Genomic DNA, 56951 nt, shown 5'->3' with positions numbered 1-56951 from the left:
CGCGATCAACGCCGCCTGGGACGAGGCCAACCAGCACATCATCACCAAGCACTACGTGAACCTGGGCATCGCCGTCGCCACCGACCGCGGGCTGCTGGTCCCCAACCTCAAGGACGCCGATTCGGCCAGCCTGCGGGACCTCGCCAAGGAACTCGGCTGGATCGCCGAAACGGCCCGTTCCGGCAACGCCACGCCTGTCGACCTTCGCGGCGGCACCTTCACCATCACCAATGTCGGTGTCTTCGGCGTGGACGTCGGGGTCCCGCTGGTCAACCCCGGCGAAGCCGCGATCCTCTGCCTCGGCTCGATCGCCAAGCGCCCGTGGGTCTTCCGCGACGAACTGGCTATCCGCTGGGTGACCACCCTCGGCCTGAGCTTCGACCACCGCATGGTCGACGGCGAACTCGGCGCACGCTTCCTGGCCACCGTCGCGAGCTTGCTGGAAGACCCGCTGACGCTCCTGAGCCGCAGCTAGACCTCGAGGTTTGGACTACTTGCACACCCAGTACAGCTGGGTGTGCAAGTAGTACTTCACAGTGTGCGCCTTCGGGCTGAGATATACCGGTGATGTCACCTACGGGAAACATGATGTGCCCTGCGCGTAATGCGTGGCGGATACCTCTTGTACATGGCAGTAGCAGCACATCCCGTGGATACCCGGTTGCCGTTCGGCCGGCAGTTGGCGTTCGGTATCCAGCACGTCCTGATCATGTACACCGGCTGCATCACGGTGCCGCTGGTATTCGGCGCGGCCGCGGGGCTGGACCGGGCGACAGTGGGTCTGCTGATCAGTGCGGACCTGCTGGTGGCCGGCATCATCACCGTCATCCAGAGTCTGGGGGTGGGCAGGCTCGCGGGCGCGCGACTGCCGATCATCTGCGGGGCGACCTTCGTCGGGTTGAATCCGATGATCCTGATCGCCAAGGAATACGGGCTGGCGGCGGTCTACGGCTCGATGCTGGTGGGCGGTGTCGTCGGCCTCGCGCTGGCGTATCCGTTCGCGAAGGTGGTGCGGTTCTTTCCGCCGCTGGTCACCGGGACCGTGCTCACCGTTGTCGGAGTCTCGCTGATCGGGGTGGCCGGCGGGCTGATCATCGGCACGAACCCGAAGGCGCCGACCTTCGCCTCGCCGTCGCATATCGGCCTGGCCGCCGTGGTAGTGCTGATCGCGGTCGGGTTCATCTGCGTCGGACGCGGCGTGTGGTCGCAGCTCGGGGTGCTGATCGCGCTGGTGGCCGGGATTCTCCTCGCCATTCCGATGGGTCTGGTCAGCGCCGACGGGATCGGCGAGACCGCGTGGCTGGGGCTGCCGCAGCCGTTCCATTTCGGGTCCCCGGAGTTCCCGGTGACCGCGGTCGTGGCGATGAGCATCGTGATGGCGGTGGTGTTCGCGGAGTCCACGGCCAGCATGCTCGCGCTGAGCGAGATCACCGGAAAGCCGATCAGCAACGGCGATTTGGCGCGCGGTCTGGTCGGGGACGGCCTGTCCGGTGTGCTCGGCGGCCTCTTCACCGCCTTCGTCGACACCATCTTCAACCAGAATGTCGGTTCGGTCGCCGCCACCCGCGTCTTCAGTCGCTACGTCACCGCGGTCAGCGGCGTGATCCTGATCGTGCTCGGCGTGGTGCCGCGCATCGGCGCGGTGGTGGCCGCCGTGCCGAAGCCGGTGGTCGGCGGCGTCGGCCTGGTGCTCTTCGCGACCGTCACCGTGGTCGGCGTCCAAACACTGCTCCGCGCGGACCTTTCCGACCGCATCAACGCCACCATTGTGGCCGCGGCCGTCGGCGTCGGCCTACTTCCGGAGATGGCGGGGGAGATGTTCACCAAATTCCCCTCCTCCGCCCAAATTCTGCTGACCAGCGGCGTAACCCTGGGCGCCGGCACTGCTTTCGCGCTCAACCTCGTGTTCAACCACACCAGACTCGGCGCGCTCGCCCGCGGCGAAACCCCGGCCGAACCGGTGTCTTCCGCAGCGCCCGCCCCGGCTCAGGGCTGACCACGGCGCGATCCGCGCGGCTTCAGCACCTGACGCACAACAAGTCCGGCGAGCAGAGCCCAGAAGGCGGCGCCGACGTTGAGGAAACCGACTCCCGAAGCCGCGATCAGAAAGGTGACGATCGCGGCTTCGCGGTGTTGCTCGGACCGCAGCGCTCCCGCGAGGGCGGCCGCCAGCGTGCCCAGCAGCGCGAGCCCCGCGACGGTTTCCAAGGTCCCCTCGGGCGCCGCCGCGACCACGGCGACCAGGGCCGCCGAGCCCAGGGCGAGGAACAGATAGGCCGAGCCCGCCGTCACACCGGCGACCCACCGCCGCCGGGGATCCGGATGCGCCGTAGGCGCGGCGGACAGCGCGGCGCTGATCGCCGCGAGATTGATCGCGTGCCCGCCCGCCGGCGCACCGAGCATGGTGCCGATCCCGGTCACCGTCATGGCCGACCGCCACGGCACCTGATAGTCGAACGACTTCATCACCGCCATGCCCGGAATGTTCTGCGACGCCATGGTGACGATGTACAGCGGAATCGCCACACCCACCAGCGCCTGCCAATTCCAGTGCGGCATCGTGAATTCCACCGTCGGCACCAGCGCGGACACCTCCAGCCGCCGATCCCCGACCAGAATGCTGACGCCCGCGCCGACCGCCGCGGTGACGAACGCCGCGAGCACCGCCCACCGCTTCGCATACCGCTGCAGCACCAACCAGACCAGAATCACCGGCACCACGACCGCCGGACTCACCCGAATAGATTGCACCGGCGCCAAACAGATCGGCAGCAGCACTCCGGCCAGCATCGCCTGCGCGATCTCCACCGGAATCGCGGCCACCAATTCCCCGAGCCGCTGCCACCACCCGGTAACCACGATCAACACCCCGGTCACCACGAACGCCCCCACCGCCGCCGCCCAACCACCCGCCACCGCCCCGGTACTCGCGAGCAGCGCCGCCCCCGGCGTCGACCAGGCCAGCGTGATCGGCATCCGATACCGCCAACTCAGCAGCACCATCCCGACCGCCTGCGTCACACACACCGCGAGCAACCCCGACGCCGCCTGCGCACTACTGGCCCCCACCGCCGTCAACCCGGCCAGCACCACCGCGAACGCACTGGTAAACCCCACCAGCGCGGTAACCACCCCGGCCCCCACCGGCTGCCCCCACCCACCCTCAACCGACTCGCCGGCATCGGATGTGGCGGCCGCAGCGGAAACCTTCGACATTGTCCGGATTCTCCCGGGCCCCGCCGCCCCTGTCCCCGGCCAATCCCTGGAAACTGGCCTGGATCCGGGCGGACGTGCCGGTTACGGCCGAGCGATAGGCGGATCCGGCGCGATCGCCCGGGACTATGCGGTGGGGCCGTAGCATCGGGTCGTAGCAGTTGCGGTATCGCGGACTTCGACACGAGGAGCTGGGTTGGTCGCCGTACTGATTTCGCCGGTGGAGCTTCGAGAAAACTTGGCGGACAAGCGGATTCGGATATTGGATGTGCGCTGGGCGCTGGGTGACCCGGATGGTCCGCAGCACTATCTGGACGGCCATATTCCGGGGGCGGTCTTCGTCGACCTGGAAACCGAACTGGCCGCGCCCGCTTCGCCGGCCCGTGGGCGGCATCCGTTGCCCGAGCTGGCGCAGTTGGAGAAGTGCGCGCGCAGCTGGGGCATTCGCAACGGTGACGCGGTGGTCGTCTACGACGCGACCGGCGGTATGGCGGCGGCCCGCGCTTGGTGGCTGCTGCGCTGGGCGGGTGTCGCCGACGTGCGCATTCTCGACGGCGGGTTGCCCGCGTGGGAGCAATCGGGCGGTGCGCTCGCCACCGGTACCGAACCCGACCCGGAACCCGGCGACGTCGGCTTGAGTCCCGGCCACATGCCGGTCGTCGACGCCGACTCGGTCGCGAGCTGGGACGGTCTGCTGCTCGACGCGCGTGCGGGCGAGCGCTACCGCGGCGAGGTGGAACCGGTCGACCCGCGCGCCGGGCACGTTCCCGGCGCGGTGAGCGCCCCGACCGCCGAAAACCTCGACGGCGAGGGACGTTTCCGCACCGGAGATCAGTTGCTCGCGCGTTTCACCAGTCTCGGAACGGGTCCGGTCGCGGTCTACTGCGGCTCCGGTGTCACCGCCGCGCACCAGATCGCGGCGCTCGCGGCCGCGGGCATCGACGCGGCGCTGTATCCGGGCTCCTGGTCCCAGTGGTCCAACGACCCCAAGCGCCCCGTCGCCGTCGGCGCCGAGTAGCCGGGAATCATGGGCAGCCGCGGGCGATCTCGGCCAGCGCCGCGTTGTCGGCGGCCGTGATCGGCAGGTCGTACTGCACCGCGACCGTCAAATACTTGCCCGCGTAGAAGCAATGATTGGCCCGGGCCGGCGGCAGCCATTCCGACGGAGTGCTGTCGCCCTTGGCCTGATTGGTACCCGCGTCGGTCGCCAGCAGGTTGACCTCGACGTCGTTGGCGAAACTCACCCGCCGCTCCGGCGGCCACATCGAGGCCCCCATATCCCAGGCGGCGGCCAGCGCGTAGACATGGTCGATCTGGATATCGCGCGCGGCTTCCTTGCGGAAGGCGATTCGCCGCCCCGTGTAGGGATCGTCAAGGGCGCCTGACACTACGACGCACTCCCGCGTGCCCGCCCGGAATTCCACCTCCGCGAGCTGCTTCGCCAGCACGTTGTTGCGCGTGTCGCAGCCGTCGTGCCCGCCGGGTCCGTCGTAGTCGTCGGTCCAGGATTCACCGAAAACGCAGGCCTGCCCCGATTTACAGCCTCGCTCATAGCCGCCGGGGTGCGGCCGTTCGGCGATCACCCGCACCGAGGCGAGCAACCGCTCGACCTGCACCCGGGTGGGACTGCCGGGCGCGGGCGCCACCGAGCCACCGTCGAGCCCGGCGCAGCCCGCCGAGGCGAGCAGCAGCGCCATCACCAGCCACCCTCGAATGCCCGCGCGCACCGGCCCAGTTGTACTCGTCCGCACCGACATTCCAGGAGGCCCAGCTGTCCGACCCGGTCGGACCGACTACAGCCAGGCTCGGGTCAGCAGCTCGTCTTCGGCTACCTCGACCGTCCGCGGCGGGAATCGGGTGGCTTCGATGGTGTGGTGCCGGGAGCCGTCGTGCCCGATCACCCACGAGCCGCCGTGTTCCTGGCATTCGGCGATCTTCGCGAATGTCGTGAGCAGGAACGTGATGGCGTCGCCGGGCGTCGGCGTACGGGCCAGACGCTGGGATTCACCGGGACGGGACAGATCCAGCCAGACGCCGGACTGCCCGTCCAGGCGCATGCCGACGATCTTCCCGGCATCGACAAAGGTGAATTTGCGCCGCTCCCACGGAGTCGTCGGCGTGAAGCTCTGCTCGAGAACTTGGAGCAGAATCGTCATGCTGCTGCCCTGCCTTTCTGAGGCTGGGATGATTACCGCGAGTTTGCGGTTCTGATGCTATGACCAGCGGATATTCAATTATGGGCTGCCGGGACCGAGAAATCCAGGGCCCCGGAAATTCGCCGACGCGGCCCGCGCGCTGTCGGTGCCACCTGATTGGATGGGCGGATGCTGCACGGGCTCTGGTCGCCGGGTTCCGGGTTGCTGCTGTGGACCGACGCGGCGGCGCCCGGGAAATTGCCGGATCCCCTGGGCCGCGTGCTGCGCTCGACGAAGTGGCGCCATCGCGCGGAGGTGCTCCTCGCCGGTGAGCGGACGAAGGTGCAGGCCCACGCGCTGGCCCCGGCCGCGGCGGTGTCCGCGCTTCGGCAGCGCCTGCCCGCCGCCGAGGTTTCCGGAGATCTGCGTTTCCTCGCCCACGTCGCCGCCGGGATCGAGCGCTGGGCTCGCGCGGGGCGCGTGGTGCCGGAACTGCGCCGCGAGGACGGCCAGTGGTGGGTGCGCTGGCGCCTGATCGGCGGGGCCCGGCAGCGCGCCTGGCTCGCCGAATTGGCGGTCGCCATGCCCGCCGCACTCCGGGTCGCGGGCCGTCCCGCGGCCGTGCTCGACGACCTCGTCGGCGAACTCACCGACCCGATCGTCAGCGAACTGATCGATGCGCCCGCCCCCACCCACCCGCTGCTGGCCGCCCTGGTCGGCGACACCGATCTGGAAACCGGCAGCCATCAACTCGCGGAGCTGCTGGAGCGGTGGCGCGCCAGCCTCACCGTCGACGAACCCGAACTGGTGCTGCGCCTGCTCGAACCCGACGGCGACGAGGACGAGGAACTGACGCTGTGGCGGCTCGAGGTCTGCCTGCGCACCGAAGGCGAAGCGCCGGTCCCGGTTCCGCTGCACGGCGCCGACCCGAGCCTGCTGCACACCGCCGCCGAGAAGCTGACCGAGGCGCGGCGCGCGTACCCGCGGCTGCGCGATCTGCCCACCGACAGCCACACCATGGACCTGCTGCTCCCCACCGCGGTCGTGGCCGACCTGGTGGAACACGGTGCGTACGCGCTGCGGGCGGCGGGCATCAAATTGCTGCTGCCGCGCGCCTGGAACATCACCGAACCGTCGCTGCGCCTGGAGGTCTCGAGCGCGGTCCCGGCCGCCGAGAGCACCGTCGGCATGCGTGGCTTGGTGTCCTACCGCTGGGAATTGGCGCTCGGCGACACCATTCTCACCAAGGCCGAGATGGAACGGCTCATTCGCTCGAAATCGGATCTGGTGCAACTGCGCGGCGAGTGGGTGCAGGCCGACCACAAGGTGCTCGCGGCCGCGGCCCGCTACGTCGCCCTGCACACCGACACCACCCCGATCACCCTGGCCGACATGCTCGGCGAACTGGCCGGCGGTCGCGTCGCCCAGGTCCCGGTCGCCGCGGTCACCGCCACCGGCTGGGCCGCGGAAATCCTGGACCGCCAACACGATCCGGAACCGATCGCCGCCCCGGCCGCGCTGAACGCGCGGCTGCGCCCGTATCAGGAACGCGGTCTGGCCTGGCTGGCCACCATGAACCGGATGGGCTGCGGCGCGGTGCTCGCCGACGACATGGGCCTCGGCAAGACCATTCAGGTGCTCGCCTTGCTGCTGCACGAACGCGAAGCGCACGCCGCCTCGAATCCCGATGCGGAACAGGCTGTTCCGGGCCCCACCTTGCTGGTGTGCCCGATGTCGGTCGTCGGCAACTGGCAGCGTGAGGCGGAGAAGTTCGCCCCGGACCTGCGGGTGCTGGTGCATCACGGCGTCGGCCGTCGCACGGCGGCCGAGCTGGATGCCGCTGTCGCCGAAGCGGATCTGGTGCTCACCACCTACGCGCTGCTGGCCCGGGACGTCGAGGAATTTCGCCGCCAGCCCTGGGAACGCGTCGTGCTGGACGAGGCCCAGCACATCAAGAACGCGAACACCCGCCAGGCCCGCGCGGCCCGGGCCCTGCCGGCCCGGCATCGCCTGGCGCTCACCGGAACTCCGGTCGAGAACCGCCTGGAAGAGCTGCGTTCCATCCTGGATTTCGCGCAGCCGAAACTGCTGGGCACCCCGCAGACGTTCCGGGCCCGCTTCGCGGTCCCGATCGAACGCGAACGCGACCAGAACGCCATCTCCCGCCTGCGTTTCCTGACGCAGCCGTTCGTGCTGCGCCGGGTCAAAACCGATCCGGCCGTAATCTCCGACCTGCCGGAGAAACTGGAGATCACGGTGCGCGCCAACCTCACCGTGGAGCAGGCGGCCCTGTATCAGGCCGTCGTGGACGACATGCTGGAGAAGATCAAGGGCGCGAAAGGAATGGCGCGCAAGGGCGCCGTGCTCGGCGCGCTGACCCGGCTCAAGCAGGTCTGCAACCATCCCGCGCACTTCCTGGGCGACGGTTCCGGCGTGCTGCTGCGCGGCAATCACCGGTCCGGCAAGCTCGCCCTGGTCGAAGACGTGCTGGAGTCGGTGCTCGCGGACGGCGAGAAGGCGTTGCTGTTCACCCAGTTCCGCGAGTTCGGTGAGATCATCGCGCCGTACCTGGTCGAGCGGTTCGGCGCCGAGATCCCGTTCCTGCACGGCGGCGTGCCCAAGAAGCGGCGTGACACCATGGTCGAGCGATTCCAGTCCGGGGACGGCCCGCCGCTGATGCTGCTCTCGCTCAAGGCCGGCGGCACCGGCCTGAACCTCACCGCCGCCAATCATGTTGTGCACCTTGATCGCTGGTGGAATCCAGCGGTGGAGAACCAGGCCACCGACCGGGCCTTCCGGATCGGGCAGCAGCGCAACGTGCAGGTGCGCAAGCTGGTCTGCGTCGACACCATCGAGGAGCGGATCGACGAAATGATCAACGGCAAAAAGCATCTCGCCGAGCTGGCGGTGGGCGCGGGGGAGAACTGGATCACCGAGATGAGCACCGACGAACTGCGTGAGCTGTTCACCCTGGGCGCGGAGGCGGTCGGCGAATGAGCTCGTTCGAGGATTACAGCAAGTACGGCAAGCGTCTCCCGGTGCGGGGCGGCGTCGAAGCCCGCAGTCGCCGTGGCGGTTTCGGCCGCACCTGGTGGGGCAAGGCGCTGATCGAGTCGGTGGAGGCGATGGCCGAACCCGGCCGGCTGGCCCGGGGCCGCACCTATGCCCGCTCCGGCCAGGTGGTGAGCTACCGCATCGCGCCGGGCGCGGTGACCGCGGAAGTCCAAGGCAGCCAACCGCGTCCGTTCACCGCGGTGTTCACCGTCCGCGCGCTGCGCGACGAGGAACTGGAGATGCTGATCGACACCATCCGCACCGCGCCGGGCATGCTCGCCGACATCGCGGGCGGCGCGCTACCCGCCGGCCTGGGCCCGATGCTGCTCCCGACCACCGCCGCCGACCTGGATTTCGAGTGCACCTGCCCGGATCCGGGCTGGCCGTGCAAGCACGTCGCCGCGGTCTGCTACCTGCTGGCCGAACGCCTGGATGAGCGCCCACGCGAGATCCTGACCCTGCGCGGCCTGGATCTGGACACCTTGATCGCCGGTATCGAACGCGATCCGCAACCGGTCGAGTCCGCCGACCCCTACGGTGACGACGCGGTGCCGCCGGAGCTGCCGAAACTCGAATTCCGTTCCGCTCTGGATGATCTCGATCCCACTCTGCTGCGCCGCGCACTGCGGGTGAGCAGCGAGGACGAACCGGCCGCCGCGGCGGGCCTGCGGGAACTGCGCGACCTCTACGCCCGGCTGGATCGCTGACCCGGCCATCCCCGGGACGCCAGGCCCGCGCATCCGGTGTCTGCGGATCCCGATGCGGGCAGTTGGACCTGGCGTCCGTGGGATGGCGGATGCGCTCACTGGGGCAAGTGATTGCTCGCCAGGCACCCGGCGGCGAGGCCGACTACGCTTCCCGGGCTTTGTCTGCTGGATCCCTGCCCGGTGCGATATGGGCCGGGACTTCCCGCCGCCGGGTGCCATGTCTCAGTGTGCTCCGTGGGCCCCGCCGGGGAACTGCCCGTTTACTGTCCATTCGCTGCCCTTGCGCCGTCCTTGCCGCTCGGCCCCGCGCTCAGCACGGCAGCGAAACATGCCATGGCCAGGCCGGATACCGCTATCGGCGCTTCCGGGAAGTACAGGCACGCGATCCAGAAGGTGCCCGCGGCGGTGGCGGTGCACACCACATTGAACAGTGACCAGCGCTCGAGCAACTCCGGGGCACGCCGGGCGGCGACCAGGGCGAGCACGCCGAAAAGCATGGCGCACAGGCCCATTCCGACGCTGTATCCGGTGTTGAGGTCGAACACGGTGACTTGCCGTCCGCCTTCGAACATCGGTGACGCGGTGTTTCTGGACAGCTCGTTGACGACCTCTTCGCCGGCCGGGTCCGGGCCGTTGACCGCGTGCACGACCAACAGGTGCGCCAACCCGATGAACACGAGCAGGCCCGCGCCCAGGGCGTGAACGGGTCCGGCCCAGGCGATAGCGCGGCGGGGAGTGGATGTCATCGCGGTCATCGCGACCTCCGGAGATCGGGTTCGCAGAACAGAACAAAATTTATGTTATAGGCTGGCGGGTGTGGCAGGCAAGACCTCATGGCTGAGCTCCGGGCTCGAGATCCTCGGCACCGCGGGTGCGCACGGCCTCACCATCGACAAGCTGGTGGCTTCGGCCGGGCTGAGTACCGGGTCCTTCTATCACCACTTCGCGAGCATGTCCGGCTACCGCAAGGCGCTGCTCGCGCACTTCGAAGAGCTGCAGACGCTGAGCTACATCCGCGAGGTGCAAGCCGCGACCGACCTCGACGCGCGCGCCCGGTTACAGCTGCTGCTGGAGCTGGTGGTCGCCGACCCGACACCCGCGCGCCTGGAAGTCGCGATCCGGGCCTGGGCGCTGGACGACCCGGTCGCGGCCGCCGCCAAGGAGCGGGTGGACGCCGTCCGGCTGGGTTTTCTCCGGGAGCTGTTGCGGGAGTGCGGTTATACCGGCTCCGACGCCGAGCAGACTGCGCAGATCCTGTACCTGCTGGTGCTCGGCGCGGGCCACCTCATGCCGGAACTGCCGCCCGAGCGACTGCGGGTGCTCTGCGAGCGGATTCTGGGATGAATTCCCGGCAGGCGCGCTGGGCGCCGGACGATCTGGGCGGCGCGGTCCCGCTGACCCGGCCGGTGCGGCGGGTGGTCTCGCTGGTGCCCTCGCTCACCGAGTCGGTGGCGCTGACCTGCCCGGAAATCCTGGTCGGTGCGACCGAATGGTGTACGCACCCAGCCGATCTCGAGGTCGAACGAGTCCGCGGCACCAAGAACCCGAACACCCGCCGGATCGTCGAACTCGCACCCGACGTGGTGCTGTGCAACCAGGAAGAGAACCGCCGCATCGATGTCGACCGCCTGCGTGCCGCGGGGATTCCGGTGTGGGTCACCAAGATCCGATCCGTCGACGAGTCGATCACCGCGCTCACTCGGATGTTCACCGTCGCGCTGGGGATCGATCGCCCGGGCTGGTTATGTGAAGCCGAAAAGGTCTGGGCCGCACCGCCGCCCGCGGTCGTCCGGAACGCCGTGATCCCGATCTGGCGCAACCCGTGGATGGTCGTGGGCCGGGACACCTTCACCGCCGATCTGGCCACCCGGCTCGGATTGCGTCTGGTGCACGCCACCGGCCCCGATCGGTATCCGCGCGTCAGCGCGGACGAGCTCACCCGCGGATTCGACCTCGCGGTGCTGCCCGACGAGCCCTACGTGTTCACCGAAACCGACGGCCCCGACGCCTTTCCCGGCCTCCCGGTCGCTCTCGTTCAAGGCCGCGACCTCACCTGGTACGGCCCGTCGCTGATCACGGCCCGCGCCACCCTCACCGCGCAACTCGCCGCCGCCGTGATCCGCTGACCTGCCATTCGTCCCCGTACGCGCCGATCCGCGCGCACACTGGAACCATGCTCCGGCACCGTCCCGGACGTCTCGCCACCCTCTGGCACCGGGTGTTCGAGTACGCCGCGCCCTGGCTCGCGATCCTGCTGTTCGGCACGTTCCTGGGGGTGTTGTTCGCCTTCCTGCTCGTGCCCGGACCGAGTATAGGCGCGCGTGTGCTGGCGCTGCTCTGCGCCGGCCATCAGATCCTGCTGTGGGGCGTCTATTTCAGTGTCGTGGAGCTGGCCGACGATCAGGCCGCGTGGGGCACCGAGACGGTGCCGCACAAACGGCTGTGGACCGAGATCGTGCTGGCCACCGTCTTCTGGTCCAACTTGGTCCTGATCAGCGGCGTGCTCTGGCTACTGGTGACCTCGCTGGTCGCCTAGACCGCAAGCCGGTACACCCGCTGCGCGGTGCTCCGGAAGACCTGCTCGAGTTCGGCTGGCCCGCCGCCGCGCCCGGTCACCGCCTCGGCGATGGTCCGCACGCTGTTGTCGATGCTGGCAATCGGCTTGTCCACCGGATAGTTCGAGCCCCACAGCATGCGCTCGGTGCCGAAGACCTCCAGCGCGTGCTCCACCAGCGGCCCGACCCGGTCGAGCAGTTCGGGAACCGGTGTGGAGGTGCCACGCGGCGGCACCGGATGACCCAGGATCGGCATCATCGCGCCGCTGCACTTGGCGACCACGTTGGCGTTGCCGGCCAGCTCAGCGAAATCGTCGCGCCAGCGCAGGAACAGCTCACGGCGCTTGCTCGGGTTGCTTCCGGTGTGTTTGCCGACCGGACCGAAAATCCCCGCGGGCGTGGCGAAATGGTCGAGGATGATCGTCACTTCGGGATAGCGCTTGGCCAGCGCCGTGACGTCGGGCAGCGCGTGCGAGTACAGCCAGGCGTCGAAGGAGAGCCCGCGCTCGGCCAGATGCGCGAAACCGTCCAGGAAAGCCGGTGCGGTGAGGGCGCTCTCGGCCTTGGTGAAGGACCGGACGCCGGGGTCGGGATGGTGCCCGACCATGGTGCGGATCCCCCGGAACAGCGGCGAGGCCGCCTGATGCGCGTCGAGCAGTTCGGAGAAATGCGGGCTCGCGGGGTCGGCGCTACCGATGATGCCGCACAGCGGGAGTCCCTCGGTCGGCAGATTCGCCACCCATTCGGTTTCCTCGGCCTTGCCCAGCGGTCCCTTCGCCGTCCACTCGACTTCCATGTGCATGAAATTGTCGATCGGCGTCTCCGCCACGTCGGCTCGATAATCCGGCGGCAGATACTTGTTCAGGTACGCGGTCAGATCGCCGGCGAAGTCCGTGTCCCGCTTCGGCGCGATCCGCTTCGCCGTGTCGACCGAAATCGGCAGGTACCGGAAGAGTTTCGCGGAGGCGCCGAAATCTCGCGGTGTCGCGAAGGGATCCCACTGATGTACGTGCGAGTCGATGATCCGGAGGTCTGCGAGATCCATGTCTGATTTTCACACAGCCCCGTCAGACATTGCGCCGGTATTGGCCGCCCACCCGGAAGAACGTGTCCGTGATCTGCTGCAGGGTGCAGACGCGCGCGGCGTCCATCAGCACCTCGAAGATGTTGTCGTCGGTGCGGGCCACGGATTCCAGCCGCGCCAGCGCCGCGTGCGCCGGGTCGCGGTGCCGGTTCTGGAAGTCGCGCACCCGCTCCAGCTGTGACTGCTTCTCCGCCTCGGTGCCGCGCGCCAATTCGATGACATGCTGCGGTTCGCCGTGCGGATTGCGGAAGGTGTTGACGCCCACGATCGGCAGCGACCCGTCGTGCTTGCGCTGCTCGTAGCGCATGGATTCGTCCTGGATCTTGCCGCGCTGGTAGCCGGTCTCCATGGCGCCGAGCACGCCGCCGCGTTCACTGATCCGCTCGAACTCGCCCAGCACCGCCTCCTCGACCAGATCGGTGAGCTCCTCGATGAGAAAGCTGCCCTGCAGCGGGTTCTCGTTCATGGCGAGGCCCCACTCACGGTTGATGATCAGCTGGATCGCGAGCGCGCGGCGCACCGATTCCTCGGTGGGTGTGGTGACCGCTTCGTCATAGGCGTTGGTGTGCAGGCTGTTGCAGTTGTCGTAGATGGCGATGAGCGCCTGCAACGTGGTGCGGATGTCGTTGAAGTTCATCTCCTGCGCGTGCAGCGACCGGCCGGAGGTCTGGATGTGGTACTTCAGTTTCTGCGAACGATCGTTGGCGCCGTAGCGATCTCGCATGGCGACGGCCCAGATCCGCCGGGCCACCCGGCCGATCACCGAGTACTCCGGGTCCATGCCGTTGGAGAAGAAGAACGACAGGTTCGGCGCGAAGTCGTCGATGTCCATGCCGCGCGCGAGATAGGCCTCGACATAGGTGAATCCGTTGGCGAGGGTGAAGGCCAGCTGGCTGATCGGGTTCGCGCCGGCTTCGGCGATGTGATAGCCGGAGATCGAGACCGAGTAGAAGTTGCGAACGCTGTTGCGGACGAACCACTCCTGGATGTCGGCCATCATCCGGAGGCTGAATTCGGTGGAGAAGATGCAGGTGTTCTGGCCCTGATCCTCCTTCAGGATGTCGGCCTGGACGGTGCCGCGCACGGTCGCCAGCGTGCGGGACCGGAGGTCGGCGGCCTCGGTCGCGGTCGGTTCGCGGCCTTCGGCGGCGGTGAACCGTTCCAGCGCTTGATCGATCGCGGTGTTGAGGAAGTAGGCCAGGATGGTCGGGGCCGGACCGTTGATCGTCATCGAGACCGACGTCGACGGCGCGGTCAGGTCGAAGCCGTCGTAGAGCGCCTTCATGTCCTCGAGCGAGGCGATCGAGACCCCCGAGGTGCCGACCTTGCCGTAGATATCGGGTCGTTCGGCCGGGTCGTGGCCGTAGAGCGTCACCGAATCGAACGCGGTGGACAGCCTTTTCGCCTCGGCGTGCTCGCTGAGGACCTTGAAACGGCGGTTGGTGCGGAACGGATCGCCCTCGCCCGCGAACATCCGCGCGGGATCCTCGCCGTCGCGCTTGAACGGGAAAACCCCGGCGGTGTACGGGAATCGGCCCGGCAGGTGCTCGGCGCGCAGGAACCGCAGCAGCTCACCGTGATCGGTGAACCGGGGCAGCGCCACGCGCGGAATGCTGTTGCCGGACAGCGTCTCCCGGCGCAACCGCGTGCGGAGCTCCTTGTCCCGCACCTGAATCACTTGTTCCTCGCCCCGATAGGACTCGGCCAGTGTGGACCACTGCGCGAGCAGCTCGGCGTCGGCAGCGCCGAGGTCGGCGCGAGCCTGCTCGACGAGGGCGGTCAGATCCGCGTTTCCGGGCAGTTCGGACGACACCAGCTCCAGCCGCTGAACTCGCTGTGCCGCAAGAACTTGCCGCGCCGTCTCGGCGTGATAGTCGCGGACCGCCTCGGCGATCTCCGCCAGATACCGCACCCGCGCGGGCGGAATGATCTGGGCGAACCGGGTGGACGCGCGGGTATTCACCCGGGGCAGCACACCCGGCTCCAGTACCAGGCCCCGCTCGGCCAGCAGTCCGGTCAGGTGCTGATAGAGCGCGGTCACCCCGTCGTCGTTGAAAGTGGCCGCGCTGGTTCCGAAGACCGGCATGTCCTCGGGCCTCGCGCTGAAGTTCTCCCGATTGCGCACCAGCTGCCGCGAGACATCGCGCAGCGCGTCGGCGGCGCCGCGGCGCTCGAACTTGTTGATCGCCACCACATCCGCGTAATCCAGCATGTCGATCTTCTCCAGCTGGGATGCCGCGCCGAACTCCGGGGTCATCACATACAGCGAGACGTCGACGTGCTCGGTGACCGCCGCGTCGCCCTGGCCCATGCCGGGCGTCTCCAGGATCACCAGGTCGTAACCCGCTGCCTTGCAGGCAGTCACGATCCCGTCGATGTTCTCCGGCAGCTCGCGGCCGCCGCGGGTGGCCAGCGAGCGGAAGAAGAGGTGATCGCCGTCTAGCGCGTTCATCCGGATCCGGTCGCCGAGCAGCGCGCCGCCGCCGCGCCGCCGGGTCGGATCCACCGCCAGGATCGCCACCCGCAGTTTGTCCTGCTGATCCGAGCGCAACCGGCGCACCAATTCGTCGGTGAGCGAGGACTTTCCGGACCCGCCGGTACCGGTGATGCCGAGCACCGGGACGGTGCGCGCGGCCGCCGCCTCGGCCAAGGCTCGCCGATCCGAGGCGGGCAGCGTGTCCTGCTGTAGACAGGTGATGGCCCGGGCCAGCGCCGAACGTTCCCCGGTGAGCACGGCATCCAGCACCGGGGGCTGCTCGGCCAGATCGCGGTCGCAATCCCGGATCAGCTGATTGATCATCCCCGGCAAGCCGAGCCGCTGCCCGTCCTCGGGGGAGAAGATGGTGACTCCGGCCTCGGCGAGCCGGGAGATCTCCTCGGCCACGATGACCCCGCCGCCGCCACCGTAGATGCGCACGTGCCCGGCGCCGGCCTGCCGCAGCGCCGCCGCGAGGTACTCGAAGTACTCGACATGACCGCCCTGATACGAGCTGACCGCGACGCCCTGCACGTCCTCGGTGAGCACCGCGTCGACCACTTCGCTGACCGCCCGGTTGTGCCCTAGGTGCACCACCTCGGCGCCCTGCGCTTGCAGGATGCGCCGCATGATGTTGATCGCCGCGTCGTGGCCGTCGAACAGGGCCGCCGACGTGACGAAGCGAACGGGGTGCTCGGGCTGGTGCAGGTCGGGCACGGCTGCCTCCGAAAGAGTGCTTTGCGTCCAATACTAGGACGTCCAACTAATCTTACGGTGATGTGGGTCACTCTGCCAGCCGCCGTGCGCCGACCGCGCGGGGGTGTGATGGGTCACACTCCGGCCATTTACTTGGATGTCCAACTATAGGATGGCCGCAGATCAGTCGTACCGGGCTGAGCAGCGTCGACTTACGAGACAGGACTGGCATGGTTCGCGAACTCACGCACTTCATCGGTGGGCAGCACGTCCCCGGCACCTCCGGCAACTTCGGCGACGTCTTCGATCCGAACATCGGCCAGGTGCAGGCCCGGGTGCCGCTGGCGAGCAAGGCCGAGGTCGAGGCCGCCATCGCGAACGCCGAGGCGGCGCAGCAGGTCTGGGCCGCGTTCAACCCGCAGAAGCGGGCTCGCGTGCTGATGAAGTTCCTGACCCTGGTGCAGGACGAGATGGATTCGCTGGCCGCGCTGCTCTCCTCGGAGCACGGCAAGACCATCGCCGACGCCAAGGGCGATATCCAGCGCGGCCTCGAGGTGATCGAGTTCGCCTGCGGCATACCGCATCTGCTCAAGGGCGAGTACACCGAATCGGCCGGCACCGGCATCGACGTGTACTCCATGCGGCAGCCGCTGGGCGTGGTCGCGGGCATCACCCCGTTCAACTTCCCGGCCATGATTCCGCTGTGGAAGGCCGGTCCGGCGCTGGCCACCGGCAACGCCTTCATTCTCAAGCCCTCCGAGCGCGACCCGTCGGTGCCGCTGCGCCTGGCCGAGCTGTTCCTCGAGGCCGGCCTGCCCGCCGGTGTGTTCAACGTGATCAACGGCGACAAGGAAGCCGTCGACACGCTGCTGCACGACCCGCGCATCAAGGCGGTCGGCTTCGTCGGCTCCACCCCGATCGCGCAGTACATCTACGAGACCGCCTCCGCCAACGGCAAGCGCGCGCAGTGCTTCGGCGGCGCCAAGAACCATGCCATCGTGCTGCCGGACGCCGACCTCGACGATGTCGCCGACCAGCTGATCGGCGCGGGCTACGGCTCCGCCGGTGAGCGCTGCATGGCGATCTCGGTGGCCGTGCCGGTCGGCCAGGAGACCGCGGATCGCCTGCGCGCCAAGCTGATCGAGCGCGTGAACAAGCTCAATGTCGGCCGCTCCGACGACCCGGGCGCCGACTTCGGCCCGCTGGTCGGGCGCGATGGCGTGGACCGCGTCAACTCCTATGTCCAGATCGGCGTCGATGAGGGGGCCGAGCTGGTGATCGACGGGCGCGGTCTGACGGTGGCAGGCGGCGAGGACGGATACTTCGCCGGCGCCACGCTTTTCGACAACGTCACCCCGGAGATGCGGATCTACAAGGAGGAAATCTTCGGTCCGGTGCTCGCTATCGTGCGTGCCAAGGATTACGAGGAAGGCCTGCGCCTGGCCAACGAGCACGAATACGGCAACGGCGTGGCCATTTTCACCCGCGACGGCGACGCCGCCCGCGACTTCGCGGCCCGCGTGCAGGTCGGGATGGTCGGCATCAACGTGCCGATCCCGGTGCCGATCGCCTACCACACCTTCGGCGGCTGGAAGCGTTCCGGCTTCGGCGATCTGAACCAGCACGGCCCGGACTCGATCCGGTTCTACACCAAGACCAAGACCGTCACTCAGCGCTGGCCTTCCGGCATGAAGGAGTCCAACGCGTTCGTCATCCCGACGATGGACTGATCCATGTTCGAACTGGACGACGACGAAAAGGCGATCCGCGACACCGCGCGCGGCTTCGCCGACGAGTTCCTGGCGCCGAACGCGCTGGAATGGGATGAGCGCAAACACTTTCCAGTGGACGTTCTGCGCAAGGCCGGGCCGCTCGGGCTCGGCGGCATCTACGTCGGCGAAGATGTCGGCGGCTCGGGACTGCGCCGGCTGGACGCCGTGCGGATCTTCGAGCAGCTGGCCACCGGCTGCCCGGCCATCGCCGCCTACATCTCCATCCACAACATGGCGGCGTGGATGATCGACAGTTACGGCGATGAGCGGCAGCGCCATCAGTGGCTGCCGCAGATCACCTCGATGGATCTGCTGGCCAGCTACGCGCTGACCGAACCGGGCGTCGGCTCGGACGCGGCGGCGCTGAGCACCAAGGCGGTGCGCGACGGGGACGATTACCTGCTCAACGGCGCCAAGCAGTTCATCTCCGGTGCGGGCGCCAACGACGTCTACGTGATGATGGTGCGCACGGGTGACCCAGGGGCGCGCGGTATTTCGGCGTTCATCGTGCCCGCCGATACGCCCGGTCTGTCGGTCGGCCCGAACGAGAAGAAGATGGGCTGGAACGCGCAGCCCACCCGCCAGGTGATCCTGGAGGATGCCCGGGTGCCCGCCGCCAACCGGCTCGGCGCCGAGGGCGACGGCTTCCGGATCGCCATGAACGGGCTCAACGGCGGGCGGCTGAATATCGCGGCCTGCTCGGTCGGCGGCGCGCAGGCGGCGCTCGACAAGACGGTGCCGTACCTGGCCCAGCGCAACGCGTTCGGGCAGGCGCTGCTGAAGAATCAGGCGCTGCAATTCCAGCTCGCGGATATGCGCACGGAGCTGGAGGCGGCCCGGACCCTGCTGTGGCGGGCGGCGGGCGCGCTCGACGCCGACGCACCCGACAAGGTCGAGTTGTGCGCCATGGCCAAGCGATTCGCGACCGACGCCGGTTTCGAGGTCGCCAACAAGGCGCTGCAGTTGCACGGTGGCTACGGTTACCTCGCCGAATACGGCCTGGAGAAGATCGTCCGGGATCTGCGCGTACATCAGATCCTCGAGGGCACCAACGAAATCATGCGGGTGGTTGTCGCCCGCTCAGTGGTAGGAGCGGCATGAGCGAGCAAACAGCGGAGACAGCCGAGGTTCTCATCGACAAGCGGGACGGGCTGGGCCTGATCACGCTGAACCGGCCCAAGGCCATCAACGCGCTGAATCACCCGATGGCGCTGGAGATCCTGGCCGCGCTGCGCGCCTGGGCGACCGACGACGAGGTGCGCACCGTCGTGGTCACCGGCGCGGGGGAGCGCGGGCTGTGCGCGGGCGGCGACATCGTCGCCATCCACCGCGACGCGAAGTCCGGTGCGGCCGGTGCGGATTCGCCGACAGGTGTGTTCTGGCGCGACGAGTACATTCTCAACGCGCTGATCGGCAGCTACCCCAAGCCGTACGTGGTCGTCATGGACGGCATCGTGATGGGCGGCGGCGTCGGCCTGTCCGGGCACGGCAGCCACCGCATCGTCACCGAGCGCTCCAAGATCGGCATGCCCGAGGTCGGCATCGGTTTCATCCCGGATGTCGGTGGCACCTACCTGCTTTCGCGCACCCCGGGTGAGATCGGTACGCACGTCGCGCTGACCACCGCGCGGATGACCGCGGGCGACGCCATCGCCGCCGGGTTCGCCGACTACTACGTGGCCTCGGAAAACATTCCGGCGCTGCTGGATACGCTGCGCACCGAGACCGCGGAGATCGCGATCGCCAAGTTCGCCACGGCCGCGCCGGAATCCGGGCTGGTCGCCCAGCAGGCCTGGATCGACGCCTGCTACAGCGCGGACACCGTCGAGGAGATCGTCGCCCGTCTGCAGGCCGATGCGGCGCCGGAAGCCAACCAGGCCGCCGCCGATATTCTCTCGAAATCGCCGGTGGCGCTGAAGGTCACGCTACGGTCGCTGCGTACGGCCCGCGACCTGCCGAACCTGGCGGCGGTGCTGAACGAGGAGTACCGCGTCTCCATCGCGTCGCTGTCCTCGCACGATCTCGTCGAGGGCATCCGGGCCCAGGTGATCGACAAGGACCGCGATCCGCAGTGGTCGCCCGCGACCCTGGCCGAGGTGACCGCGGCGCAGGTCGAGGCGTACTTCGCCGAATTGGGTGACAAGGAACTGGGGTTGAGCGAATGAGCAAGAAGATCGGCTTCCTGGGGCTGGGCCACATGGGCGGCCCGATGGCGGCCAACCTGGTCCAGGCGGGCTACGACGTGCTCGCCTTCGATCCGGTGCCGGCCGCCCAGGAGCAGGCCCGCAAGGACGGCGCCACCGTGGTGGACTCGGCGGTCGCCGCCGCCACCGGCCGCGACATCGTGATCACCATGCTGCCCAACGGCAAGCTGGTCCTCGACGTCTACGGCGAGCTGCTGCCGGCCGCCGCACCCGGCACGCTGTTCATCGATTGCTCCACCATCGATGTCGCCGACGCCAAGGAAGCCGCGAAACGTGCTGTGGCAGCGGGACATCGCGTGCTGGACGCGCCGGTCTCCGGCGGTGTCGCGGGTGCGGTCGCGGGCACGCTGACCTTCATGGTCGGCGGTGCGGCCGAGGCCTTCGCCGACGGCCTCGCCGTCCTGGAGGTGATGGGCGGCAAGGTGGTGCACTGCGGTGACTCCGGTGTCGGCCAGGCCGCCAAGATCTGCAACAACATGCTGCTCGGCATCTCCATGGTCGCGCTGTCCGAGGCCATCGTGCTCGGCGAGAAGCTGGGCCTGACGCACGAGAAGTTCTTCGACGTGGTCTCCACCGCCTCCGGCCAGTCCTGGGCGCTGACCAGCTACTGCCCGGTGCCCGGACCGGTCCCGGCCAGCCCCGCGAACCGGGACTACCAGCCCGGCTTCGCCACCGCGCTGATGACCAAGGATCTGACGCTGGCCGCGAACGCGTTGCAGGCCAACGGGGTCGACGGGCAGGTCGGTCAGCTCGCCGCGGCGATCTACGACCGGTTCAACCAGGCCGAATCGGGCAAGGACTTCTCGGCTATCGTCACCGATATACGTACGCGATCTGGAGGAGAACAGTGATGACTGCATCGCGCAGCGATTCCGTGGGGGGTGGCGGCCGGGCGACGGGCGGGCGTGACTTCGAGACCATTCTGCTGGAGCGTAAGGGCCGCGTCGCCCTCATCACGCTGAACCGGCCGAAGGCCCTCAATGCGCTGAACTCGCAGGTCCTCGCCGATATCTCGGCCGCCCTCGACGAGCTCGAGCCGGACAATGAGATCGGCGCGGTCGTGCTCACCGGCTCCGAGCGGGCGTTCGCCGCGGGCGCGGACATCAAAGAGATGCAGACCAAGTCCTACATGGACATGTTCCTGGCCGACCACTTCGCCGGCTGGGACCGTCTGACCGCCTTCCGCAAGCCGCTCATCGCCGCGGTGGCCGGATACGCCCTGGGCGGCGGCTGCGAGCTGGCCATGATGTGCGACATCCTGCTCGCCGCCGACACCGCCAAGTTCGGTCAGCCCGAGATCAAGCTCGGCGTCATCCCGGGCATGGGCGGCTCGCAGCGCCTGACCCGCGCCGTCGGCAAGGCCAAGGCGATGGACCTGATCCTCACCGGCCGGAATATGGACGCCGAGGAGGCCGAGCGCGCGGGCCTGGTCTCCCGCATCGTCCCGGCCGCCGACCTGGTCGCCACCGCGCTCGAGGTCGCCGAGACCATCGCTTCGATGTCGCTGCCCTCGGCCATGATCGCCAAGGAAGCCGTCAACCGGTCCTTCGAGACCACCCTCGGCGAGGGCCTGCGTTTCGAACGCCGGGTCTTCCACTCGCTGTTCGCCACCGAGGATCAGAAGGAAGGCATGACCGCCTTCGTCGAGAAGCGCGCTGCGGACTTCAACCACCGCTGATCTTCGACGGTGGTATTCCCGCTACTTCTACCGGAGTGGCGGGGGTGCCGTCGTGACTGGAGGAGGCATCGCTGTCCATCACCAGCACGCCCGCGATGGTCGCGCCGAGGGCAGCGGTGACCGCCAGTGCCGCAATGAGTTTGCGGCGGTCGACGGTGGCCGGGGTGAGCTTGCCCAGCGTGGCGCGCGTGGTGCGCAGTTCGGCGGCCGGGCGGCCGGTGGCCAGCAGGACCGCGCCACGCGAGGACACCGCTTCGGGTTCCGGGTCGTAGATCACCGGGAGCTCGATGAGCTCGGCGAGCGTTTCCTGGAGGCTCGGGCTACGGACGCAACCGCCCAGCAACACTATTGCCGCCGGGGGCGTCCCGGTCTGCTCGATCGTCTGATGTACGAACGACACCGAATGGTGGATGCCCGCCGCGCACAGTTCGGCGATGTCGCTACGGGTGAGCACCGCGCGACCGCCGGAATTGTCGTCCATCGCGGTGACCACGCGGTCGACGCTCAGGGCCTCGCGGTGCCGGCGGCAGGCGACCTTATCGGTGAGGACGCCGTCGCGCGCCAGCTGCCAGCGCAGCAGCGCGTCGAAACCGTCGCCGCCGAGCACTGTGCTGCGTTTGCTGGACAGGACCGAATCGGTGCGGCAGTCCACATGGGTGATGGTCAGGCCGGAGCTGCCGAGGTCGTAGAGCAGTACGGTGCCGTCCTCGGGGAGCTGGCCGGTGAAACGCAGATAGCGCAGTTGCGCAAGGGGTTCGGAGACGATGGTGAGCGGGGTGTAGCCCGCCGCGTCCCGGATGGCGTCGGCGTGTAGCGGGCAGCGGCAGGTCACCGAGGTTCCGGTGATGAGCTCGTCGCGGCGATCGGCCGATCGGCGCATCTGCCGGATCGCTTCGAAGACGGCTTCTTCGACACCGCCGCCGGCCCGGCGGGGCACGCGGCAGCGGTCGATCGGCGGAAGATGCGGCTGATCGGAGTGTGTCAGTATCGCGCGGGCGCCACCAGCGCCTGCCGATACCCCCAAGACCAGCACCATGGGCTCCATGGTGGACCTTTTCCGGGCCGCTGCCAAGGTGAATGACTACGGAATTCGCTAGTTGGATGCCGGAACGTTATGCAGACGCCGATCCGGCCGCATAGGGGACTGTCCAGTTCGATTGCCGGTCAACGATCCTGGGCGGTCCAGCGGGCCTGCTCGTCGCCGGTGTCGAAATCACCGGCGGCGTGCCGGAACTCCGCGAGCAGCTGCAACAGGGTATGCAGGCGATCCGCGGGCAGGCCGGGCTGCGCGAAGACCTTCGCGTTGAGTTCCTCGGTGGCCGCGGCGACGAGTTCGCGACCCGCCTCGGTGATTTCGATGAGGGTGGCGCGGCGGTCGGTAGGGTGCGGAACGCGTTGCACCAGCGTTGCCGCCTCCAGGCGATCGACGGTGTTGGTGACGCTGGTGGGGTGCACTTGCAGCCGTGCGCTGGCCTTGGCCATCGGCAGCGCGCCGGTTTTGCTGAAGCTCAGCAAGGCGAGCAGCTCGTAGCGCGAGAAGGTCAGACCGGTTGGTTTCAATGCTTCGTCGACGCGCGCCATCACGATCTGCTGCGCGCGCACCAGCGAGGTCACCGCGGCCATTCCGTCGGCCACCGCGCCCCAGCCGTGGCCGACCCACTGACGGTGGGCCTCCTCGATCGGATCGAGCGGAAGCGGGCGTGGCCGGGACATGAACACGATCATTCCATGCCGATCCGGGAATCGAATCACGGTGAGCGCAACGGTGGGCCGCGGTGTCGCGACCGGGCATGGTTATAGGCGAGGCGGGCGTGGCTGAGAGGTTTAGGCAGCGGTCTGCAAAGCCGTTTACGTGGGTTCGATTCCCGCCGCTCGCTCTACCGGGAAACTCGGGTCACACCCGAGAAATCCCGCAGTACAACATGATTGCGGTCCGCACAGGAGCCGAGGGTGTAGAAGGGTTGCAGCCCGAAGAATTCACCCCGGGTGAGGCCGCTCCAGCGGCGGGCCGGCGCGGTACGGGTCTTGTAGAAATTGACCATGTAGCCGCCCTCGTAGATCCGCAGCAGGCTGTAGCCGCCCGGATATTCCTTCACCGCGGCTACTTCCAGAAATTCCACGGCGCAGTCGGTATCGGGGCGGGTCCGGCGGTTGCGATGGGTGTGGCCGCTGTGATGCAGGAACACGCCGGGGCTGCGGGCGTAGAGGGCCTGGAGTTCGGCGCTGTCGGGTTGATTCAGGATGAAACCGGGGCCCGCGATATTGCTGAATCCGGATTCCCGGGTCACCGGATGGTGGCCGAACATCAGGGTCGGCTGGTCCGGGTCGGCGCGCAATAATTCGGTGAGCCGCTCGAATTGCGGGCGTTCGATTCTGCCGCCCGCGGCATCCAGTTCGCTGGTGTCCAGCCCGATCACCCGCAGGCCGCCGAGGTCGTCGGTGCGCAGTTGCTGGCGGTCGGTGAATTCCGGGCCCCAGCAATCGAAATGGTCGCCGAGCGGCGCGCAGGAACCGTAGTCACCGCCGATATGCGGGCGATCGTGATTACCGCGCACCGCGAGGTAATCGCGGCCCTGCGTACCCCACCGGTCGAGGACTCGGCGTACCCCGGTCACTTCCGTCGCGGTCGCCTCCGCGGTCAGGTCGCCCGCGAGCAGCAAACGCTGGGCGTTGCGATCGGGTGCGCGCAGATCTTCCAGCAGGGCGGTCAGCATCACCTCGGGATACGGCGGCAGATCGGGGGCCTGCCGGAAGCCCGGCGGGAACTGCCCGACGACCAGACCGCTCACGGTTTCGCCGTAGTGCACGTCGTTGGCCAGCGCCAAGGTGCGCACCAGGCGGCCGGGCGGCGGCACCAGGGTGGTGAATTCGCCGGTGGCCTCCGGGGTTCCAGGGGAGATGGTCGTCGGGTTCAGGCCGGGCGTGGCGCGGACGCCGTCCGACCACACTTCGAAGCGATAGGTCCGTCCGGGTTCGAGGCCGTGGATCTCCGCGTAGTGGAAGGGTGTTCGCTCGGGTTCGGCGTGTACCTGTACCGGGGCGCGGGGCGAATCCGCGGGGCCGAGCCGGACCTCCCCGCCGGCCTGCACCGGCAGCAATCCGACGGGGTCCGGGGTGCCCGTCGTCCAGGTCAGCACCACCGAGGTGTCGGTGACCGTGACGACTTCCAGATCGGTCGCCACCAGCGGATTCCACTGTGCCCGGGCCGGACTCGCCGCTACCGGACCGGTTGCGGAGAGCAGCGCGGCCAATCCGACGGCACCCAGGAAGGTCCGGCGCGACGGCCCGCAGCAGGTCATGCGGGCAGCGTACCGGCCGCTCGGAGGTGACTCGGAGGGAATGATGTGCCAGGGTGATCCGGTGCGACAGCGGCGAGGCGAGTGTGGGTCGAAGCGACCCGTCTCAGGGGTAACCCCTGGGTCAGATTTGTCAGTTGGGCACAGCGTCCGAAACCAACGGGCACGCTCCGCGTGCGTCCTGGTACGGAGGACGAAGGGTTCGGGTCGCCTCGCCGCCGTCACACGCCCCCGTTCATGAGCGGAGCTGTTCCAGCGGACCTCGCGCGGGAACTGGCCTACTCCTTCGAGCTTCTCGACGCGGAGTGGAGCCGGTCCGATCTGGCCGAGGCGTTCGCCGAAGTCGTCGAGCCGGAGCGGGCCGAGGAGCTGGCGCGCCGGGTCACGGACTTGATGCCGAGCGAACCGCTCGATCCGGCCGGTACTTTGCGGCGGCTGCTGGCGGAACTGCCGAAGTTGGCGACGATCGTCGTGCCGCTCCCGTCCGATGTCGACGAACTGCCCGAAATCGAGGCTGCGCGGCTACGTTTCGGTGCTGCGGCGATTCCCGATCTGCCCGCGCTGTGCGCGTTGCTCAATGTCACGCCAGACGAATTGGATTGGTTCGCCGACCACGGCAATTGGCTGCGCCGCGCCACTGAACCGTTGTCCCACTACCGATACCGGCGACTGCCCAAGACCAACGGTGTCCGCCTGGTCGAGGCCCCGAAGGTCCGGCTGCGCGAAATCCAGCGCCGCATCCTGCGCCACGTACTGAGCGGGATCCCAGCGCACCCGGCCTGCCACGGATTCGAAAAAGGCCGCAGTGCAATGACCTTCGCCGCGCCGCACGCCGGGGCGGAGCTGGTTCTGCGGGTGGACCTGCGCGATTTCTTCACCAGCATCGGCGTCGCACGAGTCCGTGCGGTGTTCGCGGCCTGCGGCTATTCACCCGCGGTGGCCCAGGTTCTGGCCGATCTGTGCACCACCGCCACACCGGTCACCGAACTCAGCGCCCTCGACTACCGGCAGCGAAACCTGCTGCGCGCCAGGCACCTACCGCAAGGCGCGCCGACCTCACCCCGCCTCGCCAACCTCATCGCGCACGGCCTGGACCGCCGCTTGACCGGCTATGCGACCCAGCACGGTCTCGCCTACACCCGCTACGCCGACGACCTCGCGATCTCCGGAAAGAGCGACCTGAACCCGCATCGAACCCTCTGGCTGGCCACGAAAGTCGCCAAATCCGAGGGCTTCTCGATCCATCCCGGCAAAACCCGCCTTCGCGGCCCCCACCAACGCCAAGTACTCGCAGGCCTGGTCGTCAACAACCGCCCCGCCGTCCCTCGCGACCGCTACGACGCCCTCCGCGCCCTGCTCCACAACTGCCTGCGCACCGGCCCCGCCGCCCAGAACCGCGACGGCCACAACGACTTCCGCGCCCACGTCTACGGCCTGATCGCCTGGATCGGCGAAACCAGCCCCGCGCGCCGCGACCGCCTCCTGACCATGGCCGACCAGATCGACTGGTCGAAATAGCCACATATCACGGGTGGGAAGCCCGCTTTTTCGACCACGACGTCCAGAGCAGCTCCGCGAAGACGAACACCCAGACGGCCACTGCGATCACCAAGAGCGCCACACCGAGGTTGTGCAGTGGGTGGATCTTCAGGGCTGCGGCGGTGGACAGGGTCGCCACCGCGGTCATGCCGAGCGGGAACACGGTGGCCCAGCGCCGGATGTTGTAGCCAGGTCGCTTGTTGAACACCTCGGCGGCCAGCAGGATTACGTAGCCGAGCAGACAGAGTCCGAGCAGGGCCAGCGTGACCACGCGCAATACGGCGTGCCCGACACCCGTCCAGTGTTGCCACGCGGCAAGTTTCGACGCCGCGAGCGCGGATATAGCCAACGCCCCCGCAGCCACCCACTGGTCACCGGCTCCGCGCCAGACCTGCGTGACATCGAAATGCGCGAACGCCGCCACATAGAGCGGAATGCCCACGCAGAAGAACAGCAGCGCACCCCACATCAACCACGCGCCCCGGCCTTCCTGTGCCAGCGTCGCGGCCAGCACCGCAAGCCCCTGCGTCGAAACACAAACCAGAAAGGCCGCCCCGGGCATCCGCTTCCCCCAATGTCGGATCACAAATGCCAGCAGAACCGGCCACGCCGCCACCGCGACCACAAGCAACACCACCGCGACCCACTGCCACCCCGCCAAACAAAGCCGAGTCCCCAACACTGTCGTTGCGGCAACCCCGGTCAGCGCTGGCGCGGTCGCCGCTTCGCTCTCCCAGCGCAAGTGATCACCCAGCAACCGAGCGCCGAAGTCCACCGCCAGCACGACCCATGCCACGGCGGCGAGCACAAGAGTGACTCGCGAGGCCACTGCATAGTGCGTGAGATGCAGTCCCACCGAGACAATCCCGGTTGCCATAACAAACGCCCCCGCCGCGGGCGGCAGCTCCCGCCACCACTGCTGGTGTGTCATCACGCCATCTCATCCCGCCCGTGACGCCCGGTCAAGCAACACGTCGGCAACTATGGGAGCTGGGTAAGTATGAGAAAGGCCCTGACCGCGGGGAGCGGTCAGGGCCTTTTCGGTGCCCTCGGCAGGAATCGAACCTGCGGCCTTCTGCTCCGGAGGCAGACGCTCTATCCCCTGAGCTACGAGGGCGGGATAGATCTCGATCGGGCCGCGGGGGCGGTCCGATCGGGCGAGGGAAAGCGTATCGCATACCCGGCCCACCGCCAAAAAGTAGGGCGGGCCGGGGAGTTCGGGATCAGTTGAGGGGCAGGGGAGTGCCGCCGCGGGTGGTGAGCATGCGGGTGATGAGCTGGGCTTCGTTCTGCTGGGTCGCGCCCATGGTTTCGGCCAGGGTGCGCACGGCGGTGGTTTCCGCGTGCGTGGCCGCGTACTGGATCATCGACAGGCCACCCTGGTGGTGGCGCAGCATCAGGCGCAGGAACATGGTGTCCAGGTCGGGGGCGGGGGCCTGGCGCAGCGCGGCCAGTTCTTCCGCGGTGGCCATGCCGGGCATGGTCGCGACCGGTCCGGTGTGCGGTGCGGCGGTGGCGCCGCCGCCGTGGTGGCCGGCGGCCGGTTCGGTCATCCAGGCCATGTAGCCGTCGACGCTCTGGGCCGCCTTGCCCCACAGCTGCAACCAGCCCTGCATACGGCCGACCTGAGCCTGCTGGGTGGTCATGATGTCGTAGGCGAGGCGGCGCACGTCGGTGTCGGTGGAGCGCAGCAGCGCCACGCCCGCCATCTCCACGGCCTGCGCGTGATGCGCGGACATGTCCTGGGTGAAGCCGATGTCGACCGAGCCTGGATCGGGCTCGGAGGCGCCGTCCAGGGGGATGCGCGCCATGGCGCCGACGGCGAAACCGAGCAGGATCGCCCCGATGACGCCCAGGATCAGCAGCGCGGTCCGCTGACCACGCACTTGTGACCGGAAGCCGGACTCGGTTTCGCTGTCGGCGGTCATCTACGGCGTCGCCGGTGGTGCGACGGGTTCGGTGGGCGCCGCGGGCGCGGTCGGCACGCCGGTCAGACCCGGAATGTTCGGGATACCGGGAATGGTCGGCTGGCCGCCGCCGAGCTCGCTCTGATCGGTCGGGATGCCGGTGCCGTCCACGGGCACCGCGTCCGGGCCCGGCGGCGCCGGATCGAACGGCGCGGGATTGTCCCGGTCGAAGTACGGGTTGGAGCAGTCCGCGCCGACCTCGGGGTAGGCGTAGGGGTTCTGCCGCAGCGCGGTGATGAACTGCCCGACCCGCTTGTCGTTCGGATCGTCCAGCTTCAGCTGATGACCCCAGGACTGCAGCGAAACCGCCGATTCCAGGCCGGGGTAGGGCGACATCATCGTGTACTGCTTGCCCTCGACCTTGCGCTTCAGGGCGTCCAGCCCGGCCCCGCTCACCTTGTCGGGGTTGTAGGTGATCCACACCGCGCCGTGCTCGAGCGAATGCACCGCGTTCTCGGTGCGAATCGGCTTGCTGTACACCACGCCGGTGCACGCCGCCCAGGACGAGTCGTGCGGTCCGCCGTAGGCCGGCGTGGTGTCGTAGGCGACGCGCTGGGTCGGGCCGATGTGCTTACCGGCGCCCTGTGCGTAGTCCTTCTTGACCACGCCCGCGATCTGCTCGGACGGGTCCTTCCGCTCCGCGCTCGGCGTGTATTTGTCGAGCTCGGCCTGCTCGCGGTACTTCGGGACCAGGCTGTAAGCCAGGGTGCCGATCAATGCGATGATTACCGCGGCGGCACCGATGGCCAGCCATGGGATCTGACGCTTCTGTCGAAGTTGGCCTTTGCCGCCCCCCTTGCGGAGGGAAGGTGAGGCCTTCCCGGCGGCTCGGACGGCCTTGGCCGATTTCGAGGCGCTTTTACTACTCGGCATCGCTCGTTGTGCTCTCTCGACGTGATGATTCCGCTAGTGCTGCGCGGTGCCCGCCCGAAGGTGTTCACCTGCCCAGACCATAGGATAGTTACTCGTGACTCCAGCTGACCTTGCATCTCTCCTCCGCGCAACAGCCGCGAAGGTGCTTGTCGAACGCGGACTGGACCCTGTGGTCCTGGCCGACGAGGTCAATGTGGAGCGCCCCCGTAATCCGGAACACGGTGACTATGCCACGAATTTGGCGATGCAGGTTGCCAAGAAAGTCGGAACCAACCCGCGCGAGCTCGCGACCTGGGTTGCCAGTGCCCTTGCCGAAGCCGACGGTGTGGACACCGCGGAGGTCGCCGGCCCGGGCTTCCTGAACATCCGGCTGGCCGCGGCCGCGCAGGGCGCGATCGTCGCGAAGATCCTGGAGGCGGGCGCGGGCTACGGCGCCGCCGAGTCGCTGGCCGGCACCAAGATCAACCTGGAGTTCGTCTCGGCGAACCCGACCGGCCCGATCCACCTCGGCGGCACCCGCTGGGCCGCCGTCGGTGACGCGCTGGGCCGCATTCTGGCCGCGCAGGGCGCCGCGGTGACCCGGGAGTACTACTTCAACGACGCCGGCGCGCAGATCGACCGCTTCGCCAATTCGCTGGTCGCCGCCGCCACCGGCGCGCCCACCCCGGCCGACGGCTACGCGGGCGCCTACATCACCGAGATCGCGGACGCGATCATCGCGCGGCACCCGGACGCCGCGAGCCTGCCCGAGCAGGAACGGCACGAACTGTTCCGCCGCGAGGGCGTCGAGATGATGTTCGCCCACATCAAGAAGACGCTGCACGACTTCGGCTGCGACTTCGACGTCTACTTCAACGAGAGCTCGCTGTTCGCCTCCGGCGCGGTCGACCAGGCCGTCGCGGAGTTGAAAGCTTCGGGCAATCTGTACGAGAAGGACGGCGCCTGGTGGATCGCCAGCACCGAATACGGCGACGACAAGGACCGCGTCGTCCTGAAGAGCGACGGCACCTCGGCCTACATCGCCGGTGACATCGCCTACTTCCAGAACAAGCGGGCGCGCGGCTTCGACCTGTGCATCTACATGCTCGGCGCGGACCATCACGGCTACATCGGCCGGTTGAAGGCCGCTGCGGCGGCGTTCGGCGACAACCCGGACACCGTCGAGGTGCTGATCGGCCAGATGGTGAATCTGGTGCGCGACGGCGCCGCGGTGAAGATGAGCAAGCGCGCGGGCACGGTGATCACGCTGGACGACCTGGTGGAGGCCATCGGCGTCGACGCGTCCCGGTACTCGCTGGTCCGGTCCTCGGTGAACTCCAGCATCGATATCGATCTGGACCTGTGGACCAAGCAGGAGAGCGTCAACCCGGTCTACTACGTGCAGTACGCGCACGCCCGCACGTGCAGCATCACGCGGAACTCGGCGGAGTTCGAATTCGCCTCGGTGCCGGTGGATCTCGGCCTGCTCACCGCCGAGCGCGAGACCAAGCTGATCGGCGTGCTCGGCCAGTTCCCGCGCGTGGTGGCCACCGCCGCGGAGATGCGTGAGCCGCATCGCGTCGTGCGCTACCTGGAAGAACTGGCCGGCGCCTACCACCCGTTCCAATCCGACGACGACATGCGCGTGCTGCCCAAGGGCGACGAACCCGTCACCCCGCGGCACGCGGCCCGGCTGGAGCTGGTCAAGGCAACTCGTCAGGTCCTGGCCAACGGCCTCGCCCTGCTCGGTGTGAGCGCACCGGAGCGGATGTGAACGAGCACCTATCGAGTCGCGTGCGCGCGCTCGTGAACCCCCGAAAGGAATCGAAGTGAGCGGCGCACATCCCGCTGGTCCCCGGCATGCCGAAATCCCGCACGCCCCGAATCTTCCGGAGCGCCCCGGTGATCCGAAGCAGATGATCGATCTGCCCGCGAATGTGTGGCCCCGTAACGCTTCTCGCGGTGCTGACGGCGCGGTCAGCCTCGCCGGTGTGCCGGTGGCCGAGCTCGCCGAGCAGTTCGGCACCCCGCTGTTCGTGGTGGACGAGGACGACTTCCGGTCCCGCTGCCGCGATATGGTGCGCGCGTTCGGGCCGAACGCCCGGGTGCACTACGCCTCCAAGGCTTTCCTGTGCGGTGAGATCGCGCGCTGGATCCGCGACGAGGGCCTGTCCCTGGACGTGTGCTCCGGCGGTGAACTCGCCATCGCGCTGCACGCGGGTTTCCCGGCGGAGCGAATCGCGTTGCACGGCAACAATAAATCCGTTCCTGAACTCGAGGCCGCGGTAGCGGCGGGCGTGGGCCACGTGGTGGTCGACTCGCTGTACGAGATCGAGCGCCTGGAAGCCGTCGCCGGCGCCGCCGGTGTGGTCCAGGATGTCCTGGTCCGCGTCACCGTCGGCGTGGAGGCGCATACACACGAATACATTTCGACCGCGCACGAGGATCAGAAGTTCGGCTTCTCGATCGCCGGCGGCGACGCCATGGAGGCGCTGGCCCGGGTCTTCGACGCCGATAACCTGCGCCTGGTCGGCCTGCACTCGCACATCGGCTCGCAGATCTTCGAGATCGACGGCTTCGAGATCGCCGCCCGCCGCATGCTCGGCCTGCTGCGCGAGGCCATCGAGAAGTTCGGCGTGGAGCGCACGGCGCAGATCGCGACCCTGGATCTCGGTGGCGGCCTTGGTATTTCGTACTTGCCCAACGACGATCCGCCGCCGCTGGACGAGTTCGCGGCCAAACTGCGCGGCCTGGTCGAGATCGAGGCGGCGCACGCGGGCCTGCCCACTCCGGAGATCGCGGTGGAGCCGGGGCGCGCCATCGCCGGTCCGGGCACCGTGACCCTCTACGAGGTCGGCACCATCAAGGACGTCTCGCTGGACGGCGGCAACCGCCGCCGCTACGTCAGCGTCGACGGCGGCATGAGCGACAACATCCGGCCCGCGCTGTACCAGGCCGATTACGACTGCCGCCTGGTCTCGCGCTCCTCGGACGCGCCCGCCGTGGTCGCGCGTGTCGTCGGAAAGCATTGTGAGAGTGGCGATATCGTCATCCGCGACACCTGGATGCCCGCCGACGTCGGTCCGGGCGACCTGATCGCCGTCGCGGCCACGGGCGCGTATTGCTATTCGATGTCGAGCCGATACAACCAGTTGACCCGGCCCGCGGTGGTTGCCGTGCGCGCGGGTCAGCCGCGTTTGATTCTGCGCCGGGAAACGGTGGCGGATTTGCTCAGCCTGGAGGTGGAACAGTGACCGAACAGAGAAACGGGACCTGGGGCAACGATCGTCCGATCGGTGTCGCGGTGCTCGGTATGGGCAATGTCGGCACCGAGGTCGTGCGTATTCTCCGGGATCACGCCGACGACCTGCAGTCGCGCGTCGGCGCTCCGGTCGTGCTGCGCGGTGTCGCGGTGCGCAACCTCGAGCGTGATCGCGGGCTGCCGGCCGACCTGCTGACCACCGACGCCGAGGCGCTCGTCGCGCGCGCGGACGTCGACCTGGTCGTCGAGGTCATGGGCGGTATCGACCCCGCCCGCAGCCTGATCCTGGCTTCGCTGAACGCGGGCAAGTCCGTGATCTCGGCGAACAAGGCGTTGCTGGCCGACTACACCGGCGAACTCGCCGCCGCCGCCGAGCGCAACCGCGCCGACCTCTACTTCGAGGCCGCCGTCGCCGGCGCGATCCCGGTGGTGCGCCCGCTCATCCAGTCGTTGTCCGGCGACCGGGTGAACAAGGTGGTCGGCATCGTCAACGGCACCACCAACTTCATCCTCTCCGCGATGGACGAGACCGGCGCCGACTACGAGATCACCCTCAAGGAGGCGACCCGCCTGGGGTACGCCGAGGCCGATCCGACCGCAGACGTCGAGGGCTACGACGCCGCGTCCAAGGCCGCGATCCTGGCCTCGCTGGCCTTCCACACCCGGGTGACGGCCGCCGATGTGTACCGCGAGGGCATTTCCAAGATCACCTCCGAGGATCTGGAGACCGCTTCCGCGTTGGATTGCACGGTCAAACTGCTGGCTATCTGTGAACGCGTGCCCGGTAACCCCCCTGCGGCCGAGGGCGGCAAGGATCGCATCTCGGTCCGCGTCTACCCGGCGCTGATCCCGCGCAAGCACCCGCTGGCCGCGGTCAACGGCGCGTTCAACGCCGTGGTCGTGGAGGCCGAGAACGCCGGCCGCCTGATGTTCTACGGGCAGGGCGCCGGTGGCGCTCCGACCGCCTCCGCGGTGCTCGGTGATCTGGTGATGGCCGCCCGTAACAAGTTCTACGGTGGCCGCGCTCCGGGCGAATCGGTTTATGCTGAGCTACCGATCGCGCCGATCGGTGACACACCGGCTCGCTACCACGTGAACCTGCAGGTCGAAGACATCCCGGGCGTCCTGGCCAAGGTCGCGGGCGAATTCGCCAACCACGGGGTTAGCATCTCCACCGTCCGCCAGGCCGGGCACGGCGAGGGTGCGCGCCTGGTCGTGGTCACCCACCACGCCCTGGAATCGGCGCTCGCGGACACCGTCGCCGCGCTGGCGGAGATGGATTCCGTCACATCCGTGACCAGCGTTTTGAGATTGGAAGGCACCGAGGAATGATCCCCGTCGCACCGCAGTCGAAAGTGCACTCGCGCTGGCCCGGCCTGATCGCGGCCTACCGTGATCGTCTGGCGGGCGCTGCCGATTGGGAGCCCGTCACCTTGTTCGAGGGCGGCACCCCGCTGGTCCCCGCCCCGCACCTGTCGGAGCTGACCGGCTGCGAGGTGTACCTCAAGGTCGAAGGCGCGAACCCGACCGGTTCCTTCAAGGACCGCGGCATGACCATGGCCATGACCGACGCCAAATACCGCGGTCAGAAGGCCGTGCTGTGCGCGTCCACCGGCAACACCTCGGCCTCGGCCGCCGCCTACGCCACCCGCGCGGGCATGAGCTGCGCGGTGCTGATCCCGCAGGGCAAAATCGCGATGGGCAAGCTGGCCCAGGCCGTCATGCTCGGCGCCAAGATCATCCAGGTGGACGGCAACTTCGACGACTGTCTCGAGCTGGCCCGCAAGGTCACCGCCGACTTCCCCGAGGTCGGCCTGGTGAACTCGGTCAATCCGGCCCGCATCGAAGGCCAGAAGACCGCGTCCTTCGAGATCTGCGACGTGCTCGGCCGGGCCCCCGACGTGCACGCGCTGCCGGTCGGCAATGCCGGCAACATCACCGCGTACTGGCGCGGGTACCGCGAGTACTACGCCGACGGCATCACCACCGGCCTGCCGCGCATGCTGGGTGTGCAGGCCGCGGGCGCCGCGCCGCTGGTCAACGGCGCTCCGGTGAAGGACCCGGAGACCATCGCCACCGCCATCCGGATCGGCTCCCCGGCGTCCTGGAACGGCGCGATGGAAGCCAAGGAGCAGTCCGGCGGCGTCTTCCGCGCGGCCACCGACGAGGAAATCCTGGAGGCGTACCGCCTGGTCGCGGCCACCGAGGGCGTTTTCGTCGAGCCCGCCTCGGCCGCTTCGGTCGCCGGCGTCCTCGCCGCGCGCAAGGAGGGGTGGCTGGATTCCGGCCTCACCGTCGTCTGCACCGTCACCGGCAACGGCCTCAAGGACCCCGACACCGCCCTGCTCGGCATGCCGCAGGTGCAGGCCATCGCGGTGGACCCGGTCGCGATCGCCCGCGAACTCGAGCTGGCCTGAGTTGAACCCGCGCGAAACCCAATTGGTCCCGGAGGCCGGGCTGAAATCGGCTCGGGCCCGGACCTTGCCCGCCGGAATCGCCGTCACCGCACGGGTTCCGGCCTCCACCGCCAATCTCGGCCCCGGATTCGACTCGCTCGGAATGGCTTTGGGCCTCTACGACGTGATCGAGGTGCGCACCACCGACTCCGGCCTTAAGATCCGGGTCGAGGGTGAGGGCGCCGATGAGGTGCCCTGGGGCCCATCGCATCTCGTCGTGCGTGCGATCGAGCGTGGCCTGGAGGCCGCCGGCGTCTGGGCCGACGGCCTCGATGTGGTGTGCCGCAACGTGATTCCGCACTCTCGCGGGCTGGGTTCCTCGGCCTCCGCGGTGGTCGGCGGCCTGGCCGCGGGCAGCGCGCTGGCCGCGAAACTCGATCCCGAGCTGGCGCTCGACCTGGATCAGCAGGTGCAGCTGGCCTCGGAATTCGAAGGCCACCCCGACAACGCGGCGGCCAGCGTGCTCGGCGGCGTCGTGGTGTCCTGGACCGAATCGGCCGTCGAGGCCGACAGCCCGCACGGCCGGTGCTATCACGCGGTGCGCCTGGACGCGCATTCGACGCTGCGCCCGGTGGTGCTCATTCCCGAGGAGCGCTCGTCCACGGCGCATACCAGGGGTTTGCTGCCCGAGACCGTGCCGCACGGCGACGCGGCGTTCAATGTCAGCCGTGCCGCGCTCGCGGTCGTGGCCCTTACCGAGCGCCCTGACCTGCTGATGTCCGCCACCATGGACCGTCTGCACCAGTCTCAGCGCGCCCCCGCGCTGCCGTTGACCACGGCGTGGATCGCGCGGCTGCGGGAAGCCGGAATTCCGGCCACCGTTTCCGGCGCGGGCCCGACTGTGCTGGCCTTGTGTACCAGCGAATTCCCCGCCGAATTGGCCGAACTCGCGGCCGCGGACGGCCTCCGGGTGGTCGAGCCTGGACTCGCCGAAGGAGTCCAGGTCAGCTAACGGCGAGTCTGTCTTGCCGAGCTTCACACTATCCAGCTATCCTGGGCAAGTCCGTACATCGTGCGCATCAGACGCCGGTGCTTCATCAGGGCAATCGCTCCAGCAGGTCCAGGCTCGAGCCTCCAGGCCATGGGGGTGCTGCGTAGCTGCGCAACTGGAATGATCTTTCCCACCTTCTTGGAGTTGGGCCCTGCATAACCGGTGGCGCAACCGCCGGGTCCGGTGGAGCAGGTGATATACGGCATCCGAGTCCGGCACAGTGCCCGGACTGCGGGACGAACCCTCGAATCAGCACACGGCAATCGAGGGAAGGAAAGGATTTCCGTGACAGATACGGACCTGCTCGCGACACCAGGGGTGGAATCCAACCCCGATAACTCGGGTCGCGAAAGTGAATCCGGACAGATTTCGAAGATGAGCGAACACACCGACGTCGCACGATCGGGGCTGACTGGAATGTTGTTGCCGCAGTTGCGCCAGCTTGCGGGGGAGCTCGGAATCCGAGGAACCTCCGGAATGCGCAAAGGCGATTTGATCGCCGCCATCAAGGAAAATCAGGCCGGAAAGCCGGCGCCCGCGAAAGCCGAGAAGGCCGAGAAGTCCGCGCGTGGCGAAGCGAAGGCCGAGCAGGCGACCCTCGACGTGACGCCCGCGGCTCCGGCCGAGGCGCCCAAGGCCGCCGCTCCCGCGGTGGCCGCCGAGCCCGAGGCTCCGGCGAAGGCCGCGAAAACCGAAGCTGCTCCGGCGGATGCCGCGCCGGGCGAAGCCTCCGAGGACGCCGGTCGGGAATCCGGCCAGCGGGGCCGTGGTCGGCAGCGGCGCGGCCGTGACCAGGCGCGATCCGGCGGCGAGAACGCCGAGGCGCGTGGTGACGAGCCGAAGCAGGATGCCGAGCAGGGCGAGCGTCGCCGGGAGCGCAACCAGCAGGGTGAGCGCAATCAGTCCGGGGATCGCAACCAGGGCGAGCGCAACCAGAACGGAAATGGCAACGGCGGCAATCGCGGTGGCGAGAACCGTGGCGGCGACAACCGCGGCGGCCAGGATCGTGACCGCGCCAACCGGGGCGATGACGACGAGGAAGGCGGCCGCGGCCGCCGGGGCCGTCGCTTCCGCGAGCGGCGTCGTGGGCGCGACCGCGAGGGCGGCGCCGCCGGCAGCGAGGCCCGCGAGCTCGAAATCCGCGAGGACGACGTGCTGCAGCCGGTCGCCGGCATTCTCGACGTGCTGGACAACTACGCGTTCGTCCGCACCTCGGGCTACCTGGCCGGGCCGAACGACGTCTACGTGTCGATGAATCTGGTCCGCAAGAACGGCCTGCGTCGCGGTGACGCGATCACCGGCGCGGTGCGTGCCCCGCGCGACGGCGAGCAGAGCAACCAGCGCCAGAAGTTCGATCCGCTGGTGCGCCTGGACACGGTCAACGGCGGCGAGGTCGACGCGGCCAAGCGCCGTCCGGAGTTCAGCAAGCTCACCCCGCTGTACCCGAATCAGCGCCTGCGCCTGGAGACTCAGCCCAACAAGCTGACCACCCGGGTGATCGACCTGATCATGCCGATCGGCAAGGGCCAGCGCGCCCTGATCGTGTCGCCGCCCAAGGCCGGTAAGACGACGATCATGCAGGACATCGCGAACGCGATCGCGATCAACAACCCCGAGGTCTACCTCATGGTTGTGCTGGTCGACGAACGTCCCGAAGAGGTCACCGACATGCAGCGTTCGGTGAAGGGCGAGGTCATCGCCTCCACCTTCGACCGGCCGCCGTCAGACCACACCTCGGTCGCCGAGCTCGCCATCGAGCGCGCGAAGCGCCTGGTGGAGATGGGCAAAGACGTTGTGGTGCTGCTCGACTCGATCACCCGATTGGGCCGCGCGTACAACAACTCCTCGCCGGCTTCGGGCCGCATCCTCTCCGGTGGTGTCGACTCCACCGCGCTGTACCCGCCCAAGCGGTTCCTCGGCGCGGCGCGCAATATCGAGAACGGCGGCTCGCTGACGATCATCGCCACCGCGATGGTGGAGACCGGTTCGACCGGTGACACGGTGATCTTCGAGGAGTTCAAGGGCACCGGCAACGCCGAGCTCAAGCTGGACCGCAAGATCGCGGAACGGCGCGTGTTCCCCGCGGTGGACGTCAACCCGTCCGGTACCCGCAAGGACGAGCTACTGCTGAGCCCGGACGAGGCGGCCGTGCTGCACAAGCTGCGCCGCGTACTGTCCGGCCTGGATTCGCATCAGGCGATCGATCTGCTGATCGACCGTTTGAAGAAGTCGAAGAACAACCTGGAGTTCCTGATGTCGGTCAGCAAGACAGCGCCTGGTGGCGCGATCGACGAGTAGTACGAACTCGACTGTCGCCGAGAGGGTCTCGCTTACGCGAGGCCCTTTCGGCGTATTCGGGCGGAAGAAGAAGAGCCCGATCAGCATGGCGCCGGCGATCATGAAGGTCAGCAGGATGGCGGCCGGATCCGCGGTGTCGCTCGAGGCGGCGGGTTCGGCCTGGTAGTAGGCGACGGTCTCCGCCGTCGGATAGGCGGTGGCGGCCTCCGGTGCCGCGAACCAGCCCACCGCGACAGCGAGAGTCAACAATCCGAAGACCGCCAAAGCGATGCGGCTGCTCATATCGTTCTCCCCTCTGTCATCGGCACGCCGGTGTGCACTTGTCTGCCAGGCCCCAAACTCTATGAACAGTTGTGTTCGCATTCCTGAGTAGCGAACTACCCGTCTTAGGCTCCCGTAAGAGCGCTCCAATTGCGTGCCCGCAGTTCCTGGGGCGACAGCGGCAGGGGCGGGAATAGACGGGGGATGAGGGGCGTTTTGGCAGCGTAGTGGCGGTTCTGGCATACTGAATCGCTGTGCGTCTGCCCATCGGCAGGCAATCCCGCCTAGTCGGCTCCGGTTCACGCTCCTTCGCGGGCGACCCGGCGGCCATTTTCGAAAGGACACCCATGAAGGCAGGAATCCACCCGACCTACGTCGACACCACCGTCGTCTGTGGTTGTGGCAACACCTTCCAGACTCGCTCCACCAAGGAGTCCGGACACATCTCCGTCGAGGTCTGCTCGCAGTGCCACCCGTTCTACACCGGCAAGCAGAAGATCCTCGACACCGGCGGTCGCGTGGCTCGCTTCGAGGCTCGTTACGGCAAGCGTGCGGGCAAGAAGGCCGAAGACGCCTCCTAGCTTCCTCACCGACGCCCGGTTCTGCGCTGCAGACCGGGCGTCGGCGCATTTCCGGAGCCGCACTGAAATGACGTAGAAAAGGAAGCATCATGACGCAGCCGTCCGCGATCGACGACATTCTGGCCGAGTACCACGGCCTGGAGACGCAGTTGGCCGATCCGTCGCTGCACAACGACGCCGGCGCCGCGCGCCGGGTCGGTAAGCGATTCGCCGAGCTGGCCCCGGTGATGAGCACCTACAACAAGCTGAAGTCCGCGCACGACGATCTCGCCGCCGCCCAGGAACTGGCCGCCGACGATCCGGCGTTCGCCGCGGAGATTCCGGACCTGTCGCGTCAGGTCGAGGAGCTGGAAGCGGCGCTGGCCGACCTGCTCGCCCCCCGTGACCCGCACGACGGCGACGACGTCGTGCTCGAGGTCAAGTCCGGCGAGGGCGGCGAGGAATCCGCGCTGTTCGCCGCCGACCTGGCCCGCATGTACATCCGCTACGCCGAACGGCACGGCTGGAAGGTGGAGGTGCTCGGCGCCACCTACACCGAACTGGGCGGTTACAAGGAAGCGACGCTGTCGATCAAGAGTCGCGACGCGGCGCGTGACGGTGTCTGGTCCCGCCTGAAGTTCGAAGGCGGCGTGCACCGCGTGCAGCGCGTGCCGGTCACCGAATCGCAGGGCCGTATCCACACCTCCGCCGCCGGCGTGCTCATCTACCCCGAGCCCGACGAGGTCGAGGAGGTGCAGATCGACGAAACCGATCTGCGCATCGACGTGTATCGCTCCTCCGGCAAGGGCGGTCAGGGCGTCAACACCACCGACTCCGCGGTCCGCATCACCCACCTGCCCTCCGGCATCGTGGTGACCTGCCAGAACGAACGCTCCCAGTTGCAGAACAAGGCGCGCGCCATGCAGGTGCTGGCCGCTCGTCTGCAGTTGCTCGCCGAGGAGCAGGCCGAGCAGGAAGCGGCCGCGGGCCGGGCCAGCCAGATCCGCACGGTGGACCGCTCCGAGCGCATCCGCACCTACAACTTCCCGGAGAACCGCATCGCCGATCACCGCGTCGGATTCAAGGCGCACAACCTGGACGCCGTGCTCGACGGTGACCTGGATGCCCTGCTCGACGCACTCGGCAAGGCAGACCGCGAAGCCCGCATGACCGCGGAATAGCCTGGTGCGCATGAGCGAACGCAGTGAGCGGGTCAGGTGTCGGCGCGCACTGCGCAGGCCCGAGCCGAGCGTCGGCGAGGTGCAGGCATGAGCACGGTAGAAGGCGCACCGGCCGAGGTGCGCCGGGTGGCTCTGCGTCCCGCGATCAACGAGGCCGCCGAGGTGTTGCAGGCCGCGGGCATCCACAGTCCGCGCGCCGACGCCGAACAGCTGGCGGCGCACCTGCTCGGGGTGGAGCGCACTCGCCTGGCGCTGGTTCCGCTGGTCGAGCCCGATCTGCTCGCCGACTACCGGGCCTTGGTCGACCATCGCGCCCATCACGTTCCGCTACAGCACCTGACCGGTGTGGCTGCGATGGGCGCGATCGATCTCGCCGTCGGCCCAGGCGTTTTCGTGCCCCGCCCGGAGACCGAGGTCCTGTTCGCCTGGGCCCTGGCGCAGCTGGAGGCGCTGCCGCACGACCATCAGCCGATCGTCGTGGACCTGTGCACCGGTTCCGGAGCGTTGGCGCTGGCCATCGCCCACGCCCGCCCCGACGCCGACGTACACGCGGTCGAGATCGATCCCGATGCCCTGAAGTGGGCGCGCCGCAACGCCGACGACCGCATTGCCGCCGGCGACACCCCGATCACCCTGTACGCCGACGACGCCACCGCCCCAAACCTGCTCACCGAACTGACCGGCCGCGTCGACCTGGTCGTCTCCAACCCGCCCTACATCCCCACTGGCGCACAGCTGGATCCCGAAGTAGCAGACCATGATCCGCACCGCGCCTTGTTCGCGGGCACGGACGGCCTCGACGTCATCCGCCCCATGATCCCCGTCCTCACACGCCTCCTACGCCCAGGTGGCGCCGTCGCGATCGAACACGACGACACCAACGGCAACCAGCTCGCAGAACTCCTCACCACCTCCGGCCACTTCACCACCATCACCGAACACCTCGACCTGGCCGAAAAACCCCGCTTCGTAACCGCAACCACCACCCCGCAATAGCCCCCACAACACCAACCGCCGCAGAAACCAGCCAAAACCCACTGTGACAGGATGACCCCCGTGAGTACCGTCTACGACTGCGCGGATCCCGACTCGCGCGCCGCCGGACTGTCCGCAGCGACGAGCGCCCTGAAGTCCGGCCGCCTGGTAGTCCTGCCGACCGACACGCTGTACGGTCTGGCCGCCGACGCCTTCGACTCGACCGCGGTGAATTCGCTCCTAGCGGCCAAACGGCGCGGCCGGGACATGCCGGTGCCAGTCCTGGTCGGTTCCTGGCACACCATCGACGGCCTGGTGTTCTCGGTGCGCCCGCAGGCCCGCGAGCTGATCCGGGCGTTCTGGCCCGGCGGCCTGAGTCTTGTTGTGCAGCAAGCGCCTTCGCTGGCCTGGGATCTCGGTGACACACGCGGCACCGTGATGCTGCGGATGCCGCTGCACCCGGTCGCGCTGGAGTTGCTGCGCGAGGTGGGCCCGCTCGCGGTGTCCAGCGCCAACGTCTCCGGGCAGCCGCCGGCCAAGACCGCCGCCGAGGCGCGCGATCAGCTCGGTTCGCTGGTCGGGGTGTACCTCGACGGCGGCCCGGCCGACCACGCCATCGCTTCCACCATCGTCGACCTCACCTCCGATCAGCCCCGGATCCTGCGCGCGGGCGCGGTGCCGGTGGCCGAGATCGCCGAGGTGCTCGGGATGAAGCCCGAAGATCTCACCAGTCCCGCTGCCCGGTGATCGGATGAGTGCTGTTGTGCCGCTGCGCGAGCTCCTGCTCGTGCTGCTCATCTCGGCCACCGTGACTTTCCTGGCCACCGGCGGAATCCGGACCATCGCCATCGCCTTCGGCGCGGTAGCTGTACCCCGCGAGCGGGACGTGCACGTCAAGCCGATCCCGCGGATGGGCGGCGTCGGCATGTACATCGGGCTGGTGGCGGCGGTGCTTTTCGCGCACCAATTGCCCGCGCTGCGCCGGGGATTCGATTACGCGCCGGATATTCCGGCGATCCTGGTGGCCGCCACCATCATCGTGCTGGTCGGCATTGTCGACGACCGCTGGGGCCTGGACGCGCTCACCAAGTTCGCAGGTCAGGTCACCGCAGCCGGCGTGATGGCGGTGATGGGGCTGAGTTGGTACAGCATTTACAATCCGTTCAGCAATTCGACGATTTCGCTTGATGCACTGCAGGGTGGCCTGGTTACCGTCGCGGTGACGGTCACGCTCGTGAATGCGATGAACTTCGTCGACGGCCTGGACGGTCTCGCCGCGGGGCTCGGTTTGATTTGTGCCGCCGCGGTATTCGTGTTTGCTGTCGGTTTGATGAATGAACAGGGCGGCTCGGTCGACACGTATCCGCCCGCGTTGCTGGCCGCCGCATTGGCCGGTGCGTGCCTGGGATTTCTGCCGCACAATTTCTCACCCGCCCGGATTTTCATGGGCGATTCCGGGTCCATGTTGATCGGTCTGGTGCTCGCCGCGGCGTCCACGAGTGCGTCCGGCCGGATTCCGCTGCAGGGTTTCGGTCCGCGCGACATCGTCGGTCTGCTCTCGCCGCTACTGCTGGTCGGCGCGGTGATGTTCATTCCGGTGCTGGACTTGGTGCTGGCGATCGTCCGCCGGGTTCGGGCCGGCGTAAGTTTTTCGACTCCGGACAAAATGCACTTGCATCATCGCTTGCTGCAGATCGGGCATTCCCAGCGCCGGGTCGTCCTGCTCATCTATTTATGGGTCGGCGTGCTGGCCTTCGGTGCGGTCGGCAGTTCGCTGATGGACCGCACGGTGGTGGTGTTGCTGATGGCCGCCGGCCTGCTTTTCGCCCTGGTCGTCACCGCCGTGCCGGGCCTGCGGCGCGGGGAGGCGGCCGGGAAGCATCAGGCGCCCGGGTAAAGTTTTCAGCGTGACTTTTACTCCGAAGCCGATCCCCGGCCCCGACGCTCCGCTGAAGTCGGCGCTGCGTTACGGCCTCATCGGGTTGGCCGTCCTGGTCGTGCTCGCCGTCGCGATCGCGACGGCGGCGGCCAGTACGCCGGGCCTCTGGGGCGCCCTGATCGGCGCCGCGATCGGCGGCGGATTCATCCTCACGACCGCGGCCGTCGTGCTGTTCGGCGCCAAGCTGCCGCCGAGCACCGCGGGCCTGATCATCCTGGTCAGCTGGGTCGGCAAGCTGCTCGTGGTGCTGGTGGTGGTGGCAGTGCTGCAGCAGTTCGACTTCTACAACCGCATGGCTTTGTTCCTCACCGTGGTGGGCGCGCTGTTGATCGTGCTGGGCGCCGAGACGTACGGCGTTCTGCGCCAAAAGGTTCCGTACGTGACCACCACGGCGGGCGACTCCGATACCAGCGAGTAGGAAAAACGCTCACCCCCCTACACAGCGTCGTAGATAACTTGGTAAAGTGTTGGTAAGCAAGCACCCAAGGCAGGGGGGGGTCACCAAGATCCCGCCAAGTGCCGCTATGCTTACTGCCGTACCGGACCCGGAGGGTTTCGGTTCTGCATGTCGACGATGTCGCCGACACACGTACAGACGCCACGGCGGGTTTGCCGCACAGCTGCTGACGAACTTCGAGCCGACCTAGTCGACCCAAATTGATCGTCAATGTCCGATCGAACCGCGGGATATGACCGTACCCGCGGCCCGAACACGGGAGAGAACGCTGAGCGTCACCTTTTTGGCGGCGGGCGAGTTCCACGCGCCCTCGCTAGATGACTTCTTCCCTGAAGCTGTGCTGTTCGAGGGAACGTTCTTCGAACTCGACCGTTTGATGCTCGTACGCATCTTCATGACGGTTCTGCTACTCGGCTTCATGCTGCTGGCATTCCGCAGCCCGAGGATCGTCCCGCGCGGACTGCAGAACGTCGCCGAATATGGCCTGGTCTTCGTCAAGGAGCAGATTTGCGACGAGGTTCTCGGTAAAGAATCCGGACGCAAGTTCTTCCCGCTCATCGCGACGATCTTCTTCACGGTCCTCTTTCTGAACTTCTCCGGCGTCATTCCGGGTTTGAACATCTCGTCGAACGCCCGAATCGGCATGCCGCTGGTACTGGCCGTGCTCGCCTACCTCACCTTCAACTACGTGGGCATCAAGAAGTACGGCTTCCTCAAGTACATGCGCAGCAGCATCGTGGTTCCGAATGTTCCGCCCGCGCTGCATGTGCTGCTGATCCCGATCGAGTTCATCTCGACCTTCGTGCTCCGGCCGTTCACCCTGACCGTCCGACTCATGGCGAACATGCTGGCGGGCCACATCATGCTGGTCCTGTTCTTCAGCGCGACGCAGTTCTTCCTCTTCGACGCCGCGGCGTGGATGAAGATCTTCTCGCCGTTCTCGCTGTTGGCCGGCCTCGGATTCACGCTGTTCGAACTGCTGGTGGTCTTCCTGCAGGCATACGTCTTCGCCCTGCTGACCGCCGTCTACATCGGCCTCGCGCAGCACGCAGATTCTCACTGACCGACTAACTAAACGACTGGATACCTGCTCCCCGCCGACCGGCGGTGTGTGCAACAGAAAGGGAAAGAAACTCATGAGCCTCGCGTACCTGGCCCAGGAAGCCGCCACCACCGGCGAGAAGGTCAAGGGCTACGGCGCCATCGGCTACGGCCTGGCTGCCATCGGCCCCGGCATCGGCGTCGGCATCGTGGTCGGTAAGGCCATCGAAGGCATGACCCGCCAGCCCGAGCTGATGGGCACGGTCCGGACCAACATGTTCCTCGGTATCGCGTTCACCGAGGCGCTGGCCCTGATCGGTCTCGTCGCCGGCTTCATCTTCTGATTGCCATGACCGGCTTGACTGTGCTCGCGGCAACTGAGGGCGAGGATCCGAATCCCCTCATTCCCGCGACGTATGACATCTTTTGGTCGGCCGTCTGCCTGCTCGTCATCGGTGTCGTCTTCTACAAGTACGTCGTCCCTCGCCTGATGAAGGTGCTGGACGAGCGTGCCGAGAAGATCGAGGGCGGCATCGCCCGCGCCGAGGCCGCGCAGGAAGAGGCCCAGCAGACGCTCGAGCAGTACAAGCAGCAGCTGGCCGACGCTCGCCTGGAAGCGGCTCGCATCCGTGAGGAGGCCCGCACCCAGGGCCAGGAAATCCTCGCGCAGATGAAGACCGAGGCCCAGGCCGAGAGCGATCGCATCGTGGCCGCCGGCCACAGCCAGCTGGAAGCCCAGCGCCAGCAGATCCAGAACGAACTTCGCTCCGAAGTCGGCCGTACGGCCGTCGATCTGGCCGAGAAGGTTATCGGTCAGTCGGTTTCGGACGAGGCCAAGCAGGCGGCATCGATCGAGCGGTTCCTGACCGAGCTCGACGAGTCGAATGCCGGCATCGGGGTCGGAAGGTAACGACGCGAAAGTGAGAAGCATGTACGCAGCGAGCCGTGAGGCAAGCGCCCGGTCCCGAGAGGCGCTGCGCGCCGCTCTGACCGGAAGCGACAGCGTTGCCGCCACGACGGGCTCTGAACTGTTCGCCGTTGTCGCCGTGCTGGACGAACAGCGTTCGCTGCGTGTTGCGCTCGCGGACGTGTCGGTGCCTGGTTCGGCGCGCGCCGAACTGAGCGAGCGGGTCTTCGGCGGCAAGGTCAGTCCTGCCACACAGGCAGTGCTGACCACCGCCGTGGCCCAGGACTGGTCCCGCACCGCCGACCTGGTCGACACCCTGGTGTTGCTCGGGCAGGAAGCGCTGCTGGAGTCGGCGGCCGACAGCGGCAAGCTCGACGCGGTGGAGGACGAGCTGTTCCGGCTCGGTCGCATCATCGCCGACAGCCCCGACCTGGAACAGGCACTGTCGGATCGCTCGAAGCCGGCTCAGGCCAAGCGCGAACTGATTGCCCGGCTGCTGAACGGCAAGGCCTCCGATATCACGGTCGCCCTCGCCGAACAGGCCGTCGCCCGGCAGAAGACCAGCATCGGCGACGCGTTCGACGCGCTGTCCGATTTGGCGGCCGCCCGGCGCGAGCAGATTGTCGCGCACGTGCAGGCCGCGATCGAGCTGACCCAGGAGCAGCGGGACCGGCTGGCCGGCTCCCTGCAGCGCATCTACGGCAAGCAGGTCGCGGTGCACGTCGAGGTCGATCCGAATCTGCTGAGCGGACTGGTCGTCCGCGTCGGCGACGACGTGATCGACGGCAGCGCCATCGGCCGACTGGAGCGGCTGCGCCGCGAGCTGGCCTGAGCCCGGCGCCCCACCCCCCGACATTCGAGACCCAAGCGAGAGCAGGAAGAACATGGCGGAGCTGACGATCTCCTCCGACGAGATCCGTAGCGCGATCGAGAGCTACACCCAGAGCTACACCCCCGAGACCTCCATCGAAGAAATCGGTGTGGTCACCGACGCGAGTGACGGCATCGCGCACGTCTCCGGCCTGCCTTCGGCAATGGCCAACGAGCTGCTCGAATTCCCGGGCGGCGTGCTCGGTGTCGCCCTGAACCTCGAGGACCGCGAGATCGGTGCGGTCATCCTCGGCGAGTTCGCCGAGATCGAAGAGGGCCAGGAAGTCAAGCGGACCGGTGACGTGCTCTCGGTCCCCGTCGGCGACAAGTTCCTCGGTCGCGTGGTCAACCCGCTCGGCCAGCCCATCGACGGCCTCGGCGAGATCGAAGCCGACGAGCGTCGCGTGCTCGAGCTGCAGGCCGCCACCGTGCTGGAGCGCCAGCCGGTCGAGGAGCCGATGGCCACCGGCATCACCGCCATCGACGCCCTGACCGCCATCGGCCGCGGCCAGCGTCAGCTCGTCATCGGCGACCGCAAGACCGGCAAGACCGCGGTCTGCATCGACGCCATCCTGAACCAGAAGGCGAACTGGGAGTCCGGCGACCCGACGAAGCAGATGCGCTGCATCTACGTCGCGATCGGTCAGAAGGGTTCCACCATCGCGGGCGTCAAGGCCGCGCTGGAAGAGCACGGCGCGATGGAGTACACCACCATCGTCGCGGCTCCGGCCTCCGACTCCGCCGGCTTCAAGTGGCTGGCTCCGTACACCGGCTCGGCCATCGGCCAGCACTGGATGTACCAGGGCAAGCACGTCCTGATCGTGTTCGACGACCTGACCAAGCAGGCCGAGGCCTACCGCGCGATCTCGCTGCTGCTGCGCCGCCCGCCGGGCCGCGAGGCGTACCCGGGTGACGTCTTCTACCTGCACTCCCGTCTGCTGGAGCGTTGCGCGAAGCTGTCCGACGCCATGGGCGCGGGTTCGATGACCGGCCTGCCGATCATCGAGACCAAGGCCGGCGACGTCTCGGCGTTCATCCCGACCAACGTCATCTCCATCACCGACGGCCAGGTCTTCCTCGAGTCCGACCTGTTCAACAAGGGTGTCCGCCCGGCGATCAACGTCGGTACCTCGGTCTCCCGTGTCGGTGGCGCTGCCCAGACCAAGGCCATGAAGAAGGTCGCCGGTTCGCTGCGTCTGGAGCTGGCCCAGTTCCGTGAGCTGGAGGCGTTCTCCGCCTTCGCCTCCGACCTGGATGCCGCCTCCAAGGCTCAGCTCGAGCGCGGCGCCCGCTGGGTCGAGCTGCTCAAGCAGAACCAGTACTCGCCGGTTTCGGTCGAGGACCAGGTCATCTCGATCTTCCTGGTGGACAAGGGCTACTACGACTCGGTTCCGGTCGGCGACATCCGTCGCTTCAACCGCGAGCTGCTCGAGGACCTGCACCGCAACGCCCAGGACGCGTTCGACGCGCTGCAGGGTGGCTCCAAGCCGCTCGACGGCGACAACGCCGAGGCCATCACGACGGCGACCGACAAGTTCAAGGCGGGCTTCCTCGCCTCGGACGGCAGCCGCGTGGTGAACGAAGCGGAGGCCGGCGAGCTCGACCACGAAGAGGTCGAGTCGCTGTCGGTCACCCGCAAGCACGTCGAGAAGTAAGTCGGACGAGCTAATGCGCTATTCGGAACTGGCGAATGAAGGGAGGGTGACCAATGGCAAGCTTGCGTGAATTGCGCTCCCGCATTCGCAGTGTGAATTCGACCAAGAAGATCACCAAGGCCCAAGAGCTGATCGCGACCTCGCGAATCACCAAGGCTCAGGCCCGGGTCGCGGCCGCCAAGCCGTACGCCGAGGAGATCACCAAGGCACTGGCCGAGCTGGCGAGCGCGTCGAAGAACCTGGCGCACCCGCTGCTGACCGAGCGGGAAAACCCGCGCCGGGCAGCGGTTCTGGTGATCAGCAGTGACCGCGGCATGTGCGGCGGTTACAACTCCAACGTGTTCCGGCGCGCCGAAGAGCTGATGACCACCTTGCGCAACGAGGGCAAGGAGCCGGTGCTGTATGTGATGGGCAACAAGGGCCTCACGTATTACACCTTCCGCAGCCGTCCGCCGTTGGCCGCGTGGACCGGGTTCTCGCAGCAGCCGGGGTACAGCGATGCCTCGGCCGCCTGCAACCACCTGGTGGAGGCCTTCATGGCCGGCGCCGAAGGCGAAGTTGCCGCACCCAACGGTGAGGGCACTATCGCCGGTGTCGACGAACTGCATGTCGTCTACACCCGGTTCGTGTCCATGCTGACGCAGACCCCGGAGGTGCGCCGCCTGGCGCCGATCCAGGTGAGCTTCGTGGACGAGAACTTCGACATGGGCGAGGACAGCTTCTCGGATTCCGAGACCGCTGATGTCAAGGCCCAGTACGAATTCGAGCCCGATGCCGATGTGCTGCTGGCGGCGCTGCTGCCGAAGTACGTCAACACGCGTATCTACTCATCGTTGCTCGAGGCAGCGGCATCCGAGTCCGCGGCTCGGCGCACCGCAATGAAGGCCGCCACCGACAACGCCAACGAGCTGGCCAGTGTGCTGCAGCGCGAGGCGAACTCGGTGCGTCAGGCCCAGATCACGCAGGAAATCAGCGAAATCGTCGGCGGCGTGAACGCGCTTGCCGCGAGCGGCGACCGCGACTAAGCGCAGGAAGAGAAACTAACCAATGACCGCAGCTGTCTCTCAAGACAACACGGCTCGGACCGGCGGCACCGCAGGCCGCGTCGTCCGCGTCATCGGCCCCGTCGTGGACGTCGAGTTCCCGCGTGGTTCGATCCCCGAGCTGTTCAACGCTCTGCACGCCGACATCGCTCTGAAGTCGGTGGCCAAGACCCTGACCCTCGAGGTTGCCCAGCACCTCGGCGACGGCATCGTGCGCACCATCTCGATGCAGCCGACCGACGGCCTGGTCCGTGGCGCGAGCGTCTCCGACACCGGCAAGCCGATCTCGGTACCCGTCGGCGACGTCGTCAAGGGCCACGTCTTCAACGCCCTCGGTGACTGCCTCGACAGCCCGGGCCTGGGCCGCGACGGCGAGCAGTGGGGCATCCACCGCAAGCCCCCGAGCTTCGATCAGCTCGAAGGCAAGACCGAGCTGCTCGAGACCGGCATCAAGGTCATCGACCTGCTGACCCCGTACGTCAAGGGCGGCAAGATCGGTCTGTTCGGTGGCGCCGGTGTCGGCAAGACCGTTCTGATCCAGGAGATGATCACCCGTATCGCGCGTGAGTTCTCCGGTACGTCGGTGTTCGCCGGCGTCGGTGAGCGCACCCGTGAGGGCACCGACCTGCACCTGGAAATGGAAGAGATGGGCGTCCTCCAGGACACCGCCCTCGTCTTCGGCCAGATGGACGAGCCGCCGGGCACGCGTATGCGCGTCGCCCTCTCGGCCCTGACCATGGCCGAGTACTTCCGCGACGTGCAGCACCAGGACGTGCTGCTGTTCATCGACAACATCTTCCGCTTCACCCAGGCCGGCTCCGAGGTCTCGACCCTGCTGGGTCGTATGCCCTCCGCCGTGGGTTACCAGCCGACGCTGGCGGACGAGATGGGTGAGCTCCAGGAGCGCATCACCTCGACCCGTGGTCGCTCGATCACCTCGCTGCAGGCGATCTACGTCCCCGCCGACGACTACACCGACCCGGCGCCGGCCACCACCTTCGCCCACCTGGACGCGACGACCGAGCTTTCCCGCCCGATCTCGCAGAAGGGCATCTACCCGGCCGTCGACCCGCTGACCTCGACCTCTCGTATCCTCGAGGCTTCGATCGTCGGCGACCGGCACTTCGCGGTGGCCAACGAGGTCAAGCGGATCCTGCAGAAGTACAAGGAACTGCAGGACATCATCGCGATCCTCGGTATGGACGAGCTCTCCGAAGAGGACAAGGTCCTCGTCGGCCGCGCCCGTCGTCTGGAGAAGTTCCTCGGCCAGAACTTCATCGTGGCCGAGAAGTTCACCGGTCAGCCGGGTTCGGTCGTGCCGCTGGAGCAGACCATCGACGACTTCGATCGGGTCTGCAAGGGCGAGTTCGACCACTTCCCGGAGCAGGCGTTCAACTCCTGCGGTGGTCTCGACGACGTCGAGGCGGCCGCGAAGAAGATCGCCGGAAAGTAGTCACCCATGGCTGAGATGTCAGTTGATCTCGTCGCTCTCGAACGCAGGCTCTGGTCCGGCCAGGCTTCGTTCGTCAGCGCCCAGACCACCGAGGGCCAGATCGGCATCATGCCGGGCCACGAGCCGCTGCTCGGCCAGTTGGTCGAGGGCGGCACCGTGACCATCGTCCCGGTCGAGGGTGAGCGGATCGTCGCGGCGGTGCACGGAGGGTTCTTCTCCGTCACGGCCAATACGGTCCGGGTGCTGGCCGAGACCGCCGAGTTCGCCGGCGAGGTCGATGTCGACGCGGCCCGCAAGGTGCTCGCCGACACCGAGGCCTCCGAGGAGGACCGGACTGTGGCTCAGGCTCAGGTGCGCGCGGTCGAAGCGCTCGCCGAGCACTGACCAGTGCGGCGGTAATTTCATAGAGCTTGTCGGCGGCGAAGGTTATCTTCGCCGCCGACAATGCTTTTCGGGCCCGCAGTAGAATCCGAGGACATGGGCTACCCACTGGTCGCCCGTTAGTAGACTCGTGTTTGAATATCGCAACGGATGGGTAACGGCGACCGCACCAAGGTGGCCGGGCGAAAGGACGGACCGCATTGCAGACCGGGATGGTTGTTCTGATCACCCTGGTATTGCTGCTGGTCGCGCTCGCGCTGATTTCCACCTATCGCTTGATCATGTTGCGCCGCGGCGGCACCTCCGCGCTGCTACGCGTCCTGCCTGCTAGCGGCGGTCAGGGCTGGCGGCACGGATTGATCCGGTACGACGAGGATCGCCTCGTCTTCTACAAACTCACCAGCCTGAAACTGGGCCCCGATTCCGTGATCCGCCGGCAAGGCATCGAGATCGGGGAACGGCGCGGCCCGGTCGGCGACGAGTACGACATCATGACCGACGAGATCATCGTCACCGGCGTCTCCGATACCCACGGCGGCTTCGAGATCGCCCTGGATCGCGGCGCCCGCGCGGCCTTCCTGTCCTGGGTCGAGTCCCGCCCGTCGGACCGCACCCGTCGTCTCGGCGGGCTCTGATCCTCCAGCAACTACGCTGGATCTCGTGAACGTGCACCTGACGCGGATCTACACGCGTACCGGCGATGACGGAACCACCGGTCTGAGCGACTTCTCCCGGGTCTCCAAGAACGATCCCCGGCTGGCGGCCTACGCCGATTGCGACGAGGCGAACGCCGCGCTGGGCGTGGCTGTCGCCCTGGGGAACCCCGAGCCCGAGATCCTGGCGGTCCTGCGCCAGGTGCAGAACGACCTGTTCGACGCGGGCGCGGATCTGTCTACGCCGGTCGTGGCCGAGCCCAAGTATCCGCCGCTCCGGATCACCCAGGACTACATCGACCGTCTCGAGGGCTGGTGTGATGAGTTCAATGCCGAACTGGCGCCGCTGAATTCGTTCATTCTGCCGGGCGGCACCCCGTTGGCCGCGCTGCTGCACACCGCGCGCACGGTCGCCCGGCGGGCCGAGCGGTCGGCCTGGGCGGCGGTGGACGCCCATCCCGACGACACCAGCGCCCTGCCCGCGCGCTACCTGAACCGGCTGTCGGATCTGCTGTTCATCCTCAGCCGGGTCACCAATCCGGGTGGCGACGTGCTGTGGCAGCCCGGCGGCGCGAAAAAGTAGCCGACGACGACAAAGGCCCGTTCATCCGGTGTGGATGAACGGGCCTTTCTCGTCGTCAGTGGGTGACGCCGGCGCTCACGATGTCGTCCGACAGCGGCGCGATCGCGCCGATGATCTGATCCACCAGCTCCTTCGGCACGCCCGCGCCGGTCAGCGCGTCGATCAGGTGCCCGGCGACCAGGTTGAAGTGGTCCTGTCCGATGCCGCGGCCCTGGTGCACGTCGCGCATCGGCGCGCCGCTGTAGGTTTGCGGCCCGCCGAGCGCGGCGCAGAAGAACTCCGTCTGCAAGCCCTTGAGCCGGGACAGGTTCACGCCGGTGAAGAACCCGGCGAGCTGCTCGTCGGCCAGTACCCGGACATAGAAATCGTCGACGACAGCGGCGACGGCCTCGGCCCCGCCGATCTGGTCATAAATGGAATCCGCCATCGCAGGCTTCTCCTTCTCAATTCGTCGTGGCCGCTTCGAATCTCGGCCGCGAATCGAAAAGCACTGTAGCGCAAGGGATTTCGATCCGCAGGTTGGAATCGGCGGGGCTAGTGGCTGAAGTCGTCGGAGGAGGTGAGCTGTGCCGGGTTCCAGTACGACACCGGCGCGGGCTTGTCCGCGGGCTCGGCCGGGGTCGAGATCTCGGCCTGCACCGGGCGCGCGGCCTTCTGCTGCTGCGCGGCTTTCGGTTCCCCGAGCTTGTCGATCTCGCTGAACAGCGCCTCGACGATGGTGTGCATCTGCTTCTGCGCGATCTGGGCGTAGGTGCGGATGTATTCGATCTCCGCGGGCGCCGGCTCCGGCGCGCCCTTGGGCACCGCGGTCAGCGACGCGATCCCGTCGGCCGCCTGCGCCGCGGACTCCTGCGCCTGCCGCAGAATGTCGGCGTACTGCTGCCGCGCCGCCGCGACCAGTTCGCGCGCGTAGACCTCGGCCTCGGCCACCGTCGACTCCGCCGACAACTGGGCCTGGCTCAGCATGTTCACCGCGCGGATGTTCACCCCGAGCAGGTCGTGCTGGGCCTCCTCACGTAGCTGATGGTTCTCCCGGCGCACCGCCGCGAGATCGGACCGCAACTGCTCGACGGTGAAGGTGTCCGCGGGTGTGGAGGACTTGTACATCGCGAGCTGGCGTTCCAGATCGGAGACCCGGGACGCCAGATAGTCGTTGTCCGACAGTAGCGACTTCTCACCACTGAACTCGAGCTGCTGGCTGAGCCGCTTGTTGGTGGCATTGAGCCGCGAGACCTCGCGCGCCACCCGCTCCAGGAATTCCTCGACATCGTTCTCGTCGTATCCGCGCCGGCCCAGCGCCGATCTCTTGAACTTCGCCTTCTCGATATCGCGTGGCTTCAGCGCCATGTGGTCACCTCGGGTCCCAGGGCATCGGCCGCTGCGGGTTCCGGCTCCGCGACCGTGTCGAACTGTTCGAATCTGATGGCCGAGCGCGGCATGCCCGCCCCGGCCAGCTCGGCGGTGGTGTGCTCGATCATCGGAGTGGATCCGCACACCAGCGCGGTGTAGCCCTGCCAGTGGTGGGCCTGGGCGGCGACGGCCCCGACCACGCCCTTGGCGCCGGGGTAGGTCGGATCCTCGGAGACGACCGGGGTGTAGCGGAACCACGGCCGGGTATCGGCCATCTCGCTTAGGAAGTGGTGTTCGTAGAGGTTCCATTGCGTCCGAACGCCGTGGAACAAATGCACATTCGTGGTCCGGCCGGTTTCCCGCCAGTCCGCGTCGAGCTGTTCGATGACCGCGCTCATCGGCGCCAAGCCGGTGCCGCCGGCGACCATCAGCAGGTCGCCGCGCAGGTCGTCGGTCAGGGTGAGCGCCGTGCCGATGGGCGCGCCGAGGCGCACCGAGTCGCCGGGGCGGATTTCGCGGGCCAGCGGGGCGCTGACGTGCCCGCCGGCCACGATCTGCACGTTCAGATCGATGGTGCCGTCGGCCCGCGGTGCGTTCGCCGGCGTGTAGTACCGCCACAATTTGGGCCGCTGCGGAATCTCGAGGGCCATCGACTGGCCGGCCACATACGGGTACGGCTCGGTCGGGCGAATCCGCAGCACCGCGACATCGATGCTGCGGCGATCGGTGCCGATGACCTCGGCTTCCCACCAGGCGGGGGCGGTCGCTTCGTCGTCCTCGGCGGCGACGACCATCAGTTTGGCGACGACGCCGTAGGCCTCGGCCCAATCCGCGGCCAGGCTGTCGGTCCAGGCCGCGCCCAGGAAGTACTGCAGCGTCGCGAGCAGCGAGGCGCCCGCGGCCGGGTAATGATCAGCAACGACCTCGAACTTGCGGTGATCGCGGCCGAGCTGCTGCACGAAGCTCGGATCGGCGCCGATCTTGTCCACATTGCTGACGATGCGGCCGAGTGCGGCGAAGAATTTGCCGCGCTGCGCGGCCATCGAAACCGGGAACATGGCCCGCACATCGGGGTGTGCCATGAACAGGTGTGAGTAGAAGTACAGGACCGCTTCGTCGCCGACTTTCTCGACGTCGCGCCAACTCGCCTGGAGTGCGGGGATATCCATAGCGGCTCAGCAGGCGGTGGATAGGAGAGCGCCGGGTCGGACTGCTCGACCCGGTGTGCCGGTGATCAACGGAAAAGTCCTCGATCCTATGGTGTCGGTAGGGGTTTCGACCTCGGCCGACACCAGGGTGGGCGCGCTGCGCCGCGGGTTGGTCTGTCGACATCGAGCGAACTGACTCGCCGGTAGCGTAGTCCAATTGAACGCGTGTCGCAGAACGAGAGGCCCGGATTTACAGTCCCTTCGGCTACGGAACGGGCGAGCGCATTTCACGCAAACCGCTCAGCAGTGCACCGGGATCGCGTACACACGCGTGCGCTGTGTCGGGGGTGGATAAGCTACCCGTGTGAGCGAGCGAAGCGAGGGAACCATGTTGCAGCGCGCATCGCGCACGCTGGAGCCGAGCGCTAGCGAGGTGCGGGCGTGAGCGAGCGGTTTATGGTCAGTGGGGGTAATCGGCTCGTCGGCGAGGTCACGGTGGGTGGCGCCAAGAACAGCGTCCTGAAACTGATGGCCGCGGCGCTCCTCGCGGAGGGCACGTCGACGATCACCAATTGCCCCGACATCCTCGACGTGCCGCTGATGGCCGACGTGCTGCGTGGTCTCGGATGCGAGGTCACCATCACAGACGACGCTCCCGGCGATCGTTCGGTGGTCACCATCACCACTCCGGCCGAGCCGAAGTATCACGCCGACTTCCCGGCGGTGACACAGTTCCGGGCCTCGGTCTGTGTCCTGGGTCCGCTGATGGCGCGGTGCAAGCGCGCCGTGGTGGCGCTGCCCGGCGGTGACGCCATCGGTTCGCGCCCGCTCGACATGCATCAGACCGGTCTGCGTCTGCTCGGCGCGACCAGCGAGATCGAGCACGGTTGTGTGGTGGCGCAGGCCGACCAATTGCAGGGCGCGCGTATCCGTCTCGACTTCCCGTCGGTGGGCGCGACCGAGAACATCCTCATGGCGGCGGTGCTCGCCGAGGGGGAGACGGTCATCGACAACGCCGCGCGCGAACCCGACATCGTCGATCTGTGCAACATGCTGGTGCGGATGGGTGCTCGGGTCAGTGGCGCGGGCACGTCCGTGCTCACGATCCAGGGCGTGAAGAGCTTGAAGCCGACCGACCATCGCGTCATCGGTGATCGGATCGTCGCCGCTACCTGGGGTATCGCCGCGTCCATGACGATGGGCGATGTGAAGGTCACCGGCGTGAATCCGAAGCATCTTTCGCTGGTGCTGGACAAGCTGCGCTCGGCCGGCGCGCGAATCTCCTTCGATGTGGACGGTTTTCGCGTCGTGCAGCAGGAGCGGCCGCGCGCGGTCAACTTCTCCACTCTGCCGTTTCCGGGGTTCCCGACCGACCTGCAGCCGATGGCCATCGGCCTGGCGGCGATCGCCGACGGCACGTCGATGATCACCGAGAACATCTTCGAGGCGCGTTTCCGCTTCGTGGAGGAGATGATCCGCTTGGGCGCCGACGCGCGGACCGACGGGCATCACGCTGTGGTGCGCGGGATTCCGCGGTTGTCGAGTGCGCCGGTGTGGTCCTCCGATATCCGCGCCGGCGCCGGTCTGGTGCTCGCGGGTCTGTGCGCCGACGGGGTGACCGAGGTGCACGACGTCTTCCATATCGACCGCGGTTATCCGAACTTCGTGGAGAAGTTGCAGGCGCTCGGCGGACAGGTGGAACGCGTCGGAGTCGCGAATTAGCCTGTTGACCAGGCGATTTGACATTGATCATCGCGACACGTAACTTTTATCGAGTCAGAGCGACACGGACACCAACCCGGGGCTGAGCGGAGACGCTGAGCGAGGGACACGAGGTCGTACGAGGAGCGCCTGACGATCACACTAGCTCGACTAGGACCCCGGATTTGGATCTGGGCGACTGGCTGAGCTAAGCTGTTTAAGTTGCCTCATTGAAACCCCCGAGAGATCGAGTGGCGGATGTGTGTGCGTGTGTTCTTTGAGAACTCAATAGTGTGTCGATGAATGTCAGTGCCAATTATTTATTGGTGCCAGCCATTTCATACCCCCCGGTTGGGATGGTTGGACATTTTGAACAACAGCGAATTTTTTTGCTGGTGTTTGGCTTTGCTAGGTTTTCGGACTCTAGTTAGATATTTCTGATTACACCCTTTGGGGTGTGGTTGAGAGTCTTCAACGGAGAGTTTGATCCTGGCTCAGGACGAACGCTGGCGGCGTGCTTAACACATGCAAGTCGAGCGGTAAGGCCCTTCGGGGTAC

General features: G+C 67.6%; 52 protein-coding genes, 2 tRNA genes and 1 rRNA gene (1 of these 55 running past the window's edge). 39 read left to right on the top strand and 16 right to left on the bottom strand.

The features are described from left to right. On the top strand, positions 1–475 hold the final stretch of the coding sequence (locus tag AB0M14_RS00275) for a dihydrolipoamide acetyltransferase family protein (protein WP_364986360.1). 839 nt of this gene lie to the left of the window's left edge; only the last 475 of its 1314 coding nucleotides appear in the window; its start codon lies off the left edge, out of view; its stop codon occupies positions 473–475. Positions 476–628: 153 nt separating this feature from the next. Then, entirely contained in the window at positions 629–1996 is a 1368-nt protein-coding gene (locus tag AB0M14_RS00270) for a nucleobase:cation symporter-2 family protein (RefSeq protein WP_364986355.1), read from the top strand. Here AB0M14_RS00270 and AB0M14_RS00265 read toward each other — a convergent pair. Beyond that, positions 1987–3216: a benzoate/H(+) symporter BenE family transporter gene (locus AB0M14_RS00265; protein ID WP_364986352.1), complete on the bottom strand. Its 1230-nt coding sequence runs from the start codon at positions 3214–3216 to the stop codon at positions 1987–1989. The genes AB0M14_RS00270 and AB0M14_RS00265 overlap by 10 nt on opposite strands. 193 nt (positions 3217–3409) lie before the next feature. Here AB0M14_RS00265 and AB0M14_RS00260 point away from each other — a divergent pair, with 193 nt between their 5' ends. Next, complete coding sequence (locus AB0M14_RS00260; protein WP_364986349.1) at positions 3410–4231, top strand: sulfurtransferase; 822 nt, start codon at positions 3410–3412, stop codon at positions 4229–4231. A 7-nt stretch (positions 4232–4238) separates the two neighbouring features. Here AB0M14_RS00260 and AB0M14_RS00255 read toward each other — a convergent pair whose 3' ends face one another. Next, on the bottom strand, positions 4239–4910 hold the full coding sequence (locus tag AB0M14_RS00255; protein WP_364991156.1) for an HNH endonuclease family protein: 672 nt from the start codon (positions 4908–4910) through the stop codon (positions 4239–4241). A gap of 96 nt (positions 4911–5006) precedes the next feature. Next, the gene (locus AB0M14_RS00250) at positions 5007–5369 is read right to left on the bottom strand and encodes a hypothetical protein (protein ID WP_364986346.1); all 363 of its coding nucleotides are present in this window, start codon (positions 5367–5369) and stop codon (positions 5007–5009) included. A gap of 168 nt (positions 5370–5537) precedes the next feature. Here AB0M14_RS00250 and AB0M14_RS00245 point away from each other — a divergent pair, with 168 nt between their 5' ends. Together AB0M14_RS00245 and AB0M14_RS00240 are read left to right on the top strand one after the other, a co-directional pair. Beyond that, complete coding sequence (locus tag AB0M14_RS00245; protein ID WP_364986343.1) at positions 5538–8345, top strand: DEAD/DEAH box helicase; 2808 nt, start codon at positions 5538–5540, stop codon at positions 8343–8345. Then, positions 8342–9109, top strand: coding sequence for an SWIM zinc finger family protein (locus AB0M14_RS00240; protein WP_364986339.1), 768 nt, complete (start codon positions 8342–8344; stop codon positions 9107–9109). The genes AB0M14_RS00245 and AB0M14_RS00240 overlap by 4 nt, the downstream gene beginning before the upstream one ends. A gap of 260 nt (positions 9110–9369) precedes the next feature. Here AB0M14_RS00240 and AB0M14_RS00235 read toward each other — a convergent pair whose 3' ends face one another. Then, positions 9370–9864, bottom strand: a complete 495-nt coding sequence (locus AB0M14_RS00235) for a hypothetical protein (RefSeq protein WP_364986336.1) — start codon at positions 9862–9864, stop codon at positions 9370–9372. Between the two features lie 61 nt (positions 9865–9925). On the opposite strand from AB0M14_RS00235, the gene AB0M14_RS00230 reads away from it, so the two are divergent. From AB0M14_RS00230 to AB0M14_RS00220, 3 genes are read left to right on the top strand one after another with little or no spacing between them, the layout of a single operon-like run. Beyond that, on the top strand, positions 9926–10453 hold the full coding sequence (locus AB0M14_RS00230; RefSeq protein WP_364986333.1) for a TetR/AcrR family transcriptional regulator: 528 nt from the start codon (positions 9926–9928) through the stop codon (positions 10451–10453). After that, on the top strand, positions 10450–11235 hold the full coding sequence (locus AB0M14_RS00225) for a helical backbone metal receptor (protein WP_364986331.1): 786 nt from the start codon (positions 10450–10452) through the stop codon (positions 11233–11235). The genes AB0M14_RS00230 and AB0M14_RS00225 overlap by 4 nt, the downstream gene beginning before the upstream one ends. A 47-nt stretch (positions 11236–11282) precedes the next feature. Beyond that, positions 11283–11645 carry a hypothetical protein gene (locus tag AB0M14_RS00220; RefSeq protein ID WP_364986327.1) on the top strand — a complete coding sequence of 121 codons (363 nt, stop codon included), beginning with the start codon at positions 11283–11285 and terminating at the stop codon, positions 11643–11645. On the opposite strand, the gene AB0M14_RS00215 is transcribed toward AB0M14_RS00220, so the two are convergent. Next, entirely contained in the window at positions 11642–12709 is a 1068-nt protein-coding gene (locus tag AB0M14_RS00215; RefSeq protein WP_364986324.1) for an amidohydrolase family protein, read from the bottom strand. The genes AB0M14_RS00220 and AB0M14_RS00215 overlap by 4 nt on opposite strands. A gap of 22 nt (positions 12710–12731) precedes the next feature. Then, positions 12732–15941, bottom strand: a complete 3210-nt coding sequence (gene icmF, locus AB0M14_RS00210; protein WP_364986321.1) for a fused isobutyryl-CoA mutase/GTPase IcmF — start codon at positions 15939–15941, stop codon at positions 12732–12734. Between the two features lie 209 nt (positions 15942–16150). Here icmF and AB0M14_RS00205 point away from each other — a divergent pair, with 209 nt between their 5' ends. From AB0M14_RS00205 to AB0M14_RS00185, 5 genes are read left to right on the top strand one after another with little or no spacing between them, the layout of a single operon-like run. Beyond that, positions 16151–17650 carry a CoA-acylating methylmalonate-semialdehyde dehydrogenase gene (locus tag AB0M14_RS00205; RefSeq protein ID WP_364986318.1) on the top strand — a complete coding sequence of 500 codons (1500 nt, stop codon included), beginning with the start codon at positions 16151–16153 and terminating at the stop codon, positions 17648–17650. A 3-nt stretch (positions 17651–17653) separates the two neighbouring features. After that, positions 17654–18793, top strand: a complete 1140-nt coding sequence (locus AB0M14_RS00200; RefSeq protein WP_364986315.1) for an acyl-CoA dehydrogenase family protein — start codon at positions 17654–17656, stop codon at positions 18791–18793. Then, entirely contained in the window at positions 18790–19857 is a 1068-nt protein-coding gene (locus AB0M14_RS00195) for an enoyl-CoA hydratase/isomerase family protein (protein WP_364986312.1), read from the top strand. Before AB0M14_RS00200 ends, AB0M14_RS00195 begins: the two co-directional genes overlap by 4 nt. Further along, positions 19854–20747, top strand: a complete 894-nt coding sequence (gene mmsB / locus AB0M14_RS00190) for a 3-hydroxyisobutyrate dehydrogenase (protein WP_364986309.1) — start codon at positions 19854–19856, stop codon at positions 20745–20747. The genes AB0M14_RS00195 and mmsB overlap by 4 nt, the downstream gene beginning before the upstream one ends. Beyond that, a complete protein-coding gene (locus tag AB0M14_RS00185; protein ID WP_364986305.1) occupies positions 20747–21574 on the top strand; it encodes an enoyl-CoA hydratase in 828 nt (275 codons plus the stop codon). The genes mmsB and AB0M14_RS00185 overlap by 1 nt, the downstream gene beginning before the upstream one ends. On the opposite strand, the gene AB0M14_RS00180 is transcribed toward AB0M14_RS00185, so the two are convergent. Next, positions 21561–22610: an Hsp70 family protein gene (locus AB0M14_RS00180; RefSeq protein ID WP_364986302.1), complete on the bottom strand. Its 1050-nt coding sequence runs from the start codon at positions 22608–22610 to the stop codon at positions 21561–21563. The genes AB0M14_RS00185 and AB0M14_RS00180 overlap by 14 nt on opposite strands. A gap of 128 nt (positions 22611–22738) precedes the next feature. Beyond that, positions 22739–23287: a MarR family transcriptional regulator gene (locus tag AB0M14_RS00175; RefSeq protein WP_364986299.1), complete on the bottom strand. Its 549-nt coding sequence runs from the start codon at positions 23285–23287 to the stop codon at positions 22739–22741. 92 nt (positions 23288–23379) lie between these two features. Between AB0M14_RS00175 and AB0M14_RS00170 the strand changes: the two genes are divergently transcribed. Then, positions 23380–23451, top strand: a tRNA-Cys gene (locus tag AB0M14_RS00170). Here AB0M14_RS00170 and AB0M14_RS00165 read toward each other — a convergent pair. Then, positions 23452–24873: a metallophosphoesterase gene (locus tag AB0M14_RS00165; protein ID WP_364986296.1), complete on the bottom strand. Its 1422-nt coding sequence runs from the start codon at positions 24871–24873 to the stop codon at positions 23452–23454. Between the two features lie 234 nt (positions 24874–25107). Here AB0M14_RS00165 and AB0M14_RS00160 point away from each other — a divergent pair, with 234 nt between their 5' ends. Beyond that, the gene (locus AB0M14_RS00160; RefSeq protein WP_364986292.1) at positions 25108–26388 is read left to right on the top strand and encodes a reverse transcriptase family protein; all 1281 of its coding nucleotides are present in this window, start codon (positions 25108–25110) and stop codon (positions 26386–26388) included. A 7-nt stretch (positions 26389–26395) separates the two neighbouring features. Here AB0M14_RS00160 and AB0M14_RS00155 read toward each other — a convergent pair whose 3' ends face one another. The 4 genes from AB0M14_RS00155 to AB0M14_RS00140 form a co-directional block, all read right to left on the bottom strand. After that, the gene (locus AB0M14_RS00155; protein ID WP_364986289.1) at positions 26396–27340 is read right to left on the bottom strand and encodes a hypothetical protein; all 945 of its coding nucleotides are present in this window, start codon (positions 27338–27340) and stop codon (positions 26396–26398) included. 113 nt (positions 27341–27453) lie between these two features. Further along, positions 27454–27526 (bottom strand) — tRNA-Arg (locus tag AB0M14_RS00150). A gap of 106 nt (positions 27527–27632) precedes the next feature. Beyond that, complete coding sequence (locus tag AB0M14_RS00145; protein WP_364986286.1) at positions 27633–28337, bottom strand: DUF305 domain-containing protein; 705 nt, start codon at positions 28335–28337, stop codon at positions 27633–27635. Continuing rightward, positions 28338–29249, bottom strand: coding sequence for a DUF3105 domain-containing protein (locus AB0M14_RS00140; protein WP_364986283.1), 912 nt, complete (start codon positions 29247–29249; stop codon positions 28338–28340). A 94-nt stretch (positions 29250–29343) separates the two neighbouring features. Here AB0M14_RS00140 and argS point away from each other — a divergent pair, with 94 nt between their 5' ends. From argS to AB0M14_RS00030, 22 genes are all read left to right on the top strand, one after another. Beyond that, a complete protein-coding gene (gene argS / locus AB0M14_RS00135) occupies positions 29344–31002 on the top strand; it encodes an arginine--tRNA ligase (RefSeq protein WP_364986280.1) in 1659 nt (552 codons plus the stop codon). Between the two features lie 55 nt (positions 31003–31057). Continuing rightward, a complete protein-coding gene (gene lysA, locus AB0M14_RS00130) occupies positions 31058–32482 on the top strand; it encodes a diaminopimelate decarboxylase (RefSeq protein ID WP_364986277.1) in 1425 nt (474 codons plus the stop codon). Next, on the top strand, positions 32479–33822 hold the full coding sequence (locus tag AB0M14_RS00125) for a homoserine dehydrogenase (RefSeq protein WP_364986274.1): 1344 nt from the start codon (positions 32479–32481) through the stop codon (positions 33820–33822). The genes lysA and AB0M14_RS00125 overlap by 4 nt, the downstream gene beginning before the upstream one ends. Continuing rightward, entirely contained in the window at positions 33819–34907 is a 1089-nt protein-coding gene (thrC, locus tag AB0M14_RS00120; protein WP_364986270.1) for a threonine synthase, read from the top strand. The genes AB0M14_RS00125 and thrC overlap by 4 nt, the downstream gene beginning before the upstream one ends. A gap of 40 nt (positions 34908–34947) precedes the next feature. Next, the gene (gene thrB / locus AB0M14_RS00115; RefSeq protein ID WP_364991153.1) at positions 34948–35898 is read left to right on the top strand and encodes a homoserine kinase; all 951 of its coding nucleotides are present in this window, start codon (positions 34948–34950) and stop codon (positions 35896–35898) included. Positions 35899–36222: 324 nt separating this feature from the next. Then, positions 36223–38235 (top strand): transcription termination factor Rho, encoded by a 2013-nt coding sequence (gene rho, locus AB0M14_RS00110; protein ID WP_364986267.1) that lies wholly within the window; start codon positions 36223–36225, stop codon positions 38233–38235. 608 nt (positions 38236–38843) lie between these two features. Further along, complete coding sequence (gene rpmE, locus AB0M14_RS00105; RefSeq protein ID WP_364986264.1) at positions 38844–39077, top strand: 50S ribosomal protein L31; 234 nt, start codon at positions 38844–38846, stop codon at positions 39075–39077. An 89-nt stretch (positions 39078–39166) separates the two neighbouring features. Further along, complete coding sequence (gene prfA / locus AB0M14_RS00100) at positions 39167–40237, top strand: peptide chain release factor 1 (RefSeq protein ID WP_364986261.1); 1071 nt, start codon at positions 39167–39169, stop codon at positions 40235–40237. Positions 40238–40354: 117 nt separating this feature from the next. Then, entirely contained in the window at positions 40355–41233 is an 879-nt protein-coding gene (gene prmC, locus AB0M14_RS00095; protein ID WP_364991150.1) for a peptide chain release factor N(5)-glutamine methyltransferase, read from the top strand. A gap of 60 nt (positions 41234–41293) precedes the next feature. Next, positions 41294–41959, top strand: coding sequence for an L-threonylcarbamoyladenylate synthase (locus tag AB0M14_RS00090; protein ID WP_364991147.1), 666 nt, complete (start codon positions 41294–41296; stop codon positions 41957–41959). A 4-nt stretch (positions 41960–41963) separates the two neighbouring features. Then, positions 41964–43109, top strand: coding sequence for an MraY family glycosyltransferase (locus AB0M14_RS00085; protein WP_364986258.1), 1146 nt, complete (start codon positions 41964–41966; stop codon positions 43107–43109). Between the two features lie 10 nt (positions 43110–43119). Next, positions 43120–43569, top strand: coding sequence for a hypothetical protein (locus AB0M14_RS00080; protein WP_364986255.1), 450 nt, complete (start codon positions 43120–43122; stop codon positions 43567–43569). 271 nt (positions 43570–43840) lie between these two features. Continuing rightward, positions 43841–44671, top strand: a complete 831-nt coding sequence (gene atpB / locus AB0M14_RS00075) for a F0F1 ATP synthase subunit A (protein ID WP_364986252.1) — start codon at positions 43841–43843, stop codon at positions 44669–44671. A 73-nt stretch (positions 44672–44744) separates the two neighbouring features. Continuing rightward, the gene (locus AB0M14_RS00070; RefSeq protein WP_364986249.1) at positions 44745–44993 is read left to right on the top strand and encodes an ATP synthase F0 subunit C; all 249 of its coding nucleotides are present in this window, start codon (positions 44745–44747) and stop codon (positions 44991–44993) included. Between the two features lie 5 nt (positions 44994–44998). Next, on the top strand, positions 44999–45559 hold the full coding sequence (locus AB0M14_RS00065; RefSeq protein ID WP_364986245.1) for a F0F1 ATP synthase subunit B: 561 nt from the start codon (positions 44999–45001) through the stop codon (positions 45557–45559). 19 nt (positions 45560–45578) lie between these two features. After that, positions 45579–46388 (top strand): F0F1 ATP synthase subunit delta, encoded by an 810-nt coding sequence (locus AB0M14_RS00060; protein ID WP_364986242.1) that lies wholly within the window; start codon positions 45579–45581, stop codon positions 46386–46388. Between the two features lie 52 nt (positions 46389–46440). Further along, positions 46441–48081: a F0F1 ATP synthase subunit alpha gene (gene atpA, locus AB0M14_RS00055; RefSeq protein ID WP_364986239.1), complete on the top strand. Its 1641-nt coding sequence runs from the start codon at positions 46441–46443 to the stop codon at positions 48079–48081. Positions 48082–48134: 53 nt separating this feature from the next. Beyond that, the gene (locus AB0M14_RS00050; RefSeq protein WP_364986236.1) at positions 48135–49106 is read left to right on the top strand and encodes a F0F1 ATP synthase subunit gamma; all 972 of its coding nucleotides are present in this window, start codon (positions 48135–48137) and stop codon (positions 49104–49106) included. Between the two features lie 22 nt (positions 49107–49128). Then, positions 49129–50577 carry a F0F1 ATP synthase subunit beta gene (gene atpD / locus AB0M14_RS00045; protein WP_364986233.1) on the top strand — a complete coding sequence of 483 codons (1449 nt, stop codon included), beginning with the start codon at positions 49129–49131 and terminating at the stop codon, positions 50575–50577. A gap of 6 nt (positions 50578–50583) precedes the next feature. Then, a complete protein-coding gene (locus AB0M14_RS00040) occupies positions 50584–50961 on the top strand; it encodes a F0F1 ATP synthase subunit epsilon (protein WP_364986230.1) in 378 nt (125 codons plus the stop codon). A gap of 209 nt (positions 50962–51170) precedes the next feature. Then, positions 51171–51593 carry a DUF2550 domain-containing protein gene (locus tag AB0M14_RS00035; RefSeq protein ID WP_364986227.1) on the top strand — a complete coding sequence of 141 codons (423 nt, stop codon included), beginning with the start codon at positions 51171–51173 and terminating at the stop codon, positions 51591–51593. A gap of 25 nt (positions 51594–51618) precedes the next feature. Continuing rightward, positions 51619–52194, top strand: a complete 576-nt coding sequence (locus AB0M14_RS00030; RefSeq protein WP_364986224.1) for a cob(I)yrinic acid a,c-diamide adenosyltransferase — start codon at positions 51619–51621, stop codon at positions 52192–52194. A gap of 55 nt (positions 52195–52249) precedes the next feature. On the opposite strand, the gene AB0M14_RS00025 is transcribed toward AB0M14_RS00030, so the two are convergent. The 3 genes from AB0M14_RS00025 to AB0M14_RS00015 form a co-directional block, all read right to left on the bottom strand. Beyond that, positions 52250–52621: a group 1 truncated hemoglobin gene (locus AB0M14_RS00025; RefSeq protein ID WP_364986221.1), complete on the bottom strand. Its 372-nt coding sequence runs from the start codon at positions 52619–52621 to the stop codon at positions 52250–52252. A 107-nt stretch (positions 52622–52728) separates the two neighbouring features. Beyond that, on the bottom strand, positions 52729–53541 hold the full coding sequence (locus tag AB0M14_RS00020) for a DivIVA domain-containing protein (protein WP_364986218.1): 813 nt from the start codon (positions 53539–53541) through the stop codon (positions 52729–52731). Next, the gene (locus AB0M14_RS00015; protein ID WP_364986215.1) at positions 53532–54713 is read right to left on the bottom strand and encodes a globin domain-containing protein; all 1182 of its coding nucleotides are present in this window, start codon (positions 54711–54713) and stop codon (positions 53532–53534) included. The genes AB0M14_RS00020 and AB0M14_RS00015 overlap by 10 nt, the downstream gene beginning before the upstream one ends. 420 nt (positions 54714–55133) lie before the next feature. On the opposite strand from AB0M14_RS00015, the gene murA reads away from it, so the two are divergent. Then, a complete protein-coding gene (gene murA / locus AB0M14_RS00010) occupies positions 55134–56414 on the top strand; it encodes a UDP-N-acetylglucosamine 1-carboxyvinyltransferase (protein WP_364986212.1) in 1281 nt (426 codons plus the stop codon). 450 nt (positions 56415–56864) lie between these two features. Further along, positions 56865–56951 (top strand): 16S ribosomal RNA (locus AB0M14_RS00005); the annotation flags it as partial.

Source organism: Nocardia sp. NPDC051832 (genome assembly GCF_040681285.1).
Lineage (GTDB): Bacteria > Actinomycetota > Actinomycetes > Mycobacteriales > Mycobacteriaceae > Nocardia.
Note: the sequence above shows the minus strand (reverse complement) of the source record. Positions and strands in the feature narration are given on the sequence as shown.

Excerpts from the sequence above, each read along its gene's own strand:
- AB0M14_RS00265 (WP_364986352.1), bottom strand. The coding sequence starts at position 3,216 with ATGTCGAAGGTTTCCGCTGCGGCCGCCACATCCGATGCCGGCGAGTCG.
- AB0M14_RS00205 (WP_364986318.1), top strand. The coding sequence starts at position 16,151 with ATGGTTCGCGAACTCACGCACTTCATCGGTGGGCAGCACGTCCCCGGC.
- AB0M14_RS00050 (WP_364986236.1), top strand. The coding sequence starts at position 48,135 with ATGGCAAGCTTGCGTGAATTGCGCTCCCGCATTCGCAGTGTGAATTCG.
- AB0M14_RS00240 (WP_364986339.1), top strand. The coding sequence starts at position 8,342 with ATGAGCTCGTTCGAGGATTACAGCAAGTACGGCAAGCGTCTCCCGGTG.
- AB0M14_RS00085 (WP_364986258.1), top strand. The coding sequence starts at position 41,964 with ATGAGTGCTGTTGTGCCGCTGCGCGAGCTCCTGCTCGTGCTGCTCATC.
- AB0M14_RS00070 (WP_364986249.1), top strand. The coding sequence starts at position 44,745 with ATGAGCCTCGCGTACCTGGCCCAGGAAGCCGCCACCACCGGCGAGAAG.
- AB0M14_RS00200 (WP_364986315.1), top strand. The coding sequence starts at position 17,654 with ATGTTCGAACTGGACGACGACGAAAAGGCGATCCGCGACACCGCGCGC.
- AB0M14_RS00175 (WP_364986299.1), bottom strand. The coding sequence starts at position 23,287 with ATGTCCCGGCCACGCCCGCTTCCGCTCGATCCGATCGAGGAGGCCCAC.
- AB0M14_RS00180 (WP_364986302.1), bottom strand. The coding sequence starts at position 22,610 with ATGGTGCTGGTCTTGGGGGTATCGGCAGGCGCTGGTGGCGCCCGCGCG.
- AB0M14_RS00255 (WP_364991156.1), bottom strand. The coding sequence starts at position 4,910 with ATGGCGCTGCTGCTCGCCTCGGCGGGCTGCGCCGGGCTCGACGGTGGC.
- AB0M14_RS00025 (WP_364986221.1), bottom strand. The coding sequence starts at position 52,621 with ATGGCGGATTCCATTTATGACCAGATCGGCGGGGCCGAGGCCGTCGCC.
- AB0M14_RS00235 (WP_364986336.1), bottom strand. The coding sequence starts at position 9,864 with ATGACCGCGATGACATCCACTCCCCGCCGCGCTATCGCCTGGGCCGGA.
- prfA (WP_364986261.1), top strand. The coding sequence starts at position 39,167 with ATGACGCAGCCGTCCGCGATCGACGACATTCTGGCCGAGTACCACGGC.
- AB0M14_RS00060 (WP_364986242.1), top strand. The coding sequence starts at position 45,579 with ATGTACGCAGCGAGCCGTGAGGCAAGCGCCCGGTCCCGAGAGGCGCTG.
- atpA (WP_364986239.1), top strand. The coding sequence starts at position 46,441 with ATGGCGGAGCTGACGATCTCCTCCGACGAGATCCGTAGCGCGATCGAG.
- AB0M14_RS00065 (WP_364986245.1), top strand. The coding sequence starts at position 44,999 with ATGACCGGCTTGACTGTGCTCGCGGCAACTGAGGGCGAGGATCCGAAT.
- mmsB (WP_364986309.1), top strand. The coding sequence starts at position 19,854 with ATGAGCAAGAAGATCGGCTTCCTGGGGCTGGGCCACATGGGCGGCCCG.
- AB0M14_RS00155 (WP_364986289.1), bottom strand. The coding sequence starts at position 27,340 with ATGACACACCAGCAGTGGTGGCGGGAGCTGCCGCCCGCGGCGGGGGCG.
- AB0M14_RS00195 (WP_364986312.1), top strand. The coding sequence starts at position 18,790 with ATGAGCGAGCAAACAGCGGAGACAGCCGAGGTTCTCATCGACAAGCGG.
- AB0M14_RS00035 (WP_364986227.1), top strand. The coding sequence starts at position 51,171 with ATGGTTGTTCTGATCACCCTGGTATTGCTGCTGGTCGCGCTCGCGCTG.
- AB0M14_RS00215 (WP_364986324.1), bottom strand. The coding sequence starts at position 12,709 with ATGGATCTCGCAGACCTCCGGATCATCGACTCGCACGTACATCAGTGG.
- AB0M14_RS00250 (WP_364986346.1), bottom strand. The coding sequence starts at position 5,369 with ATGACGATTCTGCTCCAAGTTCTCGAGCAGAGCTTCACGCCGACGACT.
- rpmE (WP_364986264.1), top strand. The coding sequence starts at position 38,844 with ATGAAGGCAGGAATCCACCCGACCTACGTCGACACCACCGTCGTCTGT.
- AB0M14_RS00165 (WP_364986296.1), bottom strand. The coding sequence starts at position 24,873 with ATGACCTGCTGCGGGCCGTCGCGCCGGACCTTCCTGGGTGCCGTCGGA.
- AB0M14_RS00185 (WP_364986305.1), top strand. The coding sequence starts at position 20,747 with ATGACTGCATCGCGCAGCGATTCCGTGGGGGGTGGCGGCCGGGCGACG.
- thrC (WP_364986270.1), top strand. The coding sequence starts at position 33,819 with ATGATCCCCGTCGCACCGCAGTCGAAAGTGCACTCGCGCTGGCCCGGC.
- AB0M14_RS00040 (WP_364986230.1), top strand. The coding sequence starts at position 50,584 with ATGGCTGAGATGTCAGTTGATCTCGTCGCTCTCGAACGCAGGCTCTGG.
- AB0M14_RS00220 (WP_364986327.1), top strand. The coding sequence starts at position 11,283 with ATGCTCCGGCACCGTCCCGGACGTCTCGCCACCCTCTGGCACCGGGTG.
- AB0M14_RS00245 (WP_364986343.1), top strand. The coding sequence starts at position 5,538 with ATGCTGCACGGGCTCTGGTCGCCGGGTTCCGGGTTGCTGCTGTGGACC.
- atpB (WP_364986252.1), top strand. The coding sequence starts at position 43,841 with ATGACCGTACCCGCGGCCCGAACACGGGAGAGAACGCTGAGCGTCACC.
- AB0M14_RS00145 (WP_364986286.1), bottom strand. The coding sequence starts at position 28,337 with ATGACCGCCGACAGCGAAACCGAGTCCGGCTTCCGGTCACAAGTGCGT.
- AB0M14_RS00270 (WP_364986355.1), top strand. The coding sequence starts at position 629 with ATGGCAGTAGCAGCACATCCCGTGGATACCCGGTTGCCGTTCGGCCGG.
- AB0M14_RS00015 (WP_364986215.1), bottom strand. The coding sequence starts at position 54,713 with ATGGATATCCCCGCACTCCAGGCGAGTTGGCGCGACGTCGAGAAAGTC.
- AB0M14_RS00140 (WP_364986283.1), bottom strand. The coding sequence starts at position 29,249 with ATGCCGAGTAGTAAAAGCGCCTCGAAATCGGCCAAGGCCGTCCGAGCC.
- atpD (WP_364986233.1), top strand. The coding sequence starts at position 49,129 with ATGACCGCAGCTGTCTCTCAAGACAACACGGCTCGGACCGGCGGCACC.
- AB0M14_RS00225 (WP_364986331.1), top strand. The coding sequence starts at position 10,450 with ATGAATTCCCGGCAGGCGCGCTGGGCGCCGGACGATCTGGGCGGCGCG.
- AB0M14_RS00020 (WP_364986218.1), bottom strand. The coding sequence starts at position 53,541 with ATGGCGCTGAAGCCACGCGATATCGAGAAGGCGAAGTTCAAGAGATCG.
- AB0M14_RS00160 (WP_364986292.1), top strand. The coding sequence starts at position 25,108 with ATGAGCGGAGCTGTTCCAGCGGACCTCGCGCGGGAACTGGCCTACTCC.